The 56646-nt window shown below is 64.6% G+C and carries 54 protein-coding genes (2 of these 54 cut by a window edge); 39 read left to right on the top strand and 15 right to left on the bottom strand.

The genetic code is table 11. From position 1 onward, the window contains the following. Window positions 1-599, top strand: partial view of a LysE family translocator gene (locus tag LU493_RS11175; protein WP_275287878.1) — the 3' portion only. The gene continues 43 nt to the left of window position 1, outside the view; the window shows 599 of its 642 coding nt (coding positions 44-642); its start codon lies off the left edge, out of view; its stop codon occupies window positions 597-599. 141 nt (window positions 600-740) lie between these two features. Here the strand turns inward: LU493_RS11175 and LU493_RS11180 are convergent, their stop codons facing one another. Next, window positions 741-2687 (bottom strand): transglycosylase SLT domain-containing protein, encoded by a 1947-nt coding sequence (locus tag LU493_RS11180; protein ID WP_275287879.1) that lies wholly within the window; start codon window positions 2685-2687, stop codon window positions 741-743. A gap of 149 nt (window positions 2688-2836) precedes the next feature. Between LU493_RS11180 and LU493_RS11185 the strand changes: the two genes are divergently transcribed. The 9 genes from LU493_RS11185 (at window position 2837) to LU493_RS11225 (ending at window position 11493) form a co-directional block, all read left to right on the top strand. After that, the gene (locus LU493_RS11185; RefSeq protein WP_275287880.1) at window positions 2837-3166 is read left to right on the top strand and encodes a YkvA family protein; all 330 of its coding nucleotides are present in this window, start codon (window positions 2837-2839) and stop codon (window positions 3164-3166) included. 104 nt (window positions 3167-3270) lie between these two features. Then, window positions 3271-3765 carry a PaaI family thioesterase gene (locus tag LU493_RS11190; RefSeq protein WP_275287881.1) on the top strand — a complete coding sequence of 165 codons (495 nt, stop codon included), beginning with the start codon at window positions 3271-3273 and terminating at the stop codon, window positions 3763-3765. After that, window positions 3758-4228: a PaaI family thioesterase gene (locus tag LU493_RS11195; RefSeq protein ID WP_275287882.1), complete on the top strand. Its 471-nt coding sequence runs from the start codon at window positions 3758-3760 to the stop codon at window positions 4226-4228. Before LU493_RS11190 ends, LU493_RS11195 begins: the two co-directional genes overlap by 8 nt. 95 nt (window positions 4229-4323) lie before the next feature. Further along, complete coding sequence (htpG, locus tag LU493_RS11200; protein WP_275287883.1) at window positions 4324-6228, top strand: molecular chaperone HtpG; 1905 nt, start codon at window positions 4324-4326, stop codon at window positions 6226-6228. Window positions 6229-6437: 209 nt separating this feature from the next. Beyond that, a complete protein-coding gene (locus tag LU493_RS11205; RefSeq protein ID WP_275287884.1) occupies window positions 6438-8009 on the top strand; it encodes a Re/Si-specific NAD(P)(+) transhydrogenase subunit alpha in 1572 nt (523 codons plus the stop codon). A 16-nt stretch (window positions 8010-8025) separates the two neighbouring features. Then, window positions 8026-9459: an NAD(P)(+) transhydrogenase (Re/Si-specific) subunit beta gene (locus tag LU493_RS11210; protein WP_275287885.1), complete on the top strand. Its 1434-nt coding sequence runs from the start codon at window positions 8026-8028 to the stop codon at window positions 9457-9459. A gap of 112 nt (window positions 9460-9571) precedes the next feature. Further along, complete coding sequence (locus LU493_RS11215) at window positions 9572-10657, top strand: NAD(P)H-dependent glycerol-3-phosphate dehydrogenase (RefSeq protein ID WP_275287886.1); 1086 nt, start codon at window positions 9572-9574, stop codon at window positions 10655-10657. Continuing rightward, the gene (gene sixA, locus LU493_RS11220; protein WP_275287887.1) at window positions 10650-11141 is read left to right on the top strand and encodes a phosphohistidine phosphatase SixA; all 492 of its coding nucleotides are present in this window, start codon (window positions 10650-10652) and stop codon (window positions 11139-11141) included. The genes LU493_RS11215 and sixA overlap by 8 nt, the downstream gene beginning before the upstream one ends. A gap of 7 nt (window positions 11142-11148) precedes the next feature. Next, on the top strand, window positions 11149-11493 hold the full coding sequence (locus LU493_RS11225) for an antibiotic biosynthesis monooxygenase family protein (protein WP_275287888.1): 345 nt from the start codon (window positions 11149-11151) through the stop codon (window positions 11491-11493). On the opposite strand, the gene LU493_RS11230 is transcribed toward LU493_RS11225, so the two are convergent. Next, the gene (locus LU493_RS11230; protein ID WP_275287889.1) at window positions 11450-12406 is read right to left on the bottom strand and encodes an AEC family transporter; all 957 of its coding nucleotides are present in this window, start codon (window positions 12404-12406) and stop codon (window positions 11450-11452) included. The two genes, LU493_RS11225 and LU493_RS11230, sit on opposite strands and share 44 nt — an antisense overlap. A gap of 232 nt (window positions 12407-12638) precedes the next feature. On the opposite strand from LU493_RS11230, the gene kdgD reads away from it, so the two are divergent. The 18 genes from kdgD (at window position 12639) to LU493_RS11320 (ending at window position 32792) form a co-directional block, all read left to right on the top strand. Next, on the top strand, window positions 12639-13556 hold the full coding sequence (gene kdgD, locus LU493_RS11235) for a 5-dehydro-4-deoxyglucarate dehydratase (protein ID WP_275287890.1): 918 nt from the start codon (window positions 12639-12641) through the stop codon (window positions 13554-13556). Between the two features lie 47 nt (window positions 13557-13603). Continuing rightward, window positions 13604-14653, top strand: a complete 1050-nt coding sequence (locus LU493_RS11240; RefSeq protein WP_275287891.1) for an ABC transporter substrate-binding protein — start codon at window positions 13604-13606, stop codon at window positions 14651-14653. A 101-nt stretch (window positions 14654-14754) separates the two neighbouring features. Continuing rightward, the gene (locus LU493_RS11245) at window positions 14755-15198 is read left to right on the top strand and encodes a tripartite tricarboxylate transporter TctB family protein (RefSeq protein ID WP_275287892.1); all 444 of its coding nucleotides are present in this window, start codon (window positions 14755-14757) and stop codon (window positions 15196-15198) included. 13 nt (window positions 15199-15211) lie between these two features. Next, window positions 15212-16723, top strand: coding sequence for a tripartite tricarboxylate transporter permease (locus tag LU493_RS11250; protein WP_275287893.1), 1512 nt, complete (start codon window positions 15212-15214; stop codon window positions 16721-16723). A gap of 34 nt (window positions 16724-16757) precedes the next feature. Next, window positions 16758-18326, top strand: coding sequence for a galactarate dehydratase (gene garD / locus LU493_RS11255; RefSeq protein WP_275287894.1), 1569 nt, complete (start codon window positions 16758-16760; stop codon window positions 18324-18326). Between the two features lie 39 nt (window positions 18327-18365). Next, on the top strand, window positions 18366-19691 hold the full coding sequence (locus tag LU493_RS11260) for an enolase C-terminal domain-like protein (RefSeq protein WP_275287895.1): 1326 nt from the start codon (window positions 18366-18368) through the stop codon (window positions 19689-19691). A gap of 110 nt (window positions 19692-19801) precedes the next feature. Next, a complete protein-coding gene (locus tag LU493_RS11265) occupies window positions 19802-21379 on the top strand; it encodes an aldehyde dehydrogenase (NADP(+)) (protein ID WP_275287896.1) in 1578 nt (525 codons plus the stop codon). A gap of 520 nt (window positions 21380-21899) precedes the next feature. Beyond that, on the top strand, window positions 21900-22904 hold the full coding sequence (locus LU493_RS11270; RefSeq protein ID WP_275287897.1) for a TRAP transporter substrate-binding protein: 1005 nt from the start codon (window positions 21900-21902) through the stop codon (window positions 22902-22904). Between the two features lie 69 nt (window positions 22905-22973). After that, window positions 22974-23507 carry a TRAP transporter small permease gene (locus tag LU493_RS11275; RefSeq protein ID WP_275287898.1) on the top strand — a complete coding sequence of 178 codons (534 nt, stop codon included), beginning with the start codon at window positions 22974-22976 and terminating at the stop codon, window positions 23505-23507. 4 nt (window positions 23508-23511) lie between these two features. Continuing rightward, a complete protein-coding gene (locus tag LU493_RS11280) occupies window positions 23512-24792 on the top strand; it encodes a TRAP transporter large permease (RefSeq protein ID WP_275287899.1) in 1281 nt (426 codons plus the stop codon). Window positions 24793-24825: 33 nt separating this feature from the next. Beyond that, window positions 24826-25965, top strand: coding sequence for a mandelate racemase/muconate lactonizing enzyme family protein (locus tag LU493_RS11285; protein WP_275287900.1), 1140 nt, complete (start codon window positions 24826-24828; stop codon window positions 25963-25965). A gap of 2 nt (window positions 25966-25967) precedes the next feature. After that, window positions 25968-26840, top strand: a complete 873-nt coding sequence (locus LU493_RS11290; RefSeq protein ID WP_275287938.1) for an amidohydrolase family protein — start codon at window positions 25968-25970, stop codon at window positions 26838-26840. Between the two features lie 92 nt (window positions 26841-26932). Next, complete coding sequence (locus tag LU493_RS11295; RefSeq protein ID WP_275287901.1) at window positions 26933-27730, top strand: NAD-dependent epimerase/dehydratase family protein; 798 nt, start codon at window positions 26933-26935, stop codon at window positions 27728-27730. Between the two features lie 99 nt (window positions 27731-27829). Beyond that, window positions 27830-28849: an Ldh family oxidoreductase gene (locus LU493_RS11300; protein WP_275287902.1), complete on the top strand. Its 1020-nt coding sequence runs from the start codon at window positions 27830-27832 to the stop codon at window positions 28847-28849. A 271-nt stretch (window positions 28850-29120) separates the two neighbouring features. Further along, window positions 29121-29855 carry a FadR/GntR family transcriptional regulator gene (locus LU493_RS11305; RefSeq protein WP_275287903.1) on the top strand — a complete coding sequence of 245 codons (735 nt, stop codon included), beginning with the start codon at window positions 29121-29123 and terminating at the stop codon, window positions 29853-29855. A gap of 224 nt (window positions 29856-30079) precedes the next feature. Beyond that, window positions 30080-30892, top strand: a complete 813-nt coding sequence (locus tag LU493_RS11310) for an alpha/beta fold hydrolase (protein ID WP_275287904.1) — start codon at window positions 30080-30082, stop codon at window positions 30890-30892. Between the two features lie 14 nt (window positions 30893-30906). Beyond that, window positions 30907-31764 (top strand): alpha/beta hydrolase, encoded by an 858-nt coding sequence (locus tag LU493_RS11315; protein WP_275287905.1) that lies wholly within the window; start codon window positions 30907-30909, stop codon window positions 31762-31764. 14 nt (window positions 31765-31778) lie between these two features. Then, window positions 31779-32792, top strand: a complete 1014-nt coding sequence (locus LU493_RS11320) for a patatin-like phospholipase family protein (RefSeq protein ID WP_275287906.1) — start codon at window positions 31779-31781, stop codon at window positions 32790-32792. A gap of 75 nt (window positions 32793-32867) precedes the next feature. On the opposite strand, the gene LU493_RS11325 is transcribed toward LU493_RS11320, so the two are convergent. After that, window positions 32868-33434, bottom strand: coding sequence for a Smr/MutS family protein (locus LU493_RS11325; protein WP_275287907.1), 567 nt, complete (start codon window positions 33432-33434; stop codon window positions 32868-32870). Window positions 33435-33531: 97 nt separating this feature from the next. Between LU493_RS11325 and prmB the strand changes: the two genes are divergently transcribed. The 5 genes from prmB to phaC all read left to right on the top strand — a co-directional run bounded on the left by prmB (window position 33532) and on the right by phaC (window position 38557). After that, entirely contained in the window at window positions 33532-34512 is a 981-nt protein-coding gene (gene prmB, locus LU493_RS11330) for a 50S ribosomal protein L3 N(5)-glutamine methyltransferase (protein WP_275287908.1), read from the top strand. Between the two features lie 20 nt (window positions 34513-34532). Further along, entirely contained in the window at window positions 34533-35618 is a 1086-nt protein-coding gene (aroC, locus tag LU493_RS11335; protein ID WP_275287909.1) for a chorismate synthase, read from the top strand. 76 nt (window positions 35619-35694) lie between these two features. Further along, on the top strand, window positions 35695-36057 hold the full coding sequence (locus LU493_RS11340; protein WP_275287910.1) for a DUF6489 family protein: 363 nt from the start codon (window positions 35695-35697) through the stop codon (window positions 36055-36057). Between the two features lie 116 nt (window positions 36058-36173). Continuing rightward, the gene (locus LU493_RS11345; protein WP_275287911.1) at window positions 36174-36590 is read left to right on the top strand and encodes a phasin family protein; all 417 of its coding nucleotides are present in this window, start codon (window positions 36174-36176) and stop codon (window positions 36588-36590) included. 137 nt (window positions 36591-36727) lie between these two features. Further along, window positions 36728-38557 carry a class I poly(R)-hydroxyalkanoic acid synthase gene (gene phaC / locus LU493_RS11350; RefSeq protein ID WP_275287912.1) on the top strand — a complete coding sequence of 610 codons (1830 nt, stop codon included), beginning with the start codon at window positions 36728-36730 and terminating at the stop codon, window positions 38555-38557. A 194-nt stretch (window positions 38558-38751) separates the two neighbouring features. Here phaC and lnt read toward each other — a convergent pair whose 3' ends face one another. From lnt to miaB, 5 genes are all read right to left on the bottom strand, one after another. Continuing rightward, complete coding sequence (gene lnt / locus LU493_RS11355) at window positions 38752-40224, bottom strand: apolipoprotein N-acyltransferase (RefSeq protein WP_275287913.1); 1473 nt, start codon at window positions 40222-40224, stop codon at window positions 38752-38754. A 37-nt stretch (window positions 40225-40261) separates the two neighbouring features. Beyond that, window positions 40262-41128: an HlyC/CorC family transporter gene (locus LU493_RS11360; RefSeq protein WP_275287914.1), complete on the bottom strand. Its 867-nt coding sequence runs from the start codon at window positions 41126-41128 to the stop codon at window positions 40262-40264. After that, window positions 41125-41637: an rRNA maturation RNase YbeY gene (gene ybeY / locus LU493_RS11365; protein WP_275287915.1), complete on the bottom strand. Its 513-nt coding sequence runs from the start codon at window positions 41635-41637 to the stop codon at window positions 41125-41127. Before ybeY ends, LU493_RS11360 begins: the two co-directional genes overlap by 4 nt. Next, window positions 41634-42740 (bottom strand): PhoH family protein, encoded by a 1107-nt coding sequence (locus tag LU493_RS11370; RefSeq protein WP_428994559.1) that lies wholly within the window; start codon window positions 42738-42740, stop codon window positions 41634-41636. The genes ybeY and LU493_RS11370 overlap by 4 nt, the downstream gene beginning before the upstream one ends. A gap of 187 nt (window positions 42741-42927) precedes the next feature. Continuing rightward, entirely contained in the window at window positions 42928-44271 is a 1344-nt protein-coding gene (gene miaB, locus LU493_RS11375) for a tRNA (N6-isopentenyl adenosine(37)-C2)-methylthiotransferase MiaB (RefSeq protein ID WP_275287917.1), read from the bottom strand. A gap of 553 nt (window positions 44272-44824) precedes the next feature. Between miaB and LU493_RS11380 the strand changes: the two genes are divergently transcribed. Both LU493_RS11380 and LU493_RS11385 read left to right on the top strand, forming a co-directional pair. After that, window positions 44825-45463: a TIGR04211 family SH3 domain-containing protein gene (locus LU493_RS11380; RefSeq protein WP_275287918.1), complete on the top strand. Its 639-nt coding sequence runs from the start codon at window positions 44825-44827 to the stop codon at window positions 45461-45463. 12 nt (window positions 45464-45475) lie between these two features. Further along, entirely contained in the window at window positions 45476-46198 is a 723-nt protein-coding gene (locus LU493_RS11385; protein WP_275287919.1) for a thiopurine S-methyltransferase, read from the top strand. Here LU493_RS11385 and LU493_RS11390 read toward each other — a convergent pair. From LU493_RS11390 to ggt, 6 genes are all read right to left on the bottom strand, one after another. Next, complete coding sequence (locus tag LU493_RS11390) at window positions 46161-46751, bottom strand: YajG family lipoprotein (protein WP_275287920.1); 591 nt, start codon at window positions 46749-46751, stop codon at window positions 46161-46163. The genes LU493_RS11385 and LU493_RS11390 overlap by 38 nt on opposite strands. Before the next feature lie 91 nt (window positions 46752-46842). After that, window positions 46843-47961, bottom strand: a complete 1119-nt coding sequence (locus LU493_RS11395; RefSeq protein ID WP_275287921.1) for a sulfate/molybdate ABC transporter ATP-binding protein — start codon at window positions 47959-47961, stop codon at window positions 46843-46845. Further along, window positions 47958-48785 (bottom strand): sulfate ABC transporter permease subunit CysW, encoded by an 828-nt coding sequence (gene cysW, locus LU493_RS11400; RefSeq protein ID WP_275287922.1) that lies wholly within the window; start codon window positions 48783-48785, stop codon window positions 47958-47960. The genes LU493_RS11395 and cysW overlap by 4 nt, the downstream gene beginning before the upstream one ends. Continuing rightward, window positions 48785-49648: a sulfate ABC transporter permease subunit CysT gene (gene cysT, locus LU493_RS11405; RefSeq protein WP_275287923.1), complete on the bottom strand. Its 864-nt coding sequence runs from the start codon at window positions 49646-49648 to the stop codon at window positions 48785-48787. Before cysT ends, cysW begins: the two co-directional genes overlap by 1 nt. Before the next feature lie 41 nt (window positions 49649-49689). Next, entirely contained in the window at window positions 49690-50712 is a 1023-nt protein-coding gene (gene cysP / locus LU493_RS11410) for a thiosulfate ABC transporter substrate-binding protein CysP (RefSeq protein WP_275287924.1), read from the bottom strand. A gap of 213 nt (window positions 50713-50925) precedes the next feature. Then, on the bottom strand, window positions 50926-52656 hold the full coding sequence (gene ggt, locus LU493_RS11415) for a gamma-glutamyltransferase (RefSeq protein WP_275287925.1): 1731 nt from the start codon (window positions 52654-52656) through the stop codon (window positions 50926-50928). Window positions 52657-52800: 144 nt separating this feature from the next. Here ggt and rpe point away from each other — a divergent pair, with 144 nt between their 5' ends. From rpe to LU493_RS11430, 3 genes are read left to right on the top strand one after another with little or no spacing between them, the layout of a single operon-like run. Next, a complete protein-coding gene (gene rpe, locus LU493_RS11420; protein ID WP_275287926.1) occupies window positions 52801-53499 on the top strand; it encodes a ribulose-phosphate 3-epimerase in 699 nt (232 codons plus the stop codon). 2 nt (window positions 53500-53501) lie between these two features. Further along, a complete protein-coding gene (locus LU493_RS11425; protein ID WP_275287927.1) occupies window positions 53502-53777 on the top strand; it encodes a GIY-YIG nuclease family protein in 276 nt (91 codons plus the stop codon). A 51-nt stretch (window positions 53778-53828) separates the two neighbouring features. Next, window positions 53829-54662 (top strand): mechanosensitive ion channel family protein, encoded by an 834-nt coding sequence (locus LU493_RS11430; RefSeq protein WP_275287928.1) that lies wholly within the window; start codon window positions 53829-53831, stop codon window positions 54660-54662. An 86-nt stretch (window positions 54663-54748) separates the two neighbouring features. Here LU493_RS11430 and LU493_RS11435 read toward each other — a convergent pair whose 3' ends face one another. Beyond that, on the bottom strand, window positions 54749-56047 hold the full coding sequence (locus LU493_RS11435; protein ID WP_275287929.1) for an NAD(P)/FAD-dependent oxidoreductase: 1299 nt from the start codon (window positions 56045-56047) through the stop codon (window positions 54749-54751). A gap of 103 nt (window positions 56048-56150) precedes the next feature. On the opposite strand from LU493_RS11435, the gene LU493_RS11440 reads away from it, so the two are divergent. Continuing rightward, window positions 56151-56646, top strand: partial view of a phosphoglycolate phosphatase gene (locus tag LU493_RS11440; RefSeq protein WP_275287930.1) — the 5' portion only. It continues 170 nt past the right edge of the window; only the first 496 of its 666 coding nucleotides appear in the window; the start codon lies at window positions 56151-56153; its stop codon lies off the right edge, out of view.

The raw sequence follows: 56646 nt of genomic DNA on the forward strand, positions 1-56646 counted from the left end.
CCCTGCTCAGCATCACGCCGGGGGTCGATACCCTGCTGGTGATTCGCAATACCGCTCGGGGCGGGGTGCGCGACGGAGTCCTGACCAGCCTGGCAATCTGCAGCGGCTTGTTCGTGCATGCCGCCGTCTCGGCCCTGGGAATCTCTCTGATTCTGCTGCAGTCGGCCTGGGCGTTCGGGCTGCTCAAGCTGGCCGGGGCGGCCTACCTGATCTGGCTGGGTATCAACGGCCTGATGGCGGCTCGACGAGGCCAGGGGTTGCCGGTGGCCGGCGTCGAGGCGGAAAGGCATGCGGTGCCCATGTGGCGACCGCTTCGAGAGGGGCTGTTGTCCAATGTCCTCAACCCCAAGACCGTGGTCTTCTACATGGCCTTCCTGCCGCAGTTCATCGCGCCGGGTGACCCGGCGCTCGTCAAGTCGCTGTGGCTGGCCGGCGTTCACTTCGTCGTCGCCAACCTGTGGCAGATCGGCGTCGTGTTGATGGTGGGCAGCGCCGGGCGCTGGCTGGCCAGCCCGGCTTTCTCTCGCTGGTTGAATGGCCTGACCGGCGGTGTCCTGATCGGCTTCGGCGTCAAGCTCGCCTTGACGAGGAGTCCCTAAGTACCATGAGCTACGAGCTACGAGCTACGAGCTACGAGCTACGAGCTACGAGCTGCGCGGTGCTAACATACTGCTCGCCTCTCGCCTCTCGCCTCTCGCCTCTCGCCTCTCGCCTCTCGCCTCTCGCCTCTCGCCTCTCGCTCAATTCCTCGCCTGCAGCGATCCGTCGTACCGTCCCTGTCGCTCTGCGGGGGTGAGCAGGGCCACGCCTCGCGTGTCTCCACCCTGGGCGAGGCTTTCGAAGATCACTCGGTATGTCATCACGGCCTGTACGTAATGCCGGGTTTCGCGGAAGGGAATGCTTTCGACGAAGAGATCGAAGGCCCTGGGGGCGTCGCGCAGCCAGCGGTCGACACGATGCGGGCCGGCGTTGTAGGCCGCGGCGGCAGCCAGGCGATTGCCGCGGTAACGGTCGAGCATCTCGTCGATGTAGGCGCTGCCCAGGCGGATGTTGAGCGCCGGGTCGAGGACGCCGTAGGGCCCCGGATCGGGAAGGCCCAGCTTGCGGCTGACACTGGCCGCGGTGCCCGGCATCAGCTGCATCAGGCCCCGGGCACCGACCGGTGACAGTGCCTCGGGGTTGTAGGCGCTCTCGCGGCGGGCGATGCCCATCAATAGATAAGGATCGACGCCGGTGTGCTGGCCCCAGCGCAAGAACTGTTCGCGATAGGCCTCGGGAAAGCGCCATGGCAGCGCGTCCCACAACTTGGCGGCGATAGTGGTCTGTACAAGACGCGCATGCCAGCCGCGGTGTTGCGCGTAGTCGGCGAGGGCGCGAGCTTCTTCCGTCGAGGCGCGCGCGGCGGCGGCGTACCATTCGCTGGCGGCCAGCCCGGGTTCGTCGATGCGCAGCAAGGCTTCGGTGCGGCGTACTGCTGGCCAGTCGGCGACACGTTGACGCAATGCCGGGTCGACCTGGGTCGATGACATGTCGAGGGCGTAGGGTTGACCCAGGCGATCGGCGGCGGCAAAGCCATAGAAGTCGCGCTCGGTGGCGGCTTTCTTGTAGGCGGAACGTGCCGTGGCGTCATTGCCGAGCTGTGCATGGGCGCGTCCAAGCCAGTATTGCCAGCGCGCCTTGTCGCGCTGCTCCGGTGCCATTCGGTCGATCCAGCCGATGACGCCATGCCAGTCACGGTCTTCCAGCGCGACCCGAGTCCTCAGCTCGAGCAATTCGGCATCGGCCAGTCTCGGCATGGTCTCGTCCACCCAGACCTGGTTCTGACGGATATCGCGTACCAGCGAGTAGAAGGTCAGGTCGTGCTCGATCGAACGTCGATGTGTCTCGTCGATCGACAGATGTGGGGACACCTTGCGCCAGGCTTCCAGTGCCGCCTCGGTATCGGCTCGCGTGAAACCGTGCATGGCGGCGGCGAACAGTGCGCCGCTGCCCCGGCAGCCGGGACCGATACAGGTCGGTATCGTGGTGATAGCGGCGTAGTCGGTCTGCAGACGTGCCATGGCGGCCTTGCCGTCGCCCCAGTCGGGGCCGAGCATGCGGCCCAGGTATTTGGTGAGCCCTGTTTCCCCGTTGCGCCAGGCCAGCATCATGCGTTCCCAGATTTCCGGGGGACCGATCTCGCCGCGGGCGCGCAGGGTATTGAACAACGGGTCGCAGGCATCCGGCTGTGAGTGGCCTTCATGCCACAGTTCTCGTCCACCTTGTGCCGCTGCCGCAGGATCGGTATCGAGCAGGGCGGCATAATAGTGGCATTGGCGCTCGGTGCCATCGGGAACGCCATCGGCTACTGCCAGGAGATTATCGTCCCGTCCGGCTTCGCCATAGGCCGAGATGGCCTGGCCACGCATCCAGCCGGCCAATGGCGAATCTCCGTGCGTATCGATGAAGTGCAGGACACTGTCGGGGCTGGCCTCGGGAAGGCGTGCCTTGAGGCGGTGATAGTCGACGTAGCCGGCCAGTACATGGTTCTCGATGGCGGCCTGATCGATGGCATGCCATTTCTGGCTACGTGCCGCCTGAAGCGCATCGTGCATGGCGCGATCATCGGCCGGGGCGGCCATTGGCCACCACAGCAGGGCAGCGGTCAGCAAGGCTTTCCATGAGGCGAAGGACGGGGACCGGAGCATCGGGATATCTCGTTGGTTCGCCGGCGTGAGCCGTGGGTGAATGACGCGAATAGTGTTTCCCTATGTCGATGTCGTCGGACAAGACCGAGGCATCCCGTTGAGGATATCCTATCGTCAGGCAGTGCGCTGCGTTTCCTCAGGAGATCATGATGGCTCGATTCAATGGATTGGCGCTGTTCCAGCGACTGAAGCACCGTTCCCGGGCCCTGGGGCGGATGCGTCGTGCCTTGCGTCTGTTCGTCCCGATGCTAATCGACGTGGCACGTGGCCGCTACCGCCCCGTGCCCTGGTCGGCGATGGGGTGGATGCTGCTGGCGCTGGTCTATCTGCTGTCACCGCTGGACCTGATTCCCGATGTCCTGATGCTGATTGGCCTGGTCGACGACGTGGTCGTGGTCGGCTGGCTGCTGACGCGCGTCGATCATTCCCTGGAGGCATATCGCCGCTGGAAGGAGGATGATGGAGGCACCATATCCTGATGGCCCTTCGGGGCGGTGGAAGGCGGTCGCTAGCAGGCGATCGTTGGCAAGAAGGCCAGGATGCGCTAGGTTTGAATCAAACGTTTGATTAATGCAGGCCATCCATGTCGTTCCCGACTCCTGATGCCGCCGACTGGCGGCGCGCCATCACCCGCTTCGTCACGGTGATTCCTCATACCCGAGGACTCGGCCTGACGGTGCTCGAGGCTGGCCCCGAACGGGTGTTGCTGCGTTTGCCCTGGGATGACGACCTGCTCGGTGACACGGCGCGTGGGCTGCTGCATGGCGGCGTGGCGACCATGTTGCTGGACACGGCCTGTGGCTCGGCGGTCCTGCCGGCATTGCCCGAACCGGAGGTGTGTCCGACGCTCGACCTGCGCGTCGATCACTATCGCCCCGGCGTGACGGGGCAGGCCTTGTATATCGAAGCCCGAGTGGTATCGGTCACGGCCTCGGTGGTGTTCACCGAGGGTCGGCTATGGCAGGACGCCGAACGGCCGGTGGCACGGGGCGTTGCCAATTTCATGCGTCTCGGAGCGCGCAATACGCCAACGGGATTCAAGCAAGCCCTGTTCGCGGTGGAGGACGATAATGACTGAGGCCTTCCATGATATCGAATGGCTGGCGCGTACTCGGCAGCGGGGTGATGTATCGGCCTGGCTGGCGCGGATTCCCTATGCTCGCCGGATAGGCGTGTCGGTCGAGACGGCACCGGATGGCGATGGCCTGTTGTTCCGATTGGCGCCGCGCGAGGACAACATCGGTAACGTGCTGTTGCCGGCCCTGCATGGTGGCGTGGTGGCGGCCTTCATGGAAACCGCCGCGACCCTGGACCTGATGCTGGCCGCGCGTGAGCCGCGTCTGCCGCGGGTCGTCGACGTCTCCATCGATTATCTGCGCACGGTCAGGGTCATGCCGACGCTGGCGCGCTGTGAGCTGCTTCGCGAGGGACGGCGCATGGCCAATGTGCGGGTCCGGGCCTGGCAGGATGACGAAGGAGCGCCGGTGGCGACCGCGCGGCTGCATTTCGCGTTGGGCGGGGTGACGACGCAAGACGCTTGAAAAATGCGTGGCGAGCCCCATATCGACGACAGTTATCCACTGGTGGCCGTTGCCACCGCCACCGCTGTCACGTCGAGAAAGGGGTCCGAGATAAGATGACCACTGCCACCCATGAGGAAACGCTTGGCTTCCAGACTGAAGTCAAGCAACTGTTGCACCTGATGATTCACTCCCTGTATTCCAACAGGGAGATATTCCTGCGTGAGCTGATCTCCAACGCCGCCGATGCCTGCGACAAGCTGCGCTACGAGGCGTTGGACAATGACGCCATCTATGAAGGCGACAGCGAGCTGCGCATCGAGATCGAGCATGACCGGGATGCCGGCACGGTCACGCTGCGTGACAACGGCATCGGCATGAGCCGCGACGAGGTGATCGAGAATCTCGGCACCATCGCGCGTAGCGGCACCTCCGAGTTTCTCAAGCAGCTGTCCGGTGAGCAGCAGAAGGATGCCAAGCTGATCGGCCAGTTCGGCGTCGGTTTCTATTCCGGCTTCATCGTCGCCGATGACATCACGGTACGAACCCGCAAGGCAGGCACCGACGCGAGCGATGGCGTCGAGTGGCGTTCCCGGGGCGAGGGTGAATTCAGCGTGGCGGATATCGAGCTCGAGCGCCACGGTACCGAGATCGTCCTGCACCTCAAGGAGGATGCTCGGGAATTCGCCGACGACTTCCGTCTCCAGAGCCTGGTGCGCAAGTATTCCGACCATATCGATGTGCCGGTGCGCATGCCCAAGGTCGAGAAGGCCCGTGATGAGGAAGGCAACGAGATCGAGGGCAGCGAGACCACGACCTGGGAGACCGTCAACGAGGCCACGGCACTCTGGGTCCGGCCCAAGGCGGAGATCGATGATGACGAGTACAAGGCCTTCTACAAGCATGTGGCCCATGATTTTTCCGATCCCCTGACCTGGAGCCACAACAAGGTCGAGGGCAAGCTCGAGTACACCAGCCTGCTATACGTACCGGGTCGCGCGCCTTTCGACCTGTACGAGCGCGATGGTGCCCGGGGCGTGAAGCTCTATGTGCAGCGCGTCTTCATCATGGACGATGCCGAGCAGTTCCTGCCGCTCTATCTGCGCTTCATCAAGGGGGTGCTGGATACGCGCGACCTGTCGCTCAACGTTTCCCGCGAGCTTCTGCAGCAGGATCCGCAGGTCGACAAGATCAAGTCGGCGCTGACCAAGCGTTCCCTGGACATGCTCAAGAAGCTGGCCAAGGATGACGAGGCCTACCAGACGTTCTGGAACACCTTCGGCAGCGTGCTCAAGGAAGGCCCGGCGGAGGATCATGCCAATCGCGAGAAGATCGCCGGCCTGCTGCGTTTCTCCACCACCCATACCGACAGCGCCACTCAGGACCAGTCACTGGCCGATTACGTTGGGCGCATGAAGGATGGGCAGGAGAAGATCTACTACATCGTCGCCGATGGTTTCAACGCGACGAAGAACAGCCCGCACCTGGAGATCTTCCGCAAGAAGGGCGTCGAGGTCCTGCTGCTCCACGACCGTATCGACGAGTGGCTGATGAGCCATCTCACCGAGTTCGAGGGCAAGTCCTTTGCCGACGTGGCAAAGGGGAATCTCGATCTCGGCGAGGTCGAGGACGAGGACGAGAAGAAGGCCCAGGAAGAGACCGCCAAGGCCAAGGAAGACCTGGTCAAGCGTGTCAAGGATGCCCTGGGCGAGGAGGTCCAGGAGGTCAAGGTGACCCATCGCCTGACCGACTCCCCGGCCTGCGTGGTGTTGCCCGAGCATGAGATGGGCTATCAGATGCGCCGCATCATGGAAGCTGCCGGCCAGCCGATGCCCGAGGTCAAGCCGATCCTCGAGCTCAATCCCGAGCATGCCCTGGTGACGCGTCTGGAAGGCGCCGATGACTCGGCCTTCGGTGACCTGGCGCGGATCCTGCTCGATCAGGCGATCATCGCCGAGGGAGGACATCTCGATGACCCGGCAGCTTACGTCAAGCGACTCAATGCGTTGCTGAGTGCTTGACGTCGACGTCAGGTCGAAAAAATCCACGGTAACATGCGACCCCGTCTCGACGGGGTCGCGTCGTGTCTGGGCGGCGGTTCGAGCGGTCGTTCGGGGACGTCGCCGACGATGGCATCGGCGTCATTCGCCTTGAGAAAGGTTTCCATCTCAGGTAAAGATAGCCGGTTCGAGTCGTGAATAACGATAAACCTGAAAAGGGGAGATCCAACGTGAAGATTGGTGCGCCCAAGGAGTGCGCAGAAGGGGAAGCGCGTGTCGCGTTGACCCCGGATAGCGCCCAGCATCTCCAGAAGCTTGGACACGAATGCTTGGTGGAAGCCGGTGCCGGCAAGGCAGCCGGATTCGACGATACGGCTTATCGCGAGGCCGGCGTCGAGGTGATCGAAGGCGCCGAGGCGCTGTGGGAGGCGGCGGATGTCGTCATCAAGGTGCGTGAGCCTTCCGAAGCGGAAGCCGGCCGCCTGACGCAAGACAAGACGCTGATTTCCTTCTTCTGGCCGGCCCAGAACGAGGATCTGCTGGAGCGCTGTCGTGCGACCGGTGCCAGCGTCATCGCCATGGACATGGTGCCGCGTATTTCCCGGGCCCAGAAGATGGATGCCCTGTCCTCCACTGCCAATATCGCCGGTTATCGAGCAGTGATCGAGGCGGGCAATCAGTTCGGGCGTTTCTTTACCGGCCAGGTGACTGCCGCGGGCAAGGTACCGCCGGCCAAGGTGCTGGTGGTCGGCGCCGGCGTGGCGGGGCTTGCGGCCATCGGTACCGCCACCAGCCTGGGGGCGGTGGTACGCGCCTTCGACGTGCGGCCCGAAGTGGCCGAGCAGATCGAGTCGATGGGCGCCGAGTTCCTGTTCCTCGACTTCGATGATGCCGAGGACGGCTCGGAAAGCGGTGGCTATGCCAAGCCTTCCAGCCCCGAGTTCCGCGAGAAGCAGCTGGCGCTGTTCCGCGAGCAGGCCCCGGACGTGGATATCGTCATCACCACGGCCCTGATCCCGGGCAAGCCGGCACCGAAGCTGTGGCTGGACGATATGGTCAAGGCCATGAAGCCGGGCTCCGTGATCGTCGACCTTGCTGCCGAGCGGGGCGGCAACTGCGATCTCACCGAGCCCGATCAGCGCATCGTGACGGACAACGGCGTGGTCATCGTCGGTTACACCGACTTCCCGTCGCGGATGGCGACGCAGGCCTCGCTGCTTTATGCCACCAACGTCCGCCACATGATCACCGACCTCACGCCGGAGAAGGATGGCCAGCTCCATCACGACATGGAGGATGATGTCATCCGTGGCTCCACGGTGGCTCATGCGGGCGAGATCACCTTCCCGCCGCCGCCGCCCAAGGTGCAGGCTATCGGGGCGGCCAAGCCGAAGCCCAAGGAGAAGGAGCCGACGCCGGAGGAGAAGAAGGCTGCCGAGCATGCTGCCTTCGTCACACAGACCAAGCGCCAGGTGGGCATGCTGGCCGTCGGCGGTGCGCTGATGCTGCTGCTCGGCCAGGTGGCGCCGGCCTCCTTCATGCAGCACTTCATCGTCTTCGTGCTGGCCTGCTTCGTCGGCTTCCAGGTCATCTGGGGGGTGAGCCATTCCCTGCATACCCCGTTGATGGCGGTGACCAACGCGATTTCCGGCATCATCGTGCTGGGGGCGATACTGCAGATCGGCTCGGGCAGCTTCCTGGTGGGGCTGCTGGCGGCGATCTCGGTACTGATCGCGACCATCAATATCGTGGGTGGCTTCCTGGTGACACGCCGGATGCTGGCCATGTTCCAGAAGTCCTGAACCGCGGGGAGACACTATGTTGAGTCAAGGATTCGTGTCCGCCGCGGCGATCGCGGCGAGTGTATTGTTCATCCTCTCTCTCGGGGGGCTGAGCAACCAGGAAAAGGCCAAGCGTGCGGTGTGGTACGGCATTGTCGGCATGGCCGTGGCCGTGGTGTTCACCGCCTTCGGGCCGGGGATCGGCGGTTACTGGTGGATGGTGCCGATGATGATCATCGGGGCTGTGGCCGGCGTCTATCTGGCGAAAAAGGTCGACATGACCGAGATGCCGCAACTGGTGGCGGCGTTGCACAGCTTCGTCGGCCTGGCGGCGGTATTCGTCGGCTTCAATGCCGACCTGGAGCGCCGTCGTGTACTGGCCGCCGAGGGCGGCAGCGAGGGCTTCTCGGCCTTCGCCGCCCTGGTTGCCGAAAAGACGCCGGCGGAGCTCACCTTCCTGCAGATCGAAGTGGTGCTGGGGGTGTTCATCGGTGCGGTGACCTTCACCGGTTCGGTGATCGCCTTCGGCAAGCTGGCCGGCAAGGTCGACGGCAAGCCCCGCCAGTTGCCGGGCGGCCATCTGCTCAATGCCGGTGCGGCGGTGCTGTCACTGCTGCTGGCCATTCTCTACCTGAATGGCGCCGGCTTCTGGACGCTGTTGCTGCTGGCGGTATTGGCCTTGTTCATCGGCTACCACCTGATCATGGGCATCGGCGGCGCCGACATGCCGGTGGTGGTGTCGATGCTCAACAGCTACTCCGGCTGGGCGGCGGCGGCCATCGGCTTTACGCTCTCCAATGACCTGCTGATCGTCACCGGTGCCCTGGTGGGTTCTTCGGGTGCCATCCTCTCCTACATCATGTGCAAGGCGATGAACCGCAACTTCATCAACGTGATTCTGGGAGGCTTCGGCGGTAGTCAGGGACCGGCTGCCGAGATCGAGGGCGAGCAGGTCGCCATCGACACGAGCGGTGTGGCAAGCGCCCTGAACGACGCCGACAGCGTGGTCATCGTGCCGGGCTACGGCATGGCGGTGGCCCAGGCGCAGAATGCGGTGAGCGAGCTGACTCGCAAGCTGCGCAGCGCCGGCAAGAACGTGCGCTTCGGGATCCACCCGGTCGCCGGCCGTCTACCCGGGCACATGAACGTGCTGCTGGCCGAGGCCAAGGTGCCCTATGACATCGTGCTGGAGATGGACGAGATCAACGACGACTTCGCCGAGACCGACGTGGTGATCGTCATCGGCTCCAACGATATCGTCAATCCGGCCGCCCAGGAGGATCCCAACAGCCCCATCGCCGGCATGCCGGTGCTGCGGGTCTGGGAATCCAAGCAGGTCTTCGTCTGCAAGCGTGGTCAGGGTACCGGTTACTCCGGTATCGAGAACCCGTTGTTCTTCAAGGAGAATACACGCATGCTCTATGGCGATGCCCGCTCGAGCATCGATACCCTGGTACCGATGATCGACTGATCGACTGATCGGCCCAGCGGACCGTTCCGCGGCCCGCTCGCCCTTCACGACGCCCCCTAACGGGGGCGTTTTTCGTTACAATCGCCGGACCACTTACAGTCCCGGGGCGACTATGTCCGACGATCGCAAGCATGATGATCGCAACAACAGGGTGACGGTGCTCGGCGGGGGGAGTTTCGGTACCGCCCTGGCCAGCATCGCCGCCGACAACGGCTTCGAGGTGCGTCAGTGGCTGCGCGATTCCGAACTCGCCGCGCAGATCAATCGTGAGCACCGCAATGGCCGGTATCTGCCCGATTACGACATCAATCCCGCGGTATCGGCACATACTCGGCTGAGCGAAGCGCTGGAAGGTGCCGGCCTGGTGTTGGTGGCGATTCCTTCCAAGGGGTTTCGCGATGTGGTGCGCCAGGCGCGCCCTTGGCTGGACCCGGAGAGCATCCTTGTCAGCACCACCAAGGGCATCCAGGAAGAGGGCTTCAAGCTGATGAGCCAGATCCTGGAAGAAGAAACCGGTGGTCGGCATATCGGGGTGCTGTCGGGGCCTAACCTGGCATCCGAGGTCGCCGAGCGTCAGCTGACCGCCACGGTGATCGCCAGCCATGATCCCTTGACCCGGACCCGGGTACAGACCGCGCTGGGATGCGACTATTTTCGTGTCTATGCCAGCAATGATCGCTATGGCGTGGAGCTCGGCGGCGCCCTGAAGAACATCTATGCCATTGCCGCCGGAATGGCGGCGGCTCTGGGCATGGGGGAGAACACCCGCAGCATGCTGATGACGCGGGCACTCGCCGAGATGAGTCGCTTCGCCGTGGCCCGAGGGGCCAATCCCATGACCTTCCTGGGACTGGCCGGCGTGGGCGATCTCATCGTTACCTGCTCGTCGAGTCTGTCGCGGAATTACCGTGTGGGCTTCGCCCTGGGTGAGGGGCGCAACCTCGACGAAGCCATCGAATCGCTCGGCCAGGTAGCCGAGGGCGTCAACACGGTACGGCTGGTGCGTGACATGGCCCGACAGGTAGGGGTCTACATGCCGCTCGCCGAGGGACTCTACCAGGTGCTGTTTCGGGAGGTGCCGGCCAGGGAGATGGCGCGTCTGCTGATGCAGGGAGAGCAGAGCAGCGACGTGGAATTCGTGTTATCACGCGAAAATGTGCAGCGCGATCACCGTGACTCGGGAGGCGAGAATGGCTGAAACCTTGTTGATCATGCGTCACGGCGAGGCGGGTGCGGGGAGCCCCGATGCCGAGCGTGAACTGACGGCCCGCGGCCACCGCGAGGCGGCTCGCATGGCTGGCTGGCTGGCCGGTCGCGATGATCTGGACCTGTCTCGACTGCGCCTGCTGGCGAGCCCGTATCGCCGTGCTCAGCAGACCGCCGCACACATCGCCGCTGCCCTGGGCGTGACCGTGGAGCCCCTGTCGCTGATCACGCCCGACGATCCTCCCGGCGCGGTGCTCGATTGGTTGCTGCAAGCCCCCCCCGAGGCGCCCGTCATGCTGGTCAGCCACATGCCGTTGGTCGGCGCTCTGGCCGGTCTACTGGTGGAGGGGCGCAGCGAGCACGGGCTTGGCTTGCCCACCGCCGCCATCGCCGAGCTGGAAGCCGAGGTGCCGGCGGCAGGTTGCGCACGATTGACGCGCTTCACCATGCCCGACGACCTGCCCGACCCGGAGTGAGCCGATCATGAGCTTCATCGTCAATAACCGTGTCCATGTCCAGCCCGGCTTCGAGGAAATGTTCGAGGCGCGCTTCCGTGCCCGTGCCGGCGAGATCGACAAGCAGCCCGGTTTCATCGCCATGCGCGTGCTTCGCCCACAGGGCAATCAGGCTCCCTATGTGGTCGAGACCGAGTGGGAAAGCCAGGAGGCCTTCCGTACCTGGGTGGGCAGCGATGACTTCAAGCGGGCCCATACCAACCCGATGCCGCCGGAGGCCACCGGTAAGGGAGGGGGCCTCGAGCAGTTCGAGGTGGTGGAAGGCACCACTAGATCAGTCCTGCCGCCCGCAGGACGAAGACGCCGGCAGTGATCGTGATGCTCGCCATCAGCGTGGTCAGGGCGATGATGTTGGCGGTGAGCGTCTCGTCGCCCCCCATGGCCTTGGCCATGACGAAGGCCGCCGCCGTGGGGCTGGCGAAGAACAGGAGCATCACGCCCAGCTCTCGTCCCTCGAAGCCGAGCCACCAGGCGGCCGCAGTGGCCATGAACGGGATGCCGATCATCTTCCAGGCGCTGGCCCCCAGTGCCGGCCCATACCCCTGCTTCAAGGCGCGGGTCGACAGGGTGGCACCGATGCATATCAAGGCCAGCGGGAGCGTCAGGGAGGCGAAATAGTCTCCTGTGGTGGCCAGCCAGTCCGGCAGCCGGACCTCGAGGAGCGCCAGGGGGGTGGCCACCAGAACGGCCAGAATCAAGGGGTTGGTCAGTATATGCTTGGCGATGCTTCGCCACGGGACCTGCCGTGAGCCGTTCTCGCGAGGCCGGTAGAAACTGAGCACGACGACCGAAAGGATGTTGTAGGTCAGGATCACGACCCCGAGCAGCAGCCCGCCGATGGACAGTCCGACCTCACCGTACATGCCATGGGCCAGGGCCATGCCGACGACGCCGCAGTTGCCACGAAAGCCCCCTTGGACATAGACGCCACGCTGGTGCCGGGGCAGGCGCCAGGCGGCCCATGCCCAGCACAGCAGGAAACTGGCCAGGGTCGCCAGGGCGAAGAAGATGAGTAACCAGGGATTGAAGGTGTTCTCCAGGTCCGCACCGATCAGGCTCAGGAAGATGAGGGTCGGCAGGGTGCCGCGGAAGACCAGCCGGGAGGCGGTGTTGACGAAGGCCCGGTCGATCCAGCCCAGGCGCTTGAGGCCGATGCCGATGAACACCATGGCAAAAACCGGCAGGGTGATGTTGAGCGTCGAGAGGAAGATATCGATCAGTGACATGCGGACATCCTGTGTCGGCCCCGACCCCGTCCTCGGGGATATCCCCACCTCTCGATTGACCGGGGCATACGATGCTGTCGAGGGGAGCTCAAGAGCTAAAACTTTAGTTCAATTTTACCATGTGGCCGCTTGCCAGTCATCGTACCGCCGTTTAGCTTGTAATTTGTATGATGTATGACATGAGGACGACGCCTTCCTCGTGTCACCCCAAGGCTGACAAGAGGACGAGCCGGTGACCTTTACACGCGAAGATGTCAAAAAAGCGATCAGCGATGGTCTGCTGTCTTTCCCGATTACCGATTTCGACGCCGAAGGGCGTTTCGACGCCGAGAGCTATCGCCAGCGCCTCGAGTGGTTCATCAGCCACGAGATCTCGGCGGTGTTCGTCGCTGGCGGCACGGGGGAGTTCTTCAACCTGTCCCAGGACGAGTTCCGCGAGATCGTGCGCCTGGCGGTCAAGGTCGTCGACGGCAAGCTGCCGGTGATCGCCAGCGCCGGTCTGAGCGTGGCCACCGGCAGCGCTTTCGCGAAGATCGCCGAGGAGGAGGGCGCCGACGGTATCCTGCTGATGCCGCCTTACCTGACCGAGTGCCCCCAGGATGGCCTGGTGGAGTATGCGCGTCGGATCTGCGACGCGACGTCCATCAGCGTGATCTATTACAACCGCGGTAATGGTGTGATGAAGCCAGCCTCGGTACAGCGCCTGGCCGATGCCTGCCCCAACCTGATCGGCCTCAAGGACGGCAAGGGCGACATGCAGGCCCTGAACCGCATCATCAAGACCGTCGGCGACCGCCTGGCCTACGTGGGCGGCGTGCCAACCGCCGAGATCATGGCCGAGGCTTACCTGGCCGTCGGCGTGAACACCTACTCGAGTGCCGTGTTCAACTTCGTGCCGGACATGGCGGTCACCTTTTACAAGGCGCTGCGGGCCGGCGACACCGACACCGTGCGTCGCATCTCGCGCGAGTTCTTCGTGCCCTTCGTCGACCTTCGCGACCACAAGGCCGGCTATGCGGTCAGCCTGATCAAGGCCGGCGCCGAGATCATTGGGCGTCCCGCCGGCAGCGTTCGCGCGCCGCTGGAGATGCCGAATGCCGATGAGCGGGCTCGACTGGAAAACCTGGTCGAGACCGCCAAGGGCTACTGAGCCCACCTTCACCCACTCTCAACAACGACAGCGAAGAGGTGAATTTCATGAGCATGCCCAGCATCTACAAGACCCTTGGAACCTCCGTGCTGATGGCCGGCATGGCCTTCGGCAGCGCCGCGGCCATGGCCGCCGATGGCCCGCTGCGCGGCAACGTCCGCGTGGTGATCGGTTCGACCTCCACCGGGGGCGATACCTATCAGAACTCCAGCATCGTCGCCGATGCCCTGGCCGAGCACCTCGATATCAACATGAAGGTGGATGCCGTCGGCGCGAGCTCGGCCTTCCGCTTCCTGGATCGCGATCCGCGTGGCAATACCCTGATGATCTTCCACGATCAGTCCTACCTTGGGTATCTGTACGGCGTCGAGGGCTACGAGGACATTTTCGAGAAGTACACCATCGGGCCGACCGTCGCCATCAATCCGGGCAACGCCTATCTAGTGCCCAAGGACTCGCCCTACCAGACGCTGAACGACGTGATCGAGGCGGTGGGCAACGGCGAGGAGGTGCGGGTCGCCATCCAGCCCGGCGGTGTCTCGGAGATCGGCTTCAGTGCCCTGAAGAATGCCATCGCCATCGAGCATCCGGGCATGGAAGACAACCTGGTGGCCGTCAATACCGGCTCCCAGGCCGACAAGAACCAGCAGCTCTTCGACGACCAGGCGGACCTGATCAACGGTACTGTCCAGGCCAACGAGCAGTACACTCGCCTGCCGGAAGATGACCAGAAAGCCATGCGCTTCCTGTGGCTCACGGCGCGCCAGGACACCATCGAGCAGGCACCGGAAGAAGGGCTTGGCCAGACGTCTCGTGAGCAGTTGCTCGAGTATGTCGAGCCCAACGTGAACGTCACCATGGGCGATGACAACTTCACCTTCGATAAGGAATTCTTCTTCCTCTACAACAAGGACATGGATCAGGCCATCGTCGACCAGATCGACCAGGCGCTGAGCGAGATCTATGCCGAGGGCGAGATCCAGGAGACCCAGAAGAACTCCTTCTTCATTCCCAACTTCAAGCCGTCCGACGAAGCCGTCGAATACCTGGAGACCAAGATGTCCGTCTACGAGGACATCATCGCCAACATCCAGTAAGGCAGGATCGCCGGCGGGGAAACCCGCCGGCGCTCGCGGCTGCTGTTTCACCCTCATAACGATCGAAGGGCCACCTTACGAGAGCCTTTACCGGAGCCGCCATGGAATCAGGACTGTCATCCCTGTTGAGTGTCTCGATCGACTTCGAGACCTCCCATCTGTTCTTTCCCTATATCGTTCACTGGCTGATGGGTGGACTGTTCGCCCTGATCCTGGTGCTTAACGTGGTGCCTTTCCTCGCCGCCGTCAGGCGGGGCGAAAGGACGCTGCCGATCCTGGGCGAGTCCATGGACAAGTTCCGTTTCTTCGGAACCCTGGTACTGATTGTCGCCTACTTCTACCTGATGTCGGTGGTCGGCAACCTCTTTCCCTACACGGGCTACGGCTTCCTGTTCGTGTCGATGGTCTTCGTTTTCCTGATGTCGCTGATGTACATGCACACCAGGACCAGGCGCAAGGTCATCACGGCCGCCATCAACGCACTCGTGGCGCCGAGCCTGGCGTGGTTCATCCTCGCCAAGCTGTTCCAGATCACCCTGCCGTAGCGGAGACATTTCCATGTTCGATATCCTGTCATTACTCGATATCACCTTCTTCCTGCTGGCGGCCCTGGGGGCCCTGGTCGGGATCATCTTCGGGGCCATCCCCGGGATGACCGCTACCATGGCCGTGGCGGTGTGTCTGCCGCTCACCTACGCGCTCGGTCTCAATCACGGCCTGGCGCTGTTGCTGGGCCTCTACGTGGGGGGCATTTCTGGCGGCATGGTGCCGGCGGTGCTGCTCAACATTCCCGGCACGCCGTCCTCGATCACCACCACCTTCGATGGCTATCCCATGGCGCAGAAGGGCGAGGGAGAGCGTGCCTTGAGGGTCAGCGTGGTGGCTTCCGTGGTGGGGGGCCTGATCAGTGCCGCCATCCTCTTCCTGTTCGCGCCGCTGCTGGCCGAGTTCTCGATCAAGTTCTCCTATGTGGAGAAGTTCCTGATCATCCTGCTGGCGCTGACCGTCATCGCCTCCATGTCGCGCAACATGCTGGTGGGCATCTTCAGCGGTGTGCTGGGGATCTGGCTGAGCCTGATCGGTACCTACAGCATCTCGGATGGCGGCAACGGCAAGACGCGCCTGATGTTCGATTTCCTCGAGCCCTACCTCTTCGAGGGCTTCTCCCTGCTGCCGGTACTGATCGGCATCTTCGGCATTGCCACCATCCTGCTCGAGGCCGAAGAAGGCGTGAAAAGCGGCCTGGCCGGCAAGAACATCACGTTCGGCAAGGGTGGCGGCTTCTCTTTCACCATCTTCAAGGGACGGTTGACCAACCTGGTGCGCTCTTCCTTCATTGGTACCTTCGTCGGCATGCTGCCGGGCGTCGGGGGGAGTGCTGCCTCGGTACTGGCCTACACGCAGGAGAAGAACCTGTCCCGCGATTCCAGCGAGATGGGCAAGGGGGCCCCTCAGGGGCTGATGGCCTCCGAGTCCGCCAACAATGCCCTGACCGGCGGGGCGCTGATCCCGCTGCTGTCGCTCGGCATCCCAGGGGACTCCACCACCGCGGTGCTGATCGGCGCCTTTACCCTTCAGGGCATCCAGGTCGGCCCGCTGTTCATCCCGGAGAATGCCGACACCTGGTACGTGATGATGACTGCCCTGGTGTTCGCCAACATCGTGATGTTCTTCCTGATGTTCTATGCCATCAAGCACATCGCCAAGGTAGTGCTGGTGCCCAAGTACATCCTCTATCCGATCATCGTGATGATGTGCGTGGTCGGTGCCTATGCCATCAACTACGGCATCATGTTCGACGTCTGGACCCTGCTGATCTTCGGCGTGCTGGGGTACCTGATTCAGAAGGTCGGACTCGAAGTGGCGCCGCTGATCATCGGTTTCATCCTCGGTGGACAGGCGGAGGTCTACTTCGTCAAGAGCCTGGAGTCGGCTGGTAGCTATGCGATCTTCTTTACCAAGAGCCCCATTGCCGTGGTGCTCTGGCTGCTGATCGCCGCGTCCGTGGCCTTCTCGGTGATGATGGGCCTGAAGAGCCGCGCCAGGCGTCGTCTGGAGACCTCCTCATGAGTTTCCGTTATCCGCATAACCGCGAGGCCCGATCATGACGCATTCGACACCGGCCCCTCGGGCAATCCGCATCCATCCGCGTGACAACGTCGCCGTGGTCGTCGGCCAGAGCGGCCTGGCCGCCGGCGAGCGCCTCGACGATGGCATCGAGCTGCAGGCGAGCATTCCCCAGGGCCACAAGGTGGCGTTGGTGGCGCTGGCCGAGGGCGACCAGGTGATCCGCTACGGCGAGGTCATCGGCACGGCCGCTACCGCCATCCCACAGGGCGGCCACGTCAACGAGACCAACCTGCACATGCCCACGCCGCCGGACCTGGAGGATCTTCCGCTGGCGACGCGCCCGGTGCCACCGGCCGAGCCGCTGGAGGGCTATACCTTCGAGGGCTTCCGCAACGCCGACGGCAGCGTCGGCACCCAGAACGTGCTCGGCATCACCACCAGCGTGCAGTGCGTGGCGGGCACCGTCGATCACGTGGTCCAGCGCATCAAGCGCGAGCTGCTGCCGCGCTTCCCCAACGTCGACGACGTGGTGGGGCTCAACCACAGCTACGGCTGCGGCGTGGCGATCAACGCGCCGACCGCGGTGGTGCCCATTCGCACCCTCAGGAACTTGGCCCGGCATCCCAACTTCGGTGACGAGGTGATGGTCATCGGACTCGGCTGCGAGAAGCTGCAACCTTCGACCCTGGTCGAGGATCGCCCGGTAAGGATCTTCGAGAACACCGAGGCCGCCGACCCCGAGGCCAATGTGTTGAGCCTGCAGGACGAGTCCTTCGAGGGCTTCGGCGAGATGATCGAGGGCATCATGGCCATGGCCGAGCGCCACCTCGAGCGTCTCGATCGTCGACGCCGCGAGACCTGCCCGGTGGCCGACCTGGTGGTGGGCATGCAGTGCGGCGGCAGCGATGCCTTCTCCGGGCTGACTGCCAACCCGGCGGTAGGCTTCGCCACCGACCTGATCGTGCGCGCCGGCGGCAGTGTGATGTTCTCCGAGGTCACCGAGGTGCGCGATGCCATCCACCTGCTGACGCCGCGGGCGGTGGATCGCTCGGTCGGTCAGGCGCTGATCGACCAGATGGCCTGGTACGACGACTACCTCTCCCAGGGCCAGGCGGATCGTAGCGCCAATACCTCCCCCGGCAACAAGAAGGGCGGACTCTCCAACATCGTCGAGAAGGCGCTGGGCTCGGTGATCAAGTCCGGCAACTCGCCGATCGTCGACGTCATCGGCCCGGGCGAGCGGTTGCGCAAGCGTGGACTGAGCTTCGCCGCCACCCCGGCCAGCGACTTCATCTGCGGCACCCTCCAGGCCGCCGCGGGCATGAACCTGCAGGTCTTCACCACCGGCCGCGGCACGCCCTACAACCTGCCGATGACCCCGGTGATCAAGGTGTCGAGCAATTCCACCCTGGGACGGCGCTGGCACGACCTGATCGACCTCGACGCCGGGCGCGTCGCCACCGGCAACGCCACCATCGAGGAGATGGGCTGGGAACTCTTCCACCTGATCCTCGAGGTGGCCAGCGGCCGCCAGCGGGTCGCCGCCGACCGGCTCGGCCTCTACAACGACCTGGTGCTGTTCAACCCCGCGCCGGTGACCTGACCCTTCTTCGTTCTTTCGACCGTTACAAGAGGCAATGCCATGTTTCCCAAGATCACCAAGATGAACATCGTGCCGGTCGCCGGCGAAGACGGTTTCCTGCTCAACCTCAGCGGTGGCCATGCGCCCTGGTTCATCCGCTGCGTGCTGGTGCTGGAAGACGAGTCCGGCAACCGAGGGGTCGGCGAGATTCCCTCCAGCGAAGGCATCCTGAACGGCCTGGAGAAGTGCCGTGGTCTGGTGGAAGGGGCGCGAGTCAACGAGGTCAAGCAGGTGCTGAGCCGGGCCCGGGACCTGCTCGCCCAGGGTGGCCCCGAGGAACGCGGGCGGCAGACCTTCGACCTACGGGTGGCGGTCCACGTCATCACCGCCATCGAGTCGGCGCTGTTCGATCTCTTCGGCCAGGCGCTGGGCATGCCGGTGGCCGACCTGCTGGGCCAGTACGGTCGCCAGCGCGACGAGGTCGAGGCCCTGGGCTACCTGTTCCTGCTCGGCGACCCGGACAAGACCGACCTGCCGTATCCCCGCGTGACCGACCCGGTCGATGCCTGGGACGAGGTGCGCTACCGCGAGGCCATGACGCCGGACGGCGTCGCCAACCTGGCCAGGGCCGCCTATGACCGCTACGGCTTCAAGGACTTCAAGCTCAAGGGCGGTGTACTGCGCGGCGAGGAGGAGGCCGACTGCATCCGCGCGCTGCACGAGGCCTTCCCCGAGGCGCGTCTGACGCTGGACCCCAACGGTGCCTGGAAACTGGACGAGGCGGTGCGCGTGCTGGAGCCGATCAAACACCTGCTCAGCTACGCCGAGGACCCTTGCGGCCAGGAGGGCGGCTTCTCCGGCCGCGAGACCATGGCGGAATTCAAGAAGCGCACCGGGCTGCCCACCGCCACCAACATGATCGCCACCGACTACAAGCAACTGCAGCTGGCCGTACAGCTCAACTCGGTCGACATCCCGCTGGCCGACTGCCACTTCTGGACCATGCAGGGCGCCGTGGCGGTGGGCGAGCTGTGCAACGAGTGGAGCATGACCTGGGGCTCGCACAGCAACAACCACTTCGACATCTCGCTGGCGATGATGACCCATGTGGCAGCCGCCTGCCCGGGCGAGATCACCGCCATCGACACCCACTGGATCTGGCAGGACGGCCAGCGTATCACCAGGCAGCCGTTCCAGATTCGGGACGGCAAGCTGGCCGTGCCGAAGACCCCGGGCCTCGGCATCGAGCTGGACGACGACAAGCTCATGGAAGCGCACGAGAAGTACAAGCGTCTCGACGTCACCCAGCGCAACGACGCCATGGCGATGCAGTACTTGATAAAGGGCTGGGAATTCGACCCCAAGCGTCCCGCCCTGGTCCGTTGAGGCGGATTCGCTGAACGTCCGCAGATCCCATTGCTCGGCGAGGCGGTAGACGCCGCCTCGCCCGACCTGAACGGCGCCGTGATCCGGTGCCCCATGACAGGAGTAGCCGCATGACTCTGGAAGGCAAGCAACTGATCGGCCAGCAGGCCGTGACCAGTGACGGTACCGCGATTCATGCCGTCGACCCCGCCACCGGCGAGACCCTGTCCCCGGCCTATCCCGCCGGTGGCCAGGCCGAGGTCGAGCGTGCCTGCGAGCTCGCCTGGGCGGCCTTCGATGCCTACCGCGAGACCGGCCTCGAGGCTCGCGCCGCTTTTCTCGAGACCGTGGCCGACGAGATCGAGGCTATCGGCGATGAGCTCATCGTGCGTGCCATGGCCGAGTCCGGCCTGCCTCGTGCGCGTCTCGAGGGCGAGCGCGGCCGCACCTGCGGCCAGCTGCGCCTGTTCGCCAAGGTGGTACGTGCCGGCGAGTGGCTCGACGTGCGCCTCGATCCGGCCCTGCCGGACCGGGCGCCGATGCCGCGGGTCGACCTGCGCCAGCGCCATATCGCCCTGGGCCCGGTGGCGGTGTTCGGCGCTTCCAACTTCCCGCTGGCGTTCTCGGTGGCCGGCGGCGACACCGCCTCCGCGCTGGCGGCCGGCTGCCCGGTGGTGGTCAAGGCCCACGCCGCCCACCCGGGCACCAGCGAGCTGGTCGGCCGTGCCGTGCAGCGGGCGGTGGCCCAGTGCGAGCTGCCCGAGGGCGTGTTCTCGCTGCTTTACGGCTCCGGCCGTGAGCTCGGCCAGGCGCTGGTGCGCGATGCGCGCATCAAGGCGGTGGGCTTCACCGGTTCGCGCAGCGGGGGTACCGCCCTGGTGCAAGCGGCGCAGGCGCGTCCCGAGCCGATCCCGGTCTACGCCGAGATGAGCTCGATCAACCCGGTGTTCCTGCTGCCCGAGGCCCTCAAGGCTCGCGGCCAGGCACTGGGCGAGGCCTTCGTCGGCTCGCTGACCCTGGGCGCCGGCCAGTTCTGCACCAACCCGGGGCTGGTGATCGGCGTCAAGGGCAAGGGCCTGGACGCCTTCGTGACCGCCGCCGGCGAGGCGGTGAAGGCCGCCGCGGCCCAGACCATGCTGACTCCGGGCATCCATGACGCCTACGTGCAGGGTGTCGACGGTCTGATGGCCAACAGCCAGGCCCGCGAGGTCGCCCGCGGGCCGGCCGGCGAGGGCCCCAACGCCTGCCAGGCGGGGCTGTTCGTGGCCAGCGCGCAGGACTTCCTCACCGACGAAGCCCTGCAGGCCGAGGTCTTCGGCGCCACCTCGCTGGTGGTCGAGTGTGCCGACGAGACGGAGATGCAGCGCGTGGCCGAGCATCTGGAAGGCCAGCTCACCGCCACCCTGCAGATGGACGACGGCGACCTGGACGCCGCCCGTGCGCTGTTGCCGACGCTCGAGCGCCGCGCCGGCCGGGTGATGGCCAACGGCTGGCCGACCGGCGTCGAGGTGTGCCACGCCATGGTCCACGGCGGACCCTATCCGGCCACCTCGGACTCGCGCACGACCTCGGTGGGCAGCGCGGCGATCCATCGCTTCCTGCGCCCGGTGTGCTACCAGAACCTGCCTCAGGGCCTGCTGCCCGAGGCGCTGCGCGATGGCAATCCGGCCGGCGTCAGCCGACTGGTCGACGGCCAGCGCGAGGCCTGAGGCAAGACGTTCACGTTCAGATTGGCAAGCGGTAAGTGTTTGGCGGCCTTCGGGCCGCCTTTTTTCATGGCCTCTCGTCACTCCGGTCCGAGCGTTCCAACAGCCAGTCGCGGAAGGTCGTCAGGGGAGGGAAGGCAGCCTTCTCCGGCGGGTAGAGCCGGTAGTAGCGGCGTCGGCTGTCGAGCCTGGCGTCCAGGGGGACGACCAGGCCTGGTCAGGGGAGGTCTCTACGTTAGAGCGAGGGATCAAGCATGTTCACACTTTGGTCTAAATCTGTCTGATCAACCTTGTAAGTCGAGTGAAGGCTGGCTAGCTTGTCATTCATATGATGTATGATATTAAAGCCTTGCAGGCCGTGCGTCGAACCGAATGGGGCATCGATTTTCCACGCGATACAGCGGCCCGGCTAGGTAGCTCTTCTTCCTGGGCAACCAGCCGGTTGGAAAGGTCGATCAGGGTCACCGGCCGATCGAAAGAAGCATAAAAAAGTTCACCTGAACCCGTAAGTAAGGAGCTCGTCATGCTGACCAACAAGACCGCCAAAAACAGCAATATTCTGAAAGTGACCGCCCTGGCAGGTGTCGTCTCGGTCATCTCGATCCCGGCCCAGGCCGAGCAGTGGCGAGGCTGGAACATTCATCCGCCATCCTATCCGAACAGCGTCGCTCTCGAGAGCTTTGCCGACGAAGTCGCCGAGAAGACCGAGGGAAGAGTCGAACCCAAGGTCTATCATAATGCCGTGCTGGGCGATCAGCCGGATGCCATCGAACAGACGCGCAGCGGGGCTCTGGATTTCGCCAACTTCAACATGGGGCCGATGGGACCGATCGTCCCGGCCACCAACATTCTATCGCTGCCCTTCATCTTCAACAGCGCCGAGGACATGTATCACGTCATGGACGGCGAGATCGGTGATCGCTTTGCCGATGCGCTGGCCGAGAAGAATCTCGTCGCGCTCTCCTGGTTCGGCTCGGGGGCCCGCAGCCTCTACAACACCGATCATCCGGTCGAGACGCCGGCGGACGTGGAAGGCCTGAAGGTCCGCGTCATGAACAACGACCTTTATGTGCAGATGATCGACGAGCTGGGCGGCAATGCCACGCCGATGGCCTACAGCGAGGTCTATCAGTCGCTCAAGACCGGCGTCATCGACGGCGCCGAGAACAATTACCCTTCCTACGAGTCCAGTGGCCACTATGAAGTGGCGAAATACTATTCCCTTACCGAGCATCTGATCCTGCCGGAGTGCCTGTGCGTGGCCAAGTCGACCTGGGAGGAACTTTCCGAAGAGGATCGGGGCATCGTGCGCGAGGCGGCGGAAAGCGCGGCCGAAGAACAGCGCCAGCTCTGGGAAGAGCGTGCCGAGTCCAGCCGGGACGTGGTGCTTGAAGATGGCGTAGAGATCAACGAGGTGAAGGACAAGGCCGCCTTCCAGGAGAAGATGCAGCCGATCTATCGGGATTTCGTCCAGGAACACCCGGATCTCGAGGCGCTGGTCGAGGATGTTCAGGCCGCGCAGGAATGATCCTGTAAACCCCGCCCGGAGCCCCGGTACTAGCATTGGTCCCGGGGCTTCTCGAAAGGACTGCGTACAGTGAGTGCTTACTCTGATCAAGCGCATGACAGCAAGGAGGGGAGCGAGGCGTCTTCCGCCATCGATCATGTGCTGGATGGCATTGCCCAGGCCTGCATCGTCGTGTCGGGCGTGCTTCTCGTCTTTCTGATTGTCTCTTTTGGCTGGCTGGTCTTCGGCCGCTACGTGCTCAACGACACGCCGACCTGGGTGGAGCAATCATCGCTGCTGATCGTGGTGTATGTGACCTGCCTGGGAGCGGCCGCCGGCGTGCGTAACAAGTCACACCTCAGCATCGATTTCATTCGCGAAGGATTACCGACGGCGCCGCGAGAGGCGATGCGTCATGTTGCCGATGTCTTCGTGGTGCTGTTCGGGGCCTTCATGGCCTGGCAGGGCGGCATCATGGTACTGGACAATCTCGGGCGCCCCATCCCGATGATTGGACTTTCCGAAAGCTGGCGAGCGGCACCTCTGGTAGTGAGTGGCCTGCTGATGATGCTGTTCTCGATCGTCAATATTGTTCAGCGTCTCGCGACGCATCTCGGGAGGTAACATCATGGGCCTGCTGATTCTCTTTGGTGTCTTCTTCCTTGGTCTGATCGTGGGGGCGCCGGTGGCGTTTGCCGTGGGTCTGGCCTCGGTCGTCACCTTCATCTATGAGGGCTTGCCACTCTTCGTCGGGTTCCAGCGGATCCTGTCGGGGATATCCGTCTTCTCGTTGCTGGCGATTCCCTTCTTCATCTTCGCCGGCGAGCTGATGCTTCACGGAGGCATCTCCAATCGCCTGGTGCGCCTTGCCTCGGCGGCCGTTGGCCGGGTTCGCGGTGGGCTCGGGCTGGTCAATGTGTCGTCCTCGATGCTGTTCGGCGGCATCTCCGGGTCGGCGGTCGCCGATACGTCGGCGCTGGGTTCGATTCTGGTGCCGGTGATGAAGGAGAAGGGCTACGACGCCGACTATGCCGTCAATGTGACCGTGACGTCATCGGTCGCCGGGGTGGTGATTCCCCCCAGCCACAACATGATCCTCTACGCCGTGGCCGCCGGTGGCGGCATCTCGGTGACCCAGCTGTTCATCGCGGGCATCGTGCCCGGCATCCTGATGTGCCTGGCCCTGGCGGTCGCCGCCTATGTGGTCGCCGTCAAGCGGGGCTATGCCGGCGAGACCTTCCCGGGCTGGCAGGCATTGATCATCAGCTTTGCGGCGGCGCTGCCGGGACTGCTGACAGCCGTGATCATCGTCGGCGGTGTCCTGTCGGGCATCCTGACCGTGACGGAATCCGGTGCCTTCGGGGCCATCTACGCCATCGTGGTCACCGGCCTGGTGTATCGCGAGCTGCGTTGGGCCTCCTTCAAGCAGGCCGTCTATCAGTCGGTGCGCACGACCTCGCTGGTGATGATCCTGGTGGGCTGTGCCTCGGCCTTTTCCTACCTGTTGGCGCTGTACAGCGTGCCGGAACTGCTGAGCGACGCCCTGCTGGCGATCTCCGACAACCCCTACGTGATCTTGCTGATGCTCAACCTGCTGCTGCTCGGGCTCGGCATGATCATGGACATGGCGGCGTTGATCCTGATCTGCACGCCGATCTTCCTGCCGGTCGCCGCCCAGTTCGGCATGGACCCGATCCAGTTCGGCATCATCCTGATGATCAACCTGGGGCTGGGACTGTGCACGCCACCGGTGGGCTCCTGCCTGTTCGTCGGCAGCGTGATCGGCAATATCAAGATCGAGCAGGCGGTGCGTACCATCTGGCCCTTCTATCTGGCGCTGTTCGCGGTACTCATGCTGGTCACCTACGTGCCCGCGGTATCGCTGATGCTGCCGTCCTTCTTCCAGTAACGCTTCTCGCACCCGTTGGGACAGGAAACCACGATGAAGATCGAACGCGTGCACACGCACATCCTCGACTACAAGCTCGACCAGGCCTTCGAGAGCGCCTCGATGCGCTTCGAGCGGCGCCAGCATTGCCTGGTCGAGATCGTCTGCGACGACGGTACCGTGGGCTGGGGGGAGTGCCTGGGCCCGGCCAGGGCCAATGCCACCATCGTCGGGCTCTATGCCGGCGCCCTGGTCGGCGCCGATCCCCTCGAGACCGAGAAGCTGTGGCTCGAGCTCTACAACCGGCTGCGCGACCAGGGCCAGCGGGGCCTGACCATGACAGCCCTGAGCGGCATCGACATCGCACTCTGGGACATCAAGGGAAAACATTACGGCGCGTCGATCAGCGAGCTGCTCGGCGGGCGCTTCCGCGAGGAGGTCCGCGCCTATGCCACCGGTTCGTTCCGCCGTGACGGGGTGGACCGGGTTCAGGACGTCGCCGAGGAAGTGGCCGGTCATGCCCGGGAGGGCTTCCATGGCGTCAAGATCAAGATCGGCTTCGACGTCGAGGAGGACCTGCGTGCCATCGCCGCCGTGCGCGAGGCCATCGGTCCCGAGCGCCGGCTGATGATCGACGCCAACCACGGCTACGACCTGCTCGAGGCCATCGAGGTCGGCAAGCGCGCCGAGCCCTTCGGCATCGACTGGTTCGAGGAGCCGGTGCTGCCCGAGCAGATCGACACCTACCGCGCCGTGCGCCAGGGCCAGCCGATTCCGGTGGCCAGCGGCGAGAACTGGCACGGCCGTTACGCCATGCTCGAGCCGCTGTCGACCCGCGCCGTGGATATCGCCCAGCCCGACGTCTGCGGCGTCGGCGGATTCAGCGAGATGCGTCGGGTCGCCGACATGGCGGCCATGTTCGGCGTGCGCCTGGTGCCGCATGTCTGGGGCACGGCGGTATGCATCGCCGCCAGCCTGCAGTTCATGGCGGCGCTGCCGCCCAACCCGCCACGCCGCCGGCCCCTCGAGCCGATCATGGAGTTCGACCGCACCACCAATCCCTTCCGCCAGGCGGTGGTCGAGACGCCGCTCGAGCATCGGGACGGCGTGGTGCACATCCCCGACGGCCCGGGGCTGGGGATCACCATCGATCGCGACGCCTTGCAGCGGTTCGCCCTGAAGGAGGAGGAATGACCGTGTCCGAGGTTCCCGCCAACACCCGGCCGCTCGATGGACCGGCGCCCCGACTTCAGGCGCCGCCGGGGGCCACCGACTGTCATGTCCATCTCTATCTGCCGGAATATCGGGCCCAGCCCGGCGGCCCGGCGATTCCCGAGCTGGCCACGGTCGAGGACTATCGCCGCGTTCAACGCCGGTTGTCCCTCGAACGAGTGGTGGTCACCCAGTCCAACGCCTATCAGCGTGACAACAGCGCCTTGCTCGACGCCCTGGCCGAGCTCGGCCCCGAGACGGCCCGCGGCGTGGCAGTGGTGACGCCGGATACGCCGGACCATGAGATCGAGGCCTGGCATGCCCTGGGCGTGCGTGGCGCGCGCGTCATGCAACTGCCCGGCGGTGCGGTGACGATCGACCGGATGGGCGAGGTCGAGCGGCGCATCCGGCCGCTGGGCTGGCACCTGATGGTGCAGTTCAACGGCCGCCGTCTCGACGACTATCGGGACGCGCTGCGCCGCCTCGAGGGTGACTACATCATCGACCATATCGGCAAGTTCATGGATCCGGTGCCGGCCGACGATCCGCGCGTCGACGAGATCCTGCGGCTGCTCGATCGCGGCAACGCCTGGTTCAAGATCTGCGCCGGCTACGAGGCCAGCCTGGCGGGCGGGCCGCACTACGCCGATGTCGGTGCCATCGCTCGGCGTGTCATCGCCCATGCGCCGGAGCGCATCCTGTGGGGCAGCAACTGGCCCCACGTCGGGGTACCGCGTTCGCAGTATCCCGATGATGCCGAGCAGCTCGACGTTCTGCTCGAGTGGGCCAGTCCGGAAGCGCGGCAGAGGATCCTGGTCGATAACCCGGCCGCGTTGTATGGGTTCGGGGCCTCCTGACACCGCTTCAGGGTTTCGGGACCCCCTTTTATCAATGCCTCGAACGGTTCCTGATCGAAGGGATCGTTCGTCGATGTCAAAGGAGTAATGTGATGCTGAATCGGATTCTGGTCACCGGGGCGGCCGGTGGTGTCGGCAAGGCCATTCGTCCGCACCTCGGGCGTCTCGCCCATCGGGTGCGGTTATCGGATATCGCCGATCCGGGGGAGGTGGCCGAGCACGAGGAAATCGTGCCCTGCGACCTGGCCGATGCCCAGGCGGTCAACGCCCTGGTGGCGGACTGCGACGGCGTCGTGCATCTCGGCGGGGTATCGGTGGAGAAGCCCTGGGAAGGGATCCTCCAGTCGAACATCATCGGGGTCTACAACCTCTATGAGGCGGCGCGGAATCTGGGCAAGCCGCGCATCGTGTTCGCCAGTTCCAACCACACCATCGGCTTTTATCCGCGCACCACTCGGATCGACAATCAGGTACCGCACCGTCCCGATTCCCTCTACGGGGTCTCGAAGTGTTTCGGGGAGGACCTGGCCAGCCTCTATCACGACAAGTTTGGGGTCGAGACGCTGAGCGTGCGCATCGGCTCCTGCTTTCCCAAGCCGGCGGACACCCGAATGATGGCGACCTGGCTGAGTGTCGAGGACTTCGTCGCTCTGCTCGAACGCGCCTTCGTGGCCCCCAGACTGGGGAACACCGTGGTCTATGGGGTATCTGCCAATCACGAGACCTGGTGGGACAACAGCAGCGCTTCGTTCCTCGGCTGGGCACCCCGCGACAGTTCCGAGCCCTGGCGCGCCGAGGTCGAGGCCGCAGCCGGCGCCATCGATTCCGAGGATCCGACGGTCGTCTATCAAGGCGGAAAATTCGTGGCACAGGGGCATCCCGACGATTGAATGTCGACGCCCGTCGCCCGGACCGGGCGGCGGGTCCGGCACAGCCATGGCGATCGAACCCCGATCGCCACGATGGCCACAAGGCAAGGAGAGGCGCTCATGGCGGATACCGTCAACCTGACATTGGATGAACTGGAGACGCTGAGCCGGGAGGTGCTGACACGGCACGGCTTCGACGAGGCGCATGCCGGCGCCATCACGCGCAGCGTCGTGGCGGCGCAGCGGGACGAATGTCATTCCCACGGGGTGTATCGATTGATCGGCTGCATCGAGACCCTGCAGCGGGGCGGCGTCAGCCCCGATGCGGTCCCCGAGATCTCCCGGGCGTCACCCGGTATCGTGCGTGCCGATGCCTGCCGGGGATGCTCGCTGCTGGCGTTCGAGCGGGCGCGGCCGACCCTGATCGACACGGCGAGTACCAACGGTGTGGCGCTGCTGGCGCTCAACAACGCCTTCCACTTTTCGGCGCTGTGGCCCGAGGTGGAGTCCCTGGCGGAGGCGGGGCTGGTGGCCCTGGCGATGACGCCGAGCCATGCCTTCGTCGCGCCGGCGGGTGGCCACGCGCCCTTGCTCGGTACCAATCCTGTCGCCTTTTCCTGGCCGCGTCCCGACACCTTTCCCTACACCTTCGATTTCGCCACCAGCGTGGTGGCGCGGGGGGAAATCGAACTGCATCGGCGCGCCGGCGATGCGATTCCCGAAGGCTGGGCCATCGATACGGACGGGCAATCGACCACCGATCCCGTCAAGGCGCTGGAAGGCGCGATGCTGCCGTTCGGGGGCTACAAGGGCTCGGCGCTGTCGATCATGATCGAGCTGCTGGCGGGGCCGCTGATCGGCGACCTGCTGGGACACCAGACCCGGCCGGCCAGCGACGATGGCACGGGACGGCCCTGGCACGGCGAACTGATCCTGGCGATCGATCCGCGGACCTTGCACGGCGACGATACGGATGGCCACCTGGCGCGTGCCGAAGCGTTGTTCGAGGGCGTGCTGGGGCAGGGGGCCCGGCTTCCCTCACAGCGACGCCATGCGGCGCGCCGGCGCAGCCGCGAGCAGGGTGTCACGATTCCCGAGACGCTGTATCAGGAGCTGGACGCCTTGCGTCGTCGGGCATAGCCATGGCCTGTGACGTCTGCCGACGCGCTCTCGTAACCTGAACGGGGGCGCGAGGGACGGTGAAGTCATCTGGTGTGATATATGATGAAATGATGGAGGCTTCCATCACCGATGGTGCCATGATGGGTGAAGCATGATGGGTGAGGAAGGGTAAAACAATGACGATGATTCTGCGTCGTGTCGAGAGCAGGGGGCGAAGCGTAATCGCTGACCCGAGCACTCGGCTTCATTGCGTGAAGTGGCGCGGCGGTCAATGGCAAAAGGATGTGAGATGACGGTGTCGAATTCATGGGGCGTCAAGCGCATCACTCGCGAGGGCAGCCTGTCCAAGGCGGTTCTTGAGCAGCTCGAGCGACGGATCACCTCGGGGGATACGCCGGTGGGCAGCAAGTTGCCCACCGAGAGCGAGTTGTGCGATGCCTTTGGCGTGAGTCGCACGGTGATTCGCGAAGCGATCACCCACCTCAAGTCGCTGGGGCTGGTCGAGACCCGCCGAGGGGTCGGGACGACGGTACTGCGTACCGACGTGGCCGAACCGCGACCGGCAGTGCATATCAGCCCCAGGACCGTCGAGGATATTCTCCAGGTCCTGGAGCTGCGGTTGACACTGGAACCCAGTGCCGCCGAACTGGCCGCGCTGCGGCATGACGGTGAAGACCGTGTGCGGCTGGAGGCGCGACATGCAGAGTTCGCCAAGGTGCAGGCCGGTCAGTCCCAGGCGCGTCGCGAGGATTTTGCCTTTCATCACGCCATCGTCAAGGCGACGCACAATGTGTTCTTCGATCGCTTCTACGAGCCGTTGAGCGACAGCATGATCCCCCGCTCCAAGCTGCTCAGTGTCGATATCGACCCCAGCTCCTCGGCGCGCTACCTCGAGCTGGTGCATCAGGAGCATACCCGGATACTGGAAGCCATTCTCGATCGTGACGGCCCGGCGGCGCGCACGGCGATGCACGAGCACCTTGATCGCGCGCGGGACATGTACGCCCGCTATCGGGACAGCTGACGCGGGGGCTCAGCGCGCCAGCCAGAGTCCGACGACCACTGCAATGGCCACGGTAGTGAAGAAGACACGGTTGCGCAGGCGGGTGTCTCGGCGGGGTTTGTCGGGGCGGTGCATCACAATGACTCCAGGGGCCGGTGGATGATCAGGGCGAAAGGTGACTTGGCGCATCATGGTATTCCCGTTAGCCTGCTATCACCAGACGGCCCGCCGAACCGGAAGATGCCATGCCCCAGCCCGATATTGCCGCCCCCCTTGTCTTTGCCCATGCCAACGGCTTCCCCGGTCGAAGTTACCGTAGTTTCCTGACGCCGCTCGCGTCACGGTTCGATGTACGCCCCGTGGAGCAGCTCGGTCATCATCCCGACTTTCCCGTGGGGCACAACTGGTTGGCGCTGCGCGACGAGCTGCTGGCGCAGTTGCGGGAATGTTCCGGCCCGGTGATCGGCGTCGGCCACTCCATGGGCGGTGTACTGACGGCCATGGCGGCCGAGCAGGAACCGGAGCGCTTCCGTTGTGTGGTGATGCTCGATCCGCCCTTGATGCTGGGGCTCGACGCCATGGCCATGAAGGTGGCCAAGCGTCTCGGTTTCGTCGACCGGGTCACTCCGGCGGGCCGGACCCTGGGACGCCGTTCCCGTTGGCCGGACCGTGCGACCATGCGTGATTATCTGCGCCGTCGTGGCCTGTTTCGCCATTTCACCGATCAGGCCCTGGACGACTATATCGAAGGCGGCACCCAGGAACTCGAGGATGGAAGCGTGGTACTGCGCTACGACCCTGATATCGAAGTGGATATCTTCCGCCACCTGCCCGACCACCTGAGTGACCTGCCCGACAACGTGAAGGTACCGCTGGGGGTACTGGCCGGTCGCGAGTCCGACCTGCTCACGCCGCGCCGACAGCGCCGCCTGGGACGCCGAGGTGTCAGTGTCGCCCAGGTGTCCGGCGGCCACATGTTTCCCATGGAGCATCCGCAGGCGACCCGTGAGGCCCTGCTAGCCATGCTCGATACCCTGCTGGGAAGTGCCGGGCGATGATGCCGGAAGCGTCCATGCGTCTCGCCGACGGTCGACTGGCCGCCCTGTCCTGGGGCGATGCGCGGGCACCGACCTGGCTTGCCCTGCACGGCTGGCTCGACAACGCCGCCAGCTTCGCGCGGCTCGCGCCTCTGCTGGTCGAGCGCCTGGGAATCCGCATCGTGGCGCTGGACTTCGCGGGCCATGGCCATTCCCGTCATCTGACCGGGGAGGGGCATTATGCCCTCTGGGACTACTGTCACGACGTGCTCGATGCCCTCGATGCACTGGGCCTGGAGCGTATCCCGTTGCTGGCGCACTCCATGGGGGCCGGGGTGGCCTGTCTGCTTGCGGCCAGCCTGCCGGAACGGGTCGAGAACCTGACCCTGATCGATGGCCTTGGCGCGGTCACCACTGCCCCTTCGGCCTCGCCACGGCAACTGCGCAAGGGCCTGATGGCCCGTCGGCGGTCACGCTCGACGGCGCCACGCTATGCTGATATCGAAAGCGCCGTGGCGGCACGGGTGGCCGGCAGTGCCACGCCGATCGATGCGGAGACCGCTGCGCCGCTGGTCGAGCGGAATCTGGAGGCTCTGGCATGGGGCGAATGGCGGTTGCGCAGCGACCCACGCCTTCGCTGGGCCTCGCCGGTTCGGCTCACGCCCGATCAGGTGTTGGCCGTGCTGGGCGCCATCCGTTGCGGTGTACTGTTGATCGAGGGAGAGCACGGTATTCTCGCCGAACGCGAGGGCATGGCGCGGGGAAGGGCGGCGGTCGCCGATCTGACGAGGCGAGTGTTGCCGGGCGGTCATCATCTGCACCTGGAGCCGGAGCGGGTCGATGCCGTCGCCGAGGCGATCGCGGCGCATGTTCAGGGCGTCGATCGATCCTGAAGGAGGAGATGACCATGGCCGAACAACATGCCGATGAGGAAAGCGGCCGGCGCGTGGTGCTGGCACTGGGCAGCGGTGGTGCCCGTGGCTATGCGCACATCGGGATCATCGAGGAGCTCGAGGCACGGGGCTACGAGATCGTGGCCTTGTCGGGCTGTTCCATGGGGGCGCTGGTGGCCGGCGTCTACGCGGCGGGTGAGCTGGAGGCCTATCGTGACTGGGTCTGCCGCCTGGATTATTTCGATGTGCTGCGCCTCGTCGATGTCACCTGGAGCCCGATGGGGGCCATGAAGGCCAGCAAGGTGATGAGCAAGCTCGAGGAACTGGTCGGCGACACCCTGATCGAGGATCTGCCGATTCCGGTGACCACCGTGGCCACCGATCTGACTCGCCAGCGTGAAGTCTGGTTCCAGTCCGGCCCCCTGCTGCAGGCCGTTCGCGCTTCCATCGCGGTACCGGGCGTGATCACGCCGGTCTATCGAGGCGCTCAGGTGCTGGTGGACGGCGGCCTGCTCAATCCACTGCCGGTGATGCCGGCGGTGGGCGTGCGTGCGGATTTCCTCATGGCGGTCAACGCCACTGCTCACACCTCGCGGCCGGTGACGCTGGAATCCTTGTTGCCGCCCGAGGAAGCCGCCGAGGAGCAGGCTCGCGAGAAAGAACGTGATCGTTCCGGTGCGGTCGATTTCGGCGGCTGGATGGAGGGCGTGCGGGGTGCGACCCGTCGACTCTTCGATGGGTTCGGTAGCGGGGATGACGACGCCGAAAAGGTCAAGCAGGAACGCGACCGCCATGCCTGGGGGCGCCTCGACATGATGCTGGCCTCCTTCGACATCGCCCAGGGCGCGATCGCCAATTACCGGCTGGCGGGCTATCCGCCGGACGTGCTGGTCGAGATCCCCAAGACGGTCTGCGGTGCCTACGAATTCCACCGCGCCGAGGCGCTGATACGCCTGGGGCGGCACCTGGCCAGGGAAGCGCTGGATCGGCGCGAGCGTGAGATCGAGGTGGGCGCGTCGCCCTCTTAGGAAATACTGAATAAATCGCCGGGCACCGCGTAAGAACGCGATTTGCATGCGCAGGCATTTAAGAGGGTGTTTCCCTTAACGTTGACGTCGCAGCAGCACATAGACCGCGCCGGTACCGCCATCGACGTCGGTGGCCGAGCAGAAGGCCAGCACGCTGGGCCATTCGCGCAACCAGGCGTTGACGTGGCTCTTGAGTACCGGGTAATCGGAGGTGGCGCCCCAGGCCTTGCCATGCACGACCAGTACGCAACGGGCGCGTTCGGCTTCGGCATCGCGCAGGAAGGTTTCGAGTTCCAGCCGGGCCTCGTCGACGGTATGGCCATGCAGATCCAGCCCCGCTTCCCAGGCGATCCGGCCGCGCTTGAGCTGGCTGCGGGTGCGATAGGGCAGGTCGGGCAGGGCGAAATCGAGATACGCCGAGGGCCTGACGGCCTCGACGCGACCATCGGAGGTGCGACCGGTGGCGTGGTCCGAGCCGGCGTCGGTGGCCGCTGCGCGCCGTGCCCGGGCGGCCTCGTCCTCCCGGCGTGGACGGCCCGGGTCGGCGCGGTTGCTCTGCAGCGGACGCACGCCGGCCTCGCTCAGCGCCTGGCGGAAGGCACTGATGTCATCGGCGTCCGGCTGGTAGCGGCGTCGGCTCATGTCGTGGCTCGCATGGTCCTGAAAAGGGGCCAGTATACCGGCCCTGGCGTGGCTGTGAACCGCCGCCGAGGGTACAATCGGGGGCCAGTCGCTTCCCATGCAACCGCCAACAGGATCCCTCGTGGCCGAATCCGTCTGTTCTTCATCGACTTCCACCCTGGCGCTCGACGACGCCGAGATTGCCGAGGGGCTGATCTCCCTGCGGGATTGCCTGCGCTGGGCCACCAGCGAGTTTCATCTGGCCGGCCTGCATTACGGCCATGGTACCGATTCCGCCTGGGACGAGGCGGTGGCCCTGACGCTCGGTGCCCTGCATCTGCCATGGAATGTCGATCCCGGCGTGCTCGATGCGCGCCTTCTGCCCGTGGAGCGTCGTCGTATCGTCGGGCTCGTCAGGGAGCGCATCGGTAGCCGTCGCCCTTTGCCCTATCTGTTGGGTGAGGCCTTCTTCGCCGGTGTGCCGTTCAATGTCGACGAGCGGGTACTGATCCCGCGGTCGCCCATCGCCGAGCTGATCGAGCATGGCTTCGGCGCCTGGTTCCCCGTCGAGCCGCCGGCACGGGTACTGGACCTGTGCACCGGCTCCGGCTGCATCGGCATCGCGACCGCCCTGCACCTGCCCACCTGTGAGGTCGATCTGGCCGATGTCAGTGCCGATGCCCTGACGGTGGCGCGCCAGAACGTCAACCGTCACGATGTCGGCGACCGAGTGCAGGCCGTCGCGTCGGACGTCTTCGACGGCCTCGAGGGCCGACGTTACGATCTGATCGTCGCCAATCCGCCTTATGTCGATGCCCGGGACCTGGCCACCATGCCCGCCGAGTTTCGCCACGAGCCGGGGCTGGCCCTGGGCGCGGGGGCCGATGGCCTGGACATCGTGCGGCGCATCCTGCGTCAGTCCCGCGAACACCTGACCGACGATGGTGTGCTGATCGTCGAGGTCGGTAACTCCGATCACCACCTGGAGGCCGCCTTTCCCGAGGTTCCCTTCCTGTGGCTGGAATTCGAGCGCGGCGGTCAGGGTGTCTTCGCGCTGACCGCCGCGGAACTCGACGCCCATGCGGCGTCCTTCGCCTGATTCGTCATTGAGGAGCGCCCATGTCCGGCAACACCTTCGGCAAGCTGTTCACCGTCACCACCTTCGGCGAGAGCCATGGACCGGCGCTCGGCGCCATCGTCGATGGCTGCCCGCCGGGCGTGCCGATCGACGAGGAGACCCTGCAGCGTGACCTGGACCGTCGCCGGCCGGGTTCCTCGCGGCATACCACTCAGCGCCGCGAGCCCGATCGGGTGCGCCTGTTGTCCGGCGTCTTCGAGGGGGTGACCACCGGGACCTCCATCGGTCTGTTGATCGAGAACACCGACCAGCGATCCAAGGACTATTCGCGGATCAAGGACCAGTTCCGCCCGGCCCACGCCGACTATACCTATCATCATAAATACGGCATCCGTGACTACCGGGGCGGGGGCCGTTCCAGTGCGCGTGAAACCGCCATGCGCGTGGCGGCCGGCGCCATCGCCAAGCAATATCTGGCCAGCCAGGGCATCCGGGTGCGCGGCTACATGAGTCAGCTCGGCCCGATCTCCATCGACTTCAAGCAGTGGGAATCGGTGGACGACAACCCCTTCTTTTGTCCCGATCCGGACAAGGTGCCCGAGCTCGAGGCCTACATGGACCAGCTGCGGCGTGACCAGGATTCAGTGGGAGCGCGAATTTCGGTAGTCGCCGAGGGCGTGCCGCCGGGACTGGGCGAGCCGGTCTTCGATCGTCTCGATGCCGAGCTGGCACATGGTCTGATGAGCATCAATGCCGTGAAGGGCGTGGAGATTGGCGACGGTTTCGCTTCGGTGGCCCAGCGGGGCAGCGAGCACCGCGATGAGATGTCGCCCGAAGGCTTTCTCTCCAATCATGCCGGCGGTGTCCTGGGCGGGATTTCCAGTGGCCAGACGGTCATCGCGCACCTGGCACTCAAACCGACCTCCAGCATCACCATTCCGGGACGTTCCATCGATGTCACTGGTGCCCCGGTGGAGGTGGTCACCCGAGGGCGCCACGATCCCTGTGTCGGCATTCGTGCCACGCCCATCGCCGAGGCGATGATGGCGCTGACCCTGATGGACCATCTCTTGCGACATCGTGGTCAGAATCAGGACGTGGCGGTATCGACGCCCAGATTGTCCTGAGCGGAATGTCCCGGACGGGCGGACTGCTACACTGGGTAAGTGTCATCTCATTCACTTCGGCCAGGCGAGGCGCCCCATGAAGATCAACGTCGAGTTCGATTTGACTCCCGATGAATTCCGCCGGGCACTTGGACTGCCCGATGTGGAAGCGTTTCAGCAGGATCTGCTGGAGCGCATCCAGAAACAGATGGAATCCGGTGTCGAGGGCTATGACCCCATGAGCCTGATGCAGCCCTTCCTCCAGCAGCCGCTCTTCCAGCAGGGCATGGCCAACTTCGGTAACTATCAGCAGATGATGATGGATATGCTGAGCCGTGCCGCTTCGGGAGCCGGCCAGGGCAAGGGAGACGCCCCGGATGAAACGCCCACCGGCGCGTCCGGGCAAACCGACAAGGCGTCTTCGGCCAGCGCGCGGTCGCGGAGTCGGCGCAACAGCTGAGCTGTCCCTCCTTCGGCGGAGCACGTCGTCATTATCTTGCAACGGTCGGCATGCCAGACTAGTCTTTGTGCAGTGCAGCACGCGTTTCATCCGCTTTCCTCGAGGAGGAACTGGCCATGCAAGACAAGATGATCGATGCGTTCAACGAGCAGGCGCGGGAATTCTTCACGCCGATGCGCAAGCTCAATACCTTGATGCTGGACAACATGGAGCGAGTGACCCAGTACCAGCTGGATGCCATGAAGCGTTACAGCCAGATGGGGACCTCGCGCCTTCGGGATGCCACCGATGTCAGTGACGCCGAACAGTTTCGTGACTTCGGGACTCGGCAGGTCGAGATGATGACGGAACTCTCCAACCTGATGCTCGAAGATGCTCGAGCCATGAGCGAGATGAGCCTGCGCTTCAAGAGCGAGCTGGAAGCCCTCTACGGCGAGTCCGGTGAGGCAATGGCCGAGTCTGCCGACGAAGCGCCCAAGGAAGAAACCGGGCCGGCCAAGGCGACCAGCCAGGCATCGCGCAAACGTAGCTGAACGGGTTTCACGTCATCAATCAGGTGTTGTCCGGGAAATGTCGACGATTGAGACCCTTCTCGGGCAATGCCCAGGGCCGCCGCCATCTCGCAGATCGATCGGGCGGCGGTTGCGTGTCCAGGTCACGGGAGGGAGTGATGCAGCCAGGGAATCATGCGCCATCGCAGGCCGAACTCGAGGCATGGGGTGAGCAGGCCAAGCTGATCGGCGAACAGTATCGGGCTCTGATCGAGGATGTGGTGCCGCGTCTGGTGCCCGATGCCGCCGCCGAATCCGTCTATGCCGACATGCACGAAAGCTTTCGTGCCGGTGCCGAGGCGTTGAATCGCGATCCCTCCTTGCTGTGGCAGACTCAGGCACGCCTGATGGAGGATCAATACCAGCTGTGGCAGCACGGCCTCAAGGCACTGTCCGGCGAGTCGGTGACACCGCTGGTCATGCCGGGGAAAGGGGACCGGCGTTTCCAGGACGACGCCTGGCACAGCGACCCTTTCTACATGTCGATCATGCAGCAGTATCTGCTGTTCGCTCGCCGCGTCGAGACACTGGTGGACAGCCTCGAGGGGCTGTCGGATGACCATCGTCGCAATCTCGCCTTCTATGCGCGGCAGCTGGTCAATGCCGTGTCGCCGACCAACTTCGTCACCACCAACCCCGAAGTGATGCGCCGTACCCTGGAAACCCGTGGCCAGAACCTGGTGGACGGTCTGGCCCGGTTGCGCGAGGACCTCGCCAATTCCGCCGAGGGGCTCAATGTCACGATGACCGATCGTGGCGCCTTCGAGATCGGCGAAAATATCGCCGTCACGCCGGGGGCGGTGGTCTTCGAAAACGAGCTGATGCAACTGATCCAGTATGCGCCCAGCACCGAGAAGGTCTTCAAGACGCCGTTGCTGGTGGTGCCGCCCTGGATCAACAAGTACTACGTGCTCGATCTGCGCCAGGAGAACTCGCTGATCAAGTGGCTGGTGGATCAGGGACACAGCGTCTTCCTGATCTCGTGGCGCAACCCGGGCCCCGAACAGCGCGACCTCACCTGGGCCGACTACATGCAGATGGGGCCCATCGCCGGGATGGAGGCCATCGAGCAGGCCGTCGGCGAGAAGTCGGTCAACCTGCTGAGCTACTGTGTCGGCGGTACCCTGACAGCTTCCACGGTGGCGTACCTGACCAGCACCCGGCGTGGTCGCAAGGTTCGCTCGGTCACCTACATGGCGACCCTGCAGGACTTTCGCGATCCCGGCGAGCTGGGGGTCTTCCTCGCCGAGCCGGTGCTCAAGGGCATCGAGGACAAGCTCGAACAGGATGGTTATCTGGACGGCCGGGTCCTGGCCTACTCCTTCAACCTGCTGCGCGAGAATGACCTGTTCTGGTCGTTCTACATCAACAACTATCTCAAGGGGGACGCGCCGGCCCCCTTCGACCTCTTGTACTGGAACACTGACGGTACCAACCTGCCGGCGGGCACCCACGGCTGGTATCTACGGCATCTCTATCGGGAGAATCGTCTGGTCGAGCCGGATGGCATCGAGCTCGACGGTGTGAAGATCGATCTGCGCAAGATCTCGGCGCCCAGCTACTTCGTGTCCACCCGCGAGGACCACATCGCCAAGTGGAACAGCACCTATTACGGTGCCTTGCTGCCCAAGGGGCCGGTCACCTTCGTGCTGGGCGGTTCCGGTCATATCGCCGGCATCGTCAACCCGCCCCACAAGAACAAGTACGGCTTCTGGACCAACGAAGAGCTGCCGGACGACCATGAAACCTGGCTCGAGGGCGCCGAGGCGCACGAAGGTTCCTGGTGGCCGCACTGGCAAGCCTGGATGACCGACAACGGCTACGCCGATCCCGACAAGCTCGTACCGGCCCGTCAGCCCGGGGAAGGCCAGCTCGACATCCTGGAACCAGCGCCGGGGCGTTACGTGAAGATGACGATTCCGGAAGTGCTCGGGGAAAACCAAGCCTGAAGCTGGAAGAGCGGCGCTTCGCCCGGAGCTGGAAGAACGCCCGCTTCGCGAGCTTAAGCTGGAAGCTTGAAGAAAACCCTTGACCCCATGATGGCGGGGTTCATGCTGCCTTCCAGCTTCCAGCTTCCAGCTTCCAGCTTCCAGCTTCCAGCTTCCAGCTTCCAGCTTCCAGCTTCCAGCTTCCAGCTTCCGGCTTACGGCTTACGGCGGCGTAGCCGCAGTCCTGGCAGCACCATCAGCGTCGCGATAAGCCAGATCGGCCAGCTGCCGGTGCGGGTGAAGGGGGTGAGGCCTTCCATGGGGACGTATTGCCCGACCAGGGTAGCGGCTTCGAACTGGGGCAGGCGATCGGTGATGCGTCCCTGTGAATCGATGATGGCGGTGACGCCGTTGCTGGTGGCCCTGACCACGTAACGGCCATTTTCCAGGGCGCGGAGGCGGGCCATCTGCAGGTGTTGCCGGGGCCCCAGGGAGTCGCCGAACCAAGTATCGTTGGAGAGCGTCAGGAGCACCTCGGCGTGGCGTGCCTGATTCGCGACCAGGTCGGCGTAGATGATCTCGTAGCAGATGGCATTGCCGATGCGGGTGCCGGCGGCGATCATCGGCGCCTGGCCATCGGGGCCCGGCGTCATGGCCGGCATCGGCAGGTCGAAGAAGGCGATGGCACCGCGCAGCAGGCTTTCCAGCGGCAGGTATTCGCCGAAGGGCACCAGGTGGCGCTTGCGGTACTCGCCCTGTACGCCGTTGCGACCGACCACGCTGTTGTAGAAGTTGCCCTCCCCATCGCGCTGCAGAATGCCGGTGAGCAGCTGGGTCTCGGGTGGCAGGCCCGCCTGGGCGTTCTCCAGCACCGGCCGGGCCTGGTCCTCGAACATCGGCAGTGCCGCTTCCGGCCAGATCACCAGGTCGAGCGGCGTGTCCTCCAGCTCGCCGGTCAAGCGCCGATAGGTGTCGATGGCGGTACGCTGGCCTTCCGGGGTCCACTTGATCAATTGCGACAGATTGCCCTGCAGCAGGGCGACACGCACGGGCTCGCCGGCGGGGTGGGTCCATTGCTGCGGCAACGCCAGAGGGGCCAGCCAGAGACCGGCGAGGGGCAGGGCGGCCCACCAGCGGCGACGCAGCAGCTCCACGCCCAGGGCGCCGCTCAATGCCGCGATCAGCGACAGCAGATAGACGCCTCCCACCGGTGCCCAGGGCGCCAGGGGAGAGTCTACCTGGCCGCTGCCCAGCAGCAGCCAGGGAAATCCGGTGAACAGCCAGGTGCGCAGGGCCTCGCCCAGGACCCAGGCACCGGCGAAGCTGAGCACGGCGAATCGCGGGCCGGCGAGGCGCCGATAGAGCCAGAGCGTGACGGCGAAGAATAGTGCCAGGGCGGCCACGAACAACGCCGTCAAGGCCACGGCCAGGGGAACGCCGGTATAGCCGTAGTCGTGAATCGAGACGTAGACCCAGGACACACCGGTGCCGAACAGACCGAGACCATAGCACCAGCCGCGCCAGGCCGCCTGTCGTGGCGACAGGGCGTGCAGGCCTGCGTAGAGCAGGCCGGCGGCCACCGGGGCGAGCCACCAGAGCATGAAAGGCGCGGCGGAAAGGGTGGTCAGCACACCGGCGGCCACGGCGACCAGGCAACCGAGGAGGGGGCTCGAGCGAAAGGCGGGCATGGTTCCGTCCATGGTCGTCAAATCCGGGGGCGAAGGCTCACTGGTCGTCGTCGGTATCCTGCTCGGCTTCCAGCAGGCGGATGCGACGGTTGTCGGCGTTGAGCACGGTGAAACGCCAGCCGCCGATATCGGTGTGCTCGCCGCGTCCGGGCAGGTGGCCGAAACGCTGCATGACGAGGCCTCCCAGGGTATCGAATTCTTCATCGGAGAGGCGGGTGCCGAAGTGCTCGTTGAAGTCTTCGATGGGGGTCAGGGCGCGGATGGCGTAGCGGCCATCGCCCAGGTCGCGGATATCCGCCTCTTCGTCGGTATCGTGTTCGTCCTCGATGTCACCGACGATTTCCTCGAGGATGTCTTCGATGGTCACGATGCCGGCGGTGCCACCGTACTCGTCCACCACCACGGCCATGTGGTTGTGGGTGTCGCGGAATTCCTTGAGCAGACTGTTGAGCCGCTTGGATTCCGGCACGAACATCGCCGGGCGCAGCACTTCCTCGAGCTGGAAGGCATGGCCGTTATCCTGGCCGTTGCGCAGTAGTGGCAGGAGGTCCTTGACCAGCAGGATACCCTTGACCTCGTCGAGGTTCTCGCCGATGACCGGATAGCGCGAATGACCGGTCTCGAGAATTACCGGCAGGTACTCCTCCAGTGGCTGGTCGAGGTCGATGGCGTTGACCTGGGAGCGCGGGATGAGCACCTCGCGAACCTGCTGGTCGCTGATGTTCAGGGCGCCTTCGATGATCATCATGGCGTCCTGGTCGAGCTTGAGCCGGGTCGCCGCCTGGTTAAGAAACGCCAGAAGCTCAGCGCGGGAGCTGGGTTCGTCGCTGTCGCTGGAAAGGGCGCTGAACAACTTATCGAGCCAGGACTTGCTGCCCTGGCTACTCGATCGGTCTTCGCTCATGCGTCGGCTCTCTCGTCCTCGGTATCGATGTCGCGCGGGGGAGGGCTGGGGGTTACATAGGGATCGGCGATGCCCAGTCCGGCGAGTATGTCTCGTTCGAGGGCTTCCATGACCTCGGCTTCATCGTCCTCGATATGATCGTAACCCAACAGGTGCAGCGTGCCATGCACGACCATGTGGGCATAGTGATCGATCAGGGACTTGTGCTGCTGCTCGGCCTCGGCGACGACGACCGGATGGCAGATCACCAGGTCGCCGAGCAGTGGCACGGGCACCGCCGGCGGACACTCGAAAGGGAAGGAGAGCACATTGGTCGGACGGTCGCGATCGCGATAGTCGCGGTTCAGGGTCCGGCTCTCCTCGGCATCGACGAAACGGATCGTCAGCTCGTGTCGTGTCTCGTCGGAGTGACGAGACAGCACGCCGGCCACCCAGGCTTCGAGGTCCTCCCGTCGCGGCAGGTCCTCGGCCTCCAGGGCGGCTTGGCGATCGATCTCCGGCGAGCTCATGAGTCTCCCGTTGCGCCGTCGTCACGGCGCTCCTGTCGGTGCTGGCGCTGAGCCTCGCGTTCCTGCTCTCGTGCTTCCCGCTTGGCCCTGGCATCGGCCTCCTGCTCGGCCTCGAAGACATCGTAGGCTTCGATGATGCGTTGTACCAGGGGGTGACGCACCACGTCCTTGGCGGCGAAATGGGTCACGCCGATGCCGGGGGTATCCTTGAGCACATCGAGAACCTGGATCAGCCCGGAAGTCTGGCCGCGTGGCAGGTCGACCTGGGTGATATCGCCGGTGATCACGGCCGTGGAGCCGAACCCGATGCGCGTCAGGAACATCTTCATCTGCTCGCGGGTGGTGTTCTGGCTCTCGTCGAGGATGATGAAGGCATTGTTGAGCGTGCGGCCGCGCATGTAGGCCAGCGGTGCGATCTCGATGATCTGCCGCTCGATGAGCTTGGCGACCTGTTCGAAGCCGATCATCTCGTAAAGGGCGTCGTAGAGTGGCCGCAGGTAGGGGTCGATCTTCTGGGCCAGGTCGCCGGGCAAAAAGCCGAGCTTCTCGCCGGCCTCGACGGCGGGCCGGACCAGCAGGATGCGGCGTACTTCCTGCTGGTTGAGCGCTTCCACGGCGGCGGCGACGGCCAGATAGGTCTTGCCGGTACCGGCCGGGCCGATGCCGAAGTTGATGTCATGGGCCCGAATGCTCGAGACGTAGCCCTGCTGGTTGAACCCGCGCGGCTTGATCAGCGCCTTGGGGGTCCGGATCAGGACCTCGTCCTCACCGCTCGGTCTCTCTTCCTCTTCTTCCAGTGCCTCGAGGCCCGATTCCTGAAGGAAGAGGTGAACGGTATCCGGCGTCAGCTCACTGGCTTCGGCCTCTCGATAGAGGTGTTCGACGACATTGGATGCGGCCTTGACCCGAGGTTCCGGTCCGGCCAGTTGAAAGGTGTTGCCGCGATTGCGCAGCGTGATGCCGAGCCGGGCCTCGATCAACTTGAGGTGCTCGTCGCGTTGCCCGCAGAGGTTGGCCAGGCGGCGCGGGTCATTGGGCTCGAGGTTCAGCGTGATGATGCGATTGGCCGGTGTGGATGACTGGCTCAAGACAGGCGGGTCCATGGGTTGATGAGTGATCGCTGCCAGCTTACTGCCACCTTGGGTGCCGGAGCAATGAGCGGGACAGGGGCCATGAGCGGAGGCGCGTCGTCACCGGATGCCATCTCGTGGTCGACATGACGGTGAGAGAGACGCGGGCCCGCGATAAGCGGGCCTGGGTGTCGCTCGTGACCCCCTCGAGGCAAAGGCGTCAGAAGCGCTCCGGAGATGCCAGGTCGCCACGCAGGGAGTTGGGCAGCGCTTCGGTGATCTCCACGTCGACGAAGTAGCCGATCAGCTCGGTGGGGTTGGGAGCGCGGAAGTTGACCACCCGATTGTTTTCGGTGCGCCCCGACAGCTGGCCAGGATCCTTGGGCGAGAAGCCGGTGACCAGAATGCGCTGGGTCGAGCCCACCATGCGCCGACTGATCTGCATGGCCTGCTGATTGATGCGTTCCTGCAGGATGGCCAGGCGTTGCTTCTTGACCGCTTCCGGCGTCTCGTCGGGGAGTGCCGCCGCGGGAGTGCCGGGGCGTGCCGAGTAGACGAAGCTGAAAGAAACATCGAAGCCGATGCGATGGATCAGGTCCATGGTCGACTCGAAATCCGCCTCGGTCTCGCCGGGGAAGCCGATGATGAAGTCCGAGGAGAAGCTGATATCCGGACGCAGCGCACGAATGCGTTCCAGCTTGTCGACATACTCCTCGACGGTATGGCCACGCTTCATGGCGGCCAGGACGTTATCGGAACCGGCCTGCACCGGAAGGTGGAGATGGCTGACCAGTTCCGGAATCTCGCCATAGGCTTCGATCAGGCTGTCCGAGAATTCCACCGGATGCGAGGTGGTGAAGCGGATGCGGTCGATGCCGTCGACGGCGGCCACGCAACTGATCAGTTCGGCCAGGTCGATCTCGTCGCCAAGCTGGTTCTCGCCGCGGTAGGCATTGACGTTCTGCCCCAGCAGATTGATCTCGCGAACGCCCTGGTCGGCGAGGTGGATGACCTCATCCATCACCGCCTCGAAGGGCCGAGAGACTTCCTCGCCTCGGGTATAGGGGACCACGCAGAAGGTGCAGTACTTGGAGCAGCCTTCCATGACCGAGACGAAGGCGGTGGCGCCGTCGGAACTCGGCTTCGGCAGGTGATCGAACTTCTCGATCTCCGGGAAGGTGACATCGACCACCGAGATCTTGTCGTCCTGACGGGCGTCGAGCATGGACGGCACACGGTGCAGGGTCTGGGGGCCGAACACCATGTCCACCTGGGGTGCACGCTTGCGCAAGGCCTCGCCTTCCTGACTGGCCACGCAACCCCCGACGCCGATCACCAGGTCCGGGTTGGCGTCTTTCAGCTTTTTCCAGCGACCGAGCTGGTGGAAGACCTTTTCCTGCGCCTTCTCGCGGATCGAGCAGGTGTTGAGCAGGATGACATCGGCATCATGCTCGTCGTCGGTGAGCTCCAGCTGATGGGATTCGCCGAGCAGATCCGCCATGCGTGCGGAGTCGTACTCGTTCATCTGGCAGCCGTGTGTCTTGATGAAGAGTTTCTTCGCCATAAGAGTCTGGTCGTGGCGTCGAGGCCCGACGGATTGCACCGGTGGATGAGGGTTCGCGGGAGGAGACGTGCTGTCTTCCGAGGCCGCGATTATACGCGCGCTTGACGCCAGGGGCCAGCATCGTGCGCTGCCGGTGGCGCCATGTCTATGGTACCTTTGACGCCTGTGCCGGTTATGGAAACACTGCTTAAATGCCTGCGCATGCAAATCGCGTCGTTACGCGGTGCTCGAAAGCTCGCCTAACCCCTCGTTATGTCTCGCTTTCTGTGCTCCGTGCGCCTCGCGCTTCACGATGCTCGGCGATTTATTCAGTATTTCCTTACGGCGGGGATGCTCGGTTGGTCATGATCTGATCGATACCGCGATCATGCCGACAGCGCGCCGCCTGGCCGGTGGTTTCCAGCGGTTTTCCCGAAACTTGTCCACAGTAACTGTGGATGATCTCTCCTCGGGGAGCGTTGCGCTCATCGCGGGCCGGGTCGGAAGGGAGTCCGACGCCCCCTCATCGCCGTGGGATACCGCACATAGAGCCTTGGACAGCCAGGATGACGGCATGACGATGCAACGAAGCAAGAGAGTGACACTGGGCGTGATACTCGGGGCCCTGGCCCTGCCGGCGCTCGCCCAGCAGGATGATCGTGTAAGCGAGGCCTCGCGCTGGGTCTCCGATGAACTGACCACCTATGTCCGCAGCGGGCCCACCGACGGCTATCGTATCGTCGGCAGCCTGACCGCTGGCGAGCCGGTGGAAGTGCTCGACACCGAGGGCGATTACACTGAAGTGCGCAGCGAGAGTGGCGATGCGGTCTGGGTGCCGAGCGACCAGCTTCAGGACACTCCCAGCGCTCGCGTTCAACTGCCGGAGATGGAATCCCGTGTCGAGGAACTGAGCGACGAACTGTCCGGCATCAATGACACCTGGGAAGGTCGCATCAATGCGCTCAGCGAGACACTCGAGGTGCGTGAGCAACGCATCGCCGAGCTGGAGGGGCGTAATCACGAACTCGCTACCGAGGCCGAGCAGTCCCGTAATACCGTCCGTGATCTGCAGGCTCGCCTGGAAACCCGGGAAGAGGATCTGTTGATGCGCTACTTCATGTACGGAGGTGGTGTGGCGGGCGCCGGTCTGCTGGTCGGGTTGATCGTGCCGCACCTGCCGCGTCGACGTCGCAAGCGCGATCGCTGGTTCTGAGCGAGGGGCGCCATGAACGACGACTGGCGACAGCGTTGGCAGGAAGGGCGCATCGGCTTCCACCGCGAGGCGGTGCATACTGCTCTAGAGCGGTATTGGCCCGGTCTCGGCGTCGGCGAAGGTGCCAAGGTACTGGTGCCCCTGTGCGGCAAGAGCCTGGACATGCGCTGGCTGACGAGTCGAGGCCATCCAGTGCTGGGCATCGAGTTGGCCGAGACCGCCATCGAACAGTTCCTGGCCGAGGGTGAGGGCGAAGTGTCTCGCTATCATCACGACCGTTTCGCCGTCAGCCGCCAGGGGGGTGTGGAATTGTGGTGTGGCGACTTCTTCCACTTCCACATCGATGAGGCGGCGGAGATAGGGGCCTTCTACGACCGGGCGGCCCTGATTGCCCTGCCCGAGGCCAGGCGCCAGCGTTATGCCTTCCACCTGGCCCAGTTGCTTCCGCCCGGCGCCCGAGGGCTGTTGATCAGCCTGACTCGGGCGCCAGGAGATTCGGGCGGGCCGCCCTTTGAGGTGACGGCCGACGAGGTGCATGAACGTTTCGCGCCCAATTTCGAGGTGACCCACCTGGAAGATGGCGACCCCGAGCCCGGGAGCGGCTTTCGGGAGAGCGTCTGGCAGTTGGTCCGGCGCGGCCCCGGGCGTTCTGGACGTGAGGCACAAGAACGTCACGAACGATGCTGCGGGGACCCCCTCAACGTGCCAGGAAGCGCCCCAGCTCGGGATCCCTGAAGGCGCGGTTCAGTCCGTCCGAGAGTAGCTCGGATACCATCTCGTTGTTTTTCTCGATATCCGGGCGCATGGCATAGCCCTGGGTGCGCCTTGAGGTATAGGTCCCGGTATAGGTCGCGCCATCGTTCTCGGCCTTGGCGACCAGCACGGATTCGAGGCGCGCCTCGTCGATCAGCGGGCGACTCTCTCCGCGGCCGTAGGCCAGGCGCTGGAGGATCAGCGTCAGGCCGGGACGCCCCTGGGCGGCTTGCGTGGTCGGCTTGAAGCCCATGTCGCGCAGGGCACGCTCGGCCTCCGCCTGCAGTTTCGGCATCAAGGGTCCGGCTTCCACCGTGATCACAGAGGTCGACATGGCATTGCCGCTGCGGGTGCCGATCTGTGGACTGTCCCGGCCATCCATGACATTGACGGTGACCGCCTGGCCCTGACCGATGCCGGGAACCTTGGCGGTGCGCTCGGGAGACGGCTGCAGGTACTGCGGTGACGAACAGCCGGCGAGCCAGCCGACCGTCAGTACCAGGGCCGTGAGGCACAGAAATGGTCGACGCTGCATGGTGATTCCTCCCTGACATCTGGCATGGCGACAAGGCTTCGAGTATAGCCTTGTCGCCACAATGCATGCATGTTGCGTTGTCGGTGTGCTCTCAGGTGGCGAGGGAGGCGGTCGTATCGCGTGTCGTCGTGGCGGTGCTCTTTGCCTGGTCCTTGAAACGGTGCCAGTGACGAGGCAGGGCGAACAGTCGCTGACCACGGGCGAGCGCGAGGCGCTCGAAATCGGCATGGCGCACGGTGGCAAGCCAGGGGCCGGGCAGCCAGTCGGCGGCCAGTTCCACGCGGACCTCGGCGCCGACCGGCGAGATGGCGGTCACGGTCACCGGCAGGTGGGCCGATTCGCGGGGTGCGGTATCCAGGGCGACCTCGTGAGGGCGCAGCAGCAGATCCTCCGGCCCGTCGGGCAGGTCGACTTCGAAGCGGGCGTCGCCGCAGGTGAGCACGCCGCCGCGTACTTCGCCCTCGAGATGGTTCACATCGCCCAGGAACTCGAACACGAAGCGATTGGCCGGGGCGCGATACAATGCCTCCGGCGTGTCGATCTGCTCGATGCGGCCATCGCTCATCACCACGACGCGATCGGAGAGCTCCAGTGCCTCTTCCTGATCGTGGGTGACGAAGACGCTGGTGAAATTCAACTCGTCGTGCAGATGGCGCAGCCAGCGGCGCAGCTCCTGGCGGACCTTGGCGTCCAGGGCCCCGAAGGGCTCGTCGAGCAGCAGGACATCGGGACGCAGGGCCAGGGAGCGCGCCAGGGAGACCCGTTGCTGCTGGCCGCCGGACAGCTGCGCCGGGTAACGGCCCGCCAGTTGCTCGAGCTGGACCATTTCCAGCAGGCGATGCACCCGGGCGCGGATCTCGCCGCTGGAGGGGCGCTGGCGACGCGGCATCACCGTCAGGCCGAAGGCCACGTTGTCGTAGACCGTCATGTGTCGAAACAGCGCATAGTGCTGGAAGACGAAGCCGATGCGCCGGTCGCGCACATGCAGTTGGGTGACATCGCGCTCGCCGAACAGGATGCGGCCGGCGGGCTGCCGGTCGGGGGCCTCGAGCCCGGCGATGATGCGCAGCAGGGTGGTCTTGCCGGAGCCGGACGGGCCGAGAAGACCGATCAGCTCGCCCTGATGGATGTCGAGGTCTAGGGGCGCCAGGGCCTGGTGGCGTCCTCCACGGCCATAGTGCTTGGCGATGTTTTCCAGATGGATGCTCATGCGGAAGCCTCCCGGCGCGTGGCGCGCCACTCCAGGCCGGCCTTGGCGGCCAGCGTGAACAGGGCGATGAGAGCCAGCAGGGCGGCGCTGGCGAAGGCGCCCACGGTGTTGTAGTCCTGATACAGCAGCTCGACGTGCAGCGGCAGGGTGTTGGTCTCGCCGCGAATCGCCCCGGATACCACGGAGACGGCGCCGAATTCCCCCACTGCCCGGGCATTGGTCAGGATCACCCCGTAGAGCAGCGCCCAGCGGATGTTCGGCAGGGTGACCCGGCGGAACAGCGTGAAGCCCGAGGCGCCCAGGGTGACGGCCGCTTCTTCCTCCCGCGAGCCCTGGGCCTGCATCAGCGGAATCAGTTCCCGGGCCACGAAGGGGCAGGTGACGAAGATGGTGACCATCAGGATGCCCGGCCAGGCGAACATCAACTGGATGTCATGGGCGTCGAGCCAGCCGCCGAGCCAGCCATTGCGGCCGTACAGCAGCAGATAGACCAGGCCTGCCACCACCGGCGAGATGGCGAAGGGAATATCGATCAGTGTCTGCAGCAGGCGTCGTCCCGGGAAGCGAAAGCGCGTCACCAGCCAGGCGAGCATGATCCCGAACACCAGATTCACCGGAATGGTCAAGGCGGTGATGAAAAGCGTCAGACCGATGGCGGACAGAGTGTAAGTGTCGCTGATATTGCGCCAGAACCCGCCGAGGCCCTCGGCGAAGGCCTGAGCGAAGATCGCCACCAGCGGCAGCAGCAGGAAGAGCGCGGCCAGGGCCACGGCGGTGCCGATGAGCACCCGGCGCAGGACGGGCGCATCCCCGATTCGTTGCATCAGGCGCTTCCTCCATGCAGACGGCGAATGAAGCGGCCCTGCCACAGGTTGATGGCCAGCAGCAGGATCAACGAGGTGGCGAGCACCACCGAGGCGATGGCCGAGGCGCCGACATAATCGTATTCCTGCAGCTTGACGAAGATCATCAGCGAGGTGATCTCGGTCTCGTAGGGCATATTGCCGGCGATGAAGATCACCGCGCCGAATTCACCGAGCGAGCGAACGAACGCCAGGCCCGTACCGGTGACCAGTGCCGGCCAGAGGTGGGGCAGTATCACGCGGCGAAAGGCCACGCCATCCCGGGCGCCCAGCGCCATGGCGGCCTCGTCGATTTCCCCCGGCAGATCCTCGAGGATCGGCTGCACGGTGCGTACCACGAAGGGAATGCTGGTGAAGGCCATGGCGAGCGCGATGCCCACCCAGGTATAGGCGACCTCGAGCCCCAGCGGTGCCAGCGCCTTGCCCATCCAGCCGCTGCTGGAGTAGAGCGTGGCCAGGGTGATGCCGGCCACTGCCGTGGGCAGGGCGAAGGGAAGGTCCATCAAGGCATCGAGCAGGCGCTTGCCCGGGAAATCGTAGCGCACCAGCACCCAGGCCAGCAGCAACCCGAAGACGGCGTTGATGACCGCCGCCACTGCCGCCGCGCCAAGTGTGGTCAGGTAGCTGGCCACGACCCGCCCCTCGCTGATGATGGCCCAGTACTCGGCCAGCGACAGGCCGGCCAACTGGCCGACCAGGCCGGTCAGCGGCAACAGCAGGACCAGTGAAACGAAGGTCAGGCTGATGCCCAGGGACAGGCCGAAGCCCGGCAGTACGCGCTGCCGAGCCCGGGGCATGGACAAGGGGAAAGCCGCTGCTTTCATGAGGGTGTCTCGTTGATCATGTCATTCAAGCCGAGCGTTTCTCAGCGGCGCTGCAACTGGTCGAGCATCCCGCCACTCTCGAAGTGAGTCTCCATGGCCTGGTCCCAGCCGCCGAAGACGTCCTGGACCTCGAACAGTTCGGTCTCGGGGAACTGGTCGGCGAATTCCTCGACCACGGCCTCGTCGTGAACGCGATAGTTGAAGCCGGCGAGCATGCGCTGGGCTTCTTCGGTGTAGAGGTAGTCCAGATAGTCTCGAGCCAGCTCGGCGTTGCCGTTGTCCTCGGCGTTCTCGCCGACGACCGCCACCGGGAATTCGGCGAGGATGCTGACCGGCGGCACGATCACCTCGTACTCGTCGTTGCCGTACTCCTGGCGGATGTTGTTGACCTCGGACTCGAAGCTGATCAGCACATCGCCGATGCCGCGCTCGATGAAGCTGGTGGTGGCGCCGCGACCGCCGGTGTCGAACACTTTGACGTTGCCGAGGAAGGTGCGCATGAAGTCCTTGATCTGCTCCTCGTCGCCGTCGAAGGCGCGATCGGCGGCCCCCCAGGCGGCCAGGTAGGTGTAGCGGCCGTTACCCGAGGTCTTGGGGTTCGGGAAGACCAGCTCCACGTCCTCGTCAACCAGGTCGTCCCAGCTCTCGATGCCCTGGGGGTTGCCCTTGCGCACCAGGAAAGCGGTGGTGGAGTAGTAGGGCGAGGCATTGTTGGGCAGCGTCTGCTGCCAGTCCTCGGCCACCAGGCCGGCATCGGCGAGTACTTGCACATCGGTGACCTGGTTGTAGGTCACCACATCGGCGCCGAGCCCCTGGAGAATGGCTCGAGCCTGCGCCGACGAGCCGCCGTGGGACTGTTTGATGGTCAGGGTGTCGTCGTGGCTCGCTTCCCAGTGTTCCTTGAAGGCCGGATTGATGGCGGCGAACAGCTCCCGGGCGATGTCATAGGAAGAGTTGAGCAGCCCTCGTTCGGCGGCCATGGCCGGGGGGACGAGACCGATGCCCAGGCCGGCGGCGACGATGGAGGCGGTGAGGGTACGACGTACAAAGGGCAGCGGCGACATGACGACTCCTCGAATCTTCGATGGATTTTCTTAGATTGCTAAGGTAATAATCGCCATATGGAATTACAAGGGTTTTATTTATTCTTTTTTAATCTAAAAATATCGAGGAGGGGAACGTAGGTCACGAGCTACGAGCTACGAGTCACGAGCCACGAGAGGCGAAGGGCCGGGATGGTGCCATGTCCCCGGTGGGCCCGGGGACATGGCAGGGCGTCAAAGCCCGATGGCGGATGAAGTCGAACGGCGGGGGTCGGCGCCGCCGAAGAAGCGGCCGTCATCGATCACGATCGACTGGGCGGCGCCCATGGCGGATTGCTGGCTGATGGTGTGCCCCTTGCCTTCGAGCAGCTCGAGGGTATCCGGGCTGATGCCGGCCTCGATGCGGATCTCGTCGGGTAGCCACTGGTGGTGGATGCGCGGGGCGCTGACCGCTGACTGGATATTCATGTCGTGGTCGATGACATTCATCAGCACCTGCAGGGTGGTGGTGATGATGCGCGAACCGCCCGGACTGCCGGTGATCAGGAAGTTCTTGCCGTCGCGCTTGACGATGGTCGGTGTCATCGACGAGAGCATGCGCTTGCCGGGCTCGATCTTGTTGGCTTCACCGCCGATCAGGCCATAGGCGTTGGGCACGCCGGGCTTGGCGGAAAAGTCGTCCATCTCGTTGTTGAGCAGGAAGCCGGCGCCTTCCACGGCGATGCCGGAGCCGTAGCTGAAGTTGATGGTGTAGGTGTTGGAAACCGCCAGGCCATCATCATCGGCGATGGAGAAGTGCGTGGTCTCGTTGGACTCGTAGGGCAACGGCTTGCCGGGCGCGATATCGTCGCTCGGCGTGGCGCTTGCCATATCGATCTGCTCGCGCAGCTCGTCGGCATAGGCCTTGGAGGTGATGCCCTCGAGCGGGACATCGACGAAGTCGGTGTCACCCAGATACTCCGAACGGTCGGCATAGGCACGTTTCATTGCCTCGGCCATCACGTGGATGGTATCGGCGGAATTGAAGCCCATCTCCGGGATCGGGTAGTCCTCGAGGATGTTGAGCATCTGCACGATGTGCGCGCCACCCGAGGAGGGCGGGCTCATGGCGTAGATGTCATGTCCCCGGTAAGTCCCGTGGCTGGGCTCGCGGATTTCCGGCTGGTAGCCGGCCAGGTCTTCCCGGGTGATCAGGCCGTCGTGGCGCTGCATCTCGTCGGCGATCAACTCGGCGGTCTCGCCCTCGTAGAATTCCCGGGCGCCCTGTTCGGCGATGCGCTTGAGTGTCGCTGCCAGGTCCGGTTGACGGAAGGTGTCGCCGGCTTCATAGGCGCTGCCATCCTCCTTGAAGAACATCTTGCGGCTCGATTCCCACTTCTCCAGGCGCTCGCGCGTGTCGTTGACCCCGGCAACGAAGCGTGGCGGTACCTCGAAGCCTTCCTCGGCGAGACGGATTGCCGGTGCCAGGGCATCGGCCAGGCTCATGGTGCCGTATTCCTCGAGGGCCAGGGCCAGGCCGGCCACGGTACCGGGTACCCCGGCGGCGCGATGGGTGAAGCGCGACCACTCGGAGACGGCATTGCCGTCCTCGTCCTGGAACATGGTCTCGGTCGCGGCGGCCGGTGCGGTCTCGCGATAGTCGATGGCGATGACCTCGTCGCTGTTCTCGTCGGAAATCAGCATGAAACCGCCACCGCCGATGTTGCCGGAGCGGGGTTGGGTGACGGCCAGGGCGAAGCCGGCGGTGACCGCGGCATCCACGGCGTTGCCGCCTTCTGCCAGGACATCGCGTGCCACCCGTGAAGCGAGGAAGTGGCTGGTCGCGACCATGCCGTCGGTCCCTTCTTCGGGGTGGAAACGCTCGCCTTCGAGGATCGCCGGCTGAGCCAGGGCGAGCGGGGCGGCCAATAGGGAGCCGGCCAGCAGGCCAGCGTTGAGTGGGGACAGTAACCAGCGCGGGATCATGACGTCTCCTTGTCGTCGCATCGTCGTGAGTGACAGCAATTAACTATCGGTGGCGCATGACGATCCTGCAAGTCACGAGACGGCGTCGCCGATCCTGCTAGAATGGCCGCCATCGTGATACTCGATCTTCTTCCAGGGAGCCCCATGACTGCAACGACATCCGATTACCTGATCGCCCCCTCGATCCTCTCCGCCGATTTCGCCCGGCTCGGCGAAGAAGTCAACGATGTGCTCGCCTCGGGGGCGGATATCGTGCACTTCGACGTGATGGACAATCATTACGTCCCCAACCTGACCATCGGCCCCATGGTCTGCGAGGCACTGCGACGCCATGGCGTGACCGCGCCGATCGACGCGCACCTCATGGTCAAGCCGGTGGATCGTCTGATCGGCGACTTCATCGACGCCGGTGCCAGTTATGTCACCTTCCACCCCGAAGCCTCCGAGCATATCGACCGCTCGCTGCAGTTGATCCGCGATGGCGGCTGCAAGTCCGGGCTGGTCTTCAATCCGGCGACCCCGCTGACCTTCCTGGACCATGTGATGGACAAGGTCGACATGGTCCTGCTGATGAGCGTCAATCCCGGTTTCGGCGGCCAGTCGTTCCTGCCGGGTACGCTCGACAAGCTGCGTGAGGCGCGTCGTCGCATCGATGCCTCGGGGCGTGACATTCGTCTGGAGATCGACGGTGGCGTCAAGCTCGATAACATCGCCGAGATTGCCCGGGCCGGGGCCGATACCTTCGTCGCCGGATCGGCGATCTTCAAGGCGCGCAACCTCGACGACCCGCACCGTTACGATGGCGTGATCGACGCCTTCCGCGGGGCGCTCGCCGAGGCGTGAACATGGCGGAGACGGCCACTCGGCAGTGGCACCTCTATATGATCGAGACGGCCAATGGTGCGCTCTACACCGGCATCACCACGGACGTCGAGCGACGTCTGGCCGAGCACCGCGCGGGACGGGGCGCCAAGGCTCTGCGTGGCAAGGGGCCCTTGCATCTGGTATATCACCAGGCGGTGGGCGATCGCCGCGAGGCGCTGCGGCTCGAGGCGGGCGTCAAGCGGTTGTCGGCACAGGGCAAGCGGCGCTGGATGGCGGAACGTCGTGCCGATGCCTGAGGCGCCGCCGCCCGCGGGAACGATTCTTTTCATCGAGGCAAAGGAGGCGATATGGAATTCGAGAAAGCCGTGGAGTTCCTGCAGGTACAGGGAACGAGTTTCGTGATCAACCTGGTGGCGGCCATCGCCATCTTCGTGATCGGCCGCTGGCTGGCCAAGCTGTTGCATCGGTTGGTGACCAAGGCCATGAAGCGGGCCGGGACCGATCCGCTGGTCATCACCTTCGCGGGCAACATTCTCTATGCATTGCTGATGTTTGCGGTCGTGCTGGCGGCAATCGGCCAGCTTGGCATTCAGACCACGTCGCTGATCGCGGTGATCGGTGCCGCCGGCCTGGCGGTGGGCCTGGCATTGCAGGGTTCGCTGGCCAATTTTGCCGCTGGCGTGATGGTGGTGCTGTTTCGGCCCTACCGAGTGGGTGACTATATCGAAGGGGGCGGCGTCGCCGGTACCGTCGAGGAAGTGCAGATCTTCAACACCGAGCTCAGCACGCCCGACAACCGTCGAGTGATCGTGCCCAACGGCCAGATGCTGTCGGATGCCATCACCAACTACTCATCGCATTCGACACGGCGCGTGGATCTGGTCGTCGGCGTTGGCTACGGCGACGACATCGACACCGTACGTCGTGTCCTGGAGGGCGTGGTGGCCGATGACGCCCGGGTCCTGAGCGATCCGGCACCGAATATTCGCATCGGCTCGCTGGGGGATTCCAGCGTCAACTGGATCGTGCGCCCTTGGGTCAATGCCGCCGACTACTGGGACGTCTACTGGGAGATGACCGAGGAGATCAAGCGACGCTTCGATCGCGAGGGCATCAACATTCCCTTTCCCCAGCGCGACGTGCATGTCTATCACCATGGGGGGAAGAACGAGACCGACTGAGGCAGCCTTTTCAAACTCTCGATGCTCCGACAAGGGCCGCCGGGATATCCGGCGGCCCTTGTCGTGTGCAAGCCGATCGTCGCGGCTCAGTGGAGTTTCATGCGTGGCTTCAAGAAACGGTTGAGGCCATCCACCACGACCATCAGGCCGGTCTTCAGGGTGCCGTGAATGGCGCGCTGGTGCATGCGGTACAGCGAGGCGTAGAAGAATTTCGCCAGATGGCCCTCGATGAACAGGCTGCGTGCCGAGGCGCCGCGCATCAGGCTGCCGACGGCGTCGAAATGAGCCAGCGAGATCAGCGAACCTCGGTCGCGGAACACGAAGGACTTGAGCGGCTTGCCGTCGAGTCGAGCGCGCAGATTCTTGTACAGCAGGTTGGCCTGCTGGTGGGCGGCCTGGGCTCGCGGTGGTACCTGGGAACCATCCTCCTGAGGGCAACTGGCACAGTCGCCAAAGGCGAAGATGTGCGGGTCGTCGACGCTCTGCAGCGTCGGTTCGACCTTGATGCGATGGTTGCGTTCGGTGGCCAGTCCCAGCTCTGACAGGAAGGCGGGGGCCTTGATGCCGGCGGCCCATACGCTCAGGTCCGTCTCGATGCGCTGATCGTCGGCGGTGATGATGGCCGAGGGTTCGACTCGGGTCACGCGAGTCGAGACATGCACTTGCACGCCCAGTCGTTCGAGTTCGGCGTGTACCGCCTGGCTGATACGGTCGGGCAGGGCGGGCAGGATACCCGGCGCGGCCTCGATCAGGTGGACCTCGAGGTGCTCGCTCTCCAGAGGGGTGAAGCCGTAACTGTGCAGCATCTGAGAGGCATCGTAGAGCTCGGCGGCGAGTTCCACTCCGGTGGCGCCGGCACCGACGATGCCGACCACCATGCGGGTCTGGTTGTCCTGCTGCGGAGCGTTGTAGCGCAGGAACACATTGAGCATGTCCTTGCGGAATGTCTCGGCCTGGTGAGGGCTGTCGAGGAAATGGCAGTGATCGCCGACGCCCGGTGTGCCGAAGTCGTTGCTGACGCTGCCCACCGACATGACCAGCTCGTCGTAGGACAGGGTGCGCGATGGCAGCACTTCCTGGCCGTCATCATCGAAGATCGGCGCCAGGGTGAGGGTGCGTGACTCCCGGTCCAGGCCGTCCAGGGTGCCGAGTTGAAAGCGGTAACCGTTGGCACGGGCATGGCCCTGGTAGGAAATCTCGTCCAGCCCGGAGTCCAGGGCGCCGGTGGCCACCTCGTGCAGCAGGGGTTTCCAGACGTGCGTGGCATTGCGGTCCACCAGCACGATCTCGGCACGTCCGCGCCGGCCCAGGCGTCGCCCCAGGCGGGTCACCAGCTCCAGGCCACCGGCGCCACCGCCGACGACCACGATTCTTGGTATGCTCATCTCGATAAGCTCCTGAGAAAATGGGAGTACCAGCATAAGCGCCCGGGCGGGTCCTGCCCATGCCCCATCCGGGATATGGTCAACAGAAAATGGAGAAACGTGTATGCATCCACTGCTCGAGGGTACGCGACTGGTGGCCTTCGATCTCGACGGCACCCTGGTGGATTCCGTGCCCGATCTGGCGGCGGCGGTGGATGACGCCTTGCGCGATCTGGACATGCCCGTCGCAGGAGAGGCGAGCGTCAGGGACTGGGTCGGCAATGGCTCGATGGTGCTGATAGAGCGCGCCTTGCGCGATGCCCTGGGACAGGATGCCGATGCCGAGCGTTGTCGGGAGGCCCATGAGCGCTTCCTGGTGCACTACGCGCAGCGGCCCTGCCGATCGACCCGGCTCTACCCCGGCGTTCGAGAGGCGCTGGAGGCGTTGCGCGGTGCCGGGATGGTCCAGGTGCTGGTGACCAACAAGCCCGAAGCCTTCATCGCACCGATTCTCGCGCATTTCGAGCTGACCGGGTATTTCGCGCTATGCCTGGGTGGCGATAGCCTGCCGCGGCGCAAGCCCGATCCGTTGCCGCTGACCCATGCCGCCGAGTGGTTCT

This window comes from Halomonas elongata (genome assembly GCF_029081005.1).
GTDB lineage: Bacteria > Pseudomonadota > Gammaproteobacteria > Pseudomonadales > Halomonadaceae > Halomonas > Halomonas elongata_B.

Excerpts from the sequence above, each read along its gene's own strand:
- LU493_RS11180 (WP_275287879.1), bottom strand. The coding sequence starts at position 2,687 with ATGCTCCGGTCCCCGTCCTTCGCCTCATGGAAAGCCTTGCTGACCGCT.
- LU493_RS11185 (WP_275287880.1), top strand. The coding sequence starts at position 2,837 with ATGGCTCGATTCAATGGATTGGCGCTGTTCCAGCGACTGAAGCACCGT.
- LU493_RS11190 (WP_275287881.1), top strand. The coding sequence starts at position 3,271 with ATGTCGTTCCCGACTCCTGATGCCGCCGACTGGCGGCGCGCCATCACC.
- LU493_RS11195 (WP_275287882.1), top strand. The coding sequence starts at position 3,758 with ATGACTGAGGCCTTCCATGATATCGAATGGCTGGCGCGTACTCGGCAG.
- htpG (WP_275287883.1), top strand. The coding sequence starts at position 4,324 with ATGACCACTGCCACCCATGAGGAAACGCTTGGCTTCCAGACTGAAGTC.
- LU493_RS11210 (WP_275287885.1), top strand. The coding sequence starts at position 8,026 with ATGTTGAGTCAAGGATTCGTGTCCGCCGCGGCGATCGCGGCGAGTGTA.
- LU493_RS11215 (WP_275287886.1), top strand. The coding sequence starts at position 9,572 with ATGTCCGACGATCGCAAGCATGATGATCGCAACAACAGGGTGACGGTG.
- sixA (WP_275287887.1), top strand. The coding sequence starts at position 10,650 with ATGGCTGAAACCTTGTTGATCATGCGTCACGGCGAGGCGGGTGCGGGG.
- LU493_RS11225 (WP_275287888.1), top strand. The coding sequence starts at position 11,149 with ATGAGCTTCATCGTCAATAACCGTGTCCATGTCCAGCCCGGCTTCGAG.
- LU493_RS11230 (WP_275287889.1), bottom strand. The coding sequence starts at position 12,406 with ATGTCACTGATCGATATCTTCCTCTCGACGCTCAACATCACCCTGCCG.
- LU493_RS11240 (WP_275287891.1), top strand. The coding sequence starts at position 13,604 with ATGAGCATGCCCAGCATCTACAAGACCCTTGGAACCTCCGTGCTGATG.
- LU493_RS11245 (WP_275287892.1), top strand. The coding sequence starts at position 14,755 with ATGGAATCAGGACTGTCATCCCTGTTGAGTGTCTCGATCGACTTCGAG.
- LU493_RS11250 (WP_275287893.1), top strand. The coding sequence starts at position 15,212 with ATGTTCGATATCCTGTCATTACTCGATATCACCTTCTTCCTGCTGGCG.
- garD (WP_275287894.1), top strand. The coding sequence starts at position 16,758 with ATGACGCATTCGACACCGGCCCCTCGGGCAATCCGCATCCATCCGCGT.
- LU493_RS11260 (WP_275287895.1), top strand. The coding sequence starts at position 18,366 with ATGTTTCCCAAGATCACCAAGATGAACATCGTGCCGGTCGCCGGCGAA.
- LU493_RS11265 (WP_275287896.1), top strand. The coding sequence starts at position 19,802 with ATGACTCTGGAAGGCAAGCAACTGATCGGCCAGCAGGCCGTGACCAGT.
- LU493_RS11270 (WP_275287897.1), top strand. The coding sequence starts at position 21,900 with ATGCTGACCAACAAGACCGCCAAAAACAGCAATATTCTGAAAGTGACC.
- LU493_RS11280 (WP_275287899.1), top strand. The coding sequence starts at position 23,512 with ATGGGCCTGCTGATTCTCTTTGGTGTCTTCTTCCTTGGTCTGATCGTG.
- LU493_RS11285 (WP_275287900.1), top strand. The coding sequence starts at position 24,826 with ATGAAGATCGAACGCGTGCACACGCACATCCTCGACTACAAGCTCGAC.
- LU493_RS11295 (WP_275287901.1), top strand. The coding sequence starts at position 26,933 with ATGCTGAATCGGATTCTGGTCACCGGGGCGGCCGGTGGTGTCGGCAAG.
- LU493_RS11300 (WP_275287902.1), top strand. The coding sequence starts at position 27,830 with ATGGCGGATACCGTCAACCTGACATTGGATGAACTGGAGACGCTGAGC.
- LU493_RS11305 (WP_275287903.1), top strand. The coding sequence starts at position 29,121 with ATGACGGTGTCGAATTCATGGGGCGTCAAGCGCATCACTCGCGAGGGC.
- LU493_RS11310 (WP_275287904.1), top strand. The coding sequence starts at position 30,080 with ATGCCCCAGCCCGATATTGCCGCCCCCCTTGTCTTTGCCCATGCCAAC.
- LU493_RS11315 (WP_275287905.1), top strand. The coding sequence starts at position 30,907 with ATGCGTCTCGCCGACGGTCGACTGGCCGCCCTGTCCTGGGGCGATGCG.
- LU493_RS11320 (WP_275287906.1), top strand. The coding sequence starts at position 31,779 with ATGGCCGAACAACATGCCGATGAGGAAAGCGGCCGGCGCGTGGTGCTG.
- LU493_RS11325 (WP_275287907.1), bottom strand. The coding sequence starts at position 33,434 with ATGAGCCGACGCCGCTACCAGCCGGACGCCGATGACATCAGTGCCTTC.
- prmB (WP_275287908.1), top strand. The coding sequence starts at position 33,532 with ATGCAACCGCCAACAGGATCCCTCGTGGCCGAATCCGTCTGTTCTTCA.
- aroC (WP_275287909.1), top strand. The coding sequence starts at position 34,533 with ATGTCCGGCAACACCTTCGGCAAGCTGTTCACCGTCACCACCTTCGGC.
- LU493_RS11340 (WP_275287910.1), top strand. The coding sequence starts at position 35,695 with ATGAAGATCAACGTCGAGTTCGATTTGACTCCCGATGAATTCCGCCGG.
- LU493_RS11345 (WP_275287911.1), top strand. The coding sequence starts at position 36,174 with ATGCAAGACAAGATGATCGATGCGTTCAACGAGCAGGCGCGGGAATTC.
- phaC (WP_275287912.1), top strand. The coding sequence starts at position 36,728 with ATGCAGCCAGGGAATCATGCGCCATCGCAGGCCGAACTCGAGGCATGG.
- lnt (WP_275287913.1), bottom strand. The coding sequence starts at position 40,224 with ATGCCCGCCTTTCGCTCGAGCCCCCTCCTCGGTTGCCTGGTCGCCGTG.
- LU493_RS11360 (WP_275287914.1), bottom strand. The coding sequence starts at position 41,128 with ATGAGCGAAGACCGATCGAGTAGCCAGGGCAGCAAGTCCTGGCTCGAT.
- ybeY (WP_275287915.1), bottom strand. The coding sequence starts at position 41,637 with ATGAGCTCGCCGGAGATCGATCGCCAAGCCGCCCTGGAGGCCGAGGAC.
- LU493_RS11370 (WP_428994559.1), bottom strand. The coding sequence starts at position 42,740 with ATGGACCCGCCTGTCTTGAGCCAGTCATCCACACCGGCCAATCGCATC.
- miaB (WP_275287917.1), bottom strand. The coding sequence starts at position 44,271 with ATGGCGAAGAAACTCTTCATCAAGACACACGGCTGCCAGATGAACGAG.
- LU493_RS11380 (WP_275287918.1), top strand. The coding sequence starts at position 44,825 with ATGACGATGCAACGAAGCAAGAGAGTGACACTGGGCGTGATACTCGGG.
- LU493_RS11385 (WP_275287919.1), top strand. The coding sequence starts at position 45,476 with ATGAACGACGACTGGCGACAGCGTTGGCAGGAAGGGCGCATCGGCTTC.
- LU493_RS11390 (WP_275287920.1), bottom strand. The coding sequence starts at position 46,751 with ATGCAGCGTCGACCATTTCTGTGCCTCACGGCCCTGGTACTGACGGTC.
- LU493_RS11395 (WP_275287921.1), bottom strand. The coding sequence starts at position 47,961 with ATGAGCATCCATCTGGAAAACATCGCCAAGCACTATGGCCGTGGAGGA.
- cysW (WP_275287922.1), bottom strand. The coding sequence starts at position 48,785 with ATGCAACGAATCGGGGATGCGCCCGTCCTGCGCCGGGTGCTCATCGGC.
- cysT (WP_275287923.1), bottom strand. The coding sequence starts at position 49,648 with ATGAAAGCAGCGGCTTTCCCCTTGTCCATGCCCCGGGCTCGGCAGCGC.
- cysP (WP_275287924.1), bottom strand. The coding sequence starts at position 50,712 with ATGTCGCCGCTGCCCTTTGTACGTCGTACCCTCACCGCCTCCATCGTC.
- ggt (WP_275287925.1), bottom strand. The coding sequence starts at position 52,656 with ATGATCCCGCGCTGGTTACTGTCCCCACTCAACGCTGGCCTGCTGGCC.
- rpe (WP_275287926.1), top strand. The coding sequence starts at position 52,801 with ATGACTGCAACGACATCCGATTACCTGATCGCCCCCTCGATCCTCTCC.
- LU493_RS11425 (WP_275287927.1), top strand. The coding sequence starts at position 53,502 with ATGGCGGAGACGGCCACTCGGCAGTGGCACCTCTATATGATCGAGACG.
- LU493_RS11430 (WP_275287928.1), top strand. The coding sequence starts at position 53,829 with ATGGAATTCGAGAAAGCCGTGGAGTTCCTGCAGGTACAGGGAACGAGT.
- LU493_RS11435 (WP_275287929.1), bottom strand. The coding sequence starts at position 56,047 with ATGAGCATACCAAGAATCGTGGTCGTCGGCGGTGGCGCCGGTGGCCTG.